Source organism: Acidovorax sp. LjRoot66, from assembly GCF_964253305.1.
Taxonomy (GTDB): domain Bacteria; phylum Pseudomonadota; class Gammaproteobacteria; order Burkholderiales; family Burkholderiaceae_C; genus Acidovorax.
Genome location: NZ_CAXUQU020000001.1, coordinates 1 through 55210, shown reverse-complemented (window position 1 = coordinate 55210; position 55210 = coordinate 1). Strand labels below are relative to the sequence as shown.

Genomic DNA, 55210 nt, shown 5'->3' with positions numbered 1-55210 from the left:
TGTGGCAGATGCCCATGCCCTCGGTGGACCCCATGCCGCGCCCGCCCAGCGAATCGCGGGGCGCGGCGCCGCTCGAAGCGCAGGAGGCGTCGTACTTGGCGGCGTCGGCCAGGATGGCCAGCTTGGATTGTAAATTCACTGTATGAATTTACAGTGAATTGCGCAGTTTGACCAGTGCAGGGGTATTGGGCGTTGCCCGGCGGTGCCGTTCAGAACTCCACGTCCACCTTTACGCTGTCGGTGTAGGTGCCCACGGGCACGTTCGGCTGGTCCGCATAGACGCTCGCGGTGTAGGGCATCACCTGCAGGGTCAGGCCGTCGGCCATGCCCAGGCCCGCAGCACGCGCCGTGCCGACGCTGCCCCAGACACTGGTATCGGGCTTGAAGATGTTGTATTGCAGCCGGTTGCTGCCACTGGCCATCTGCCGCCGTGTGCCATTGGCTTGGCCGCCCATGTCCAGCCCCACCGAGTAGGTCATGCCCTTGGTGCACAGCAGGGAAATACTCTGCGAGACGGCGCTGAATCCGCTGGGCAGGGGCGCCGAACCGAACTGGATGTCCGGCGCCGTGATGGTGCAATCGTTGATGACCACCAGGGTCACGGTCAGGGTGCGATCCTCATTGCCGTTGCGCACGTTGCCCACGCAGGCAGAGCCCACGGCAATGCCTTCGCAGATGTTCGCATAGGTCCAGTTGACGGTGATGCTGTCCGTGTAGGTGCCTGCCGGCACGTTGGCGCCCGCCAGCGTGCTGATCTTGATGCCGATGGTGGCGCTGTTGTTGCTCAGCAGCGAAACCGCGTTGATGCCATTGAGGTCAAGTATCAACAGCCCGGAGGTGAAGGTACCGCCGCCCACCGGGCTGATTTGGTAGGGAATGGTGATGGCGCTGTTCAGCGTGTTCTTCAGCGTGAGGCCGGAGGTGGCGGTGGTGATCTTGGCCTTGAGCGTAGGCGTGGCAAACAGCGCCAGCACCACCGATCCGCAGCCGAGCTTGAAGTCTGCCGTGGTGGTGATGGGTGAGCCGCTGCGCACCCGCTGCGAAGGGTGGGTGCCCAGCGCACCGCTGGTCTCGGTAGCGGCGCAAATGGCCAATACCTGCACCGGGCATGAGGCCAGCACCAGGCAGGCCCACAGGCTGCGCCAGCGCTGCAGCAGGGTGTAGAGGGTTGTCATCGCACAGCTCCTTCCTGGGGGCGCGGGGTGGTGGGCAGGCAGCGGACGATCAGGTCACGCGATGACGCATACGCCGCTTCGGAAAAGTCGGCCTTGCAAAGCTCGCCCTCGGGGGTGCGCACCTGCAGGGCGTTCCGGGGCCGCAGCACGGTGAGGTAGACCACGCCATCCCAGCCCACCACGGTCTGCATGTTGCCCGGCGTGTGGAGCACGGCGCTGCCGGCCTTCATGGGCGTGCCCTGCGCATCCACCAGCGTGATGGTGGCCGTGCGCAGCTTGAGCACCGGCAGCTCCACCAGCATGCCGGCATTGCGCGAGACGGACATGCGCCGCTCCAGCGCCGGAATGTGCACGTCGGCCGGCAGGGTGAGCGGGTCCACCGCGTAGCGCCCCGGGTAGTAGGCGGGTACGCTGGGCACCAGCAGGTAGCCCTGGGCGTTGGTGTGGCCGGCCAACTGGTTCTCGTACAGGATGGGCACGTCGGGCATGCCCTGGGTAGAGACGAGCGCGAAGCTGTCGTACACGCGGTTGGCCGCGAACAGGTGCCCGTCGATGCTGCCCAGCGAGCCCGACAGCGTGCCCCACTGCATGGTCTGGCCAGGGCTGGCACTGACCCCACCCTCCACACTCAGCGTGCTGTTGCGGTACTGCAGAGCGGCCTGGCTGTAGCGCTGGGGGCCGCCCGAGAGCGTCTGCGCCACGTTCCAGCCATAGCCGCCTTCGGTGGGCATGGTGCGCTGGTAGCTGGCATAGGTCTGGGTGGATTCGCGGTTCTTCGACGTGGCCAGTTGGGCCGTAGAGCGGTCGCCCAGGAAATAGGTGAGCTGCAGCCGCAACTGGTTTTCCCGGGTTTCCACCGTACGCCCCGCCGTGACCGAGAGGAAGGTGTTGCCTGCGATCGGCAGGTTGTAGCTGGCGAACGCCAGGCGGTTGCGCTCGTTCCTGGCATTGCGCATGTCCAGCCAGCCCCCCGTGACCGAGCCCGTGCCCAGGTTCCAGCTCACGCTCAACTGGCGTGATCGCAGGGACAGCTGGTAGCCGTCGTCGGCATAGGTGCTGGCGTCGCCGAAGCGCGCGTCGCGGCCGGTCTGCTGGTAGGAGAAGCCTGCGCGCGGCGTATGGTATTGCCAGCCTGCGGAATACTGCCAGCCACTGCCAGAGCGCGCCGTGGTGCCGCGTGTCAGGGAGGCATTGGCGATGCCCAGCATGCCCAGGCCGGCCATGCCGCCGATGCCCACCACGCCAAGCCCCTTGCCCAACTGCGCCTGGGCTTCCAGGGTGACGCGGTCCGACAGGCCCTGGCGGTACACGCCTGCGGCAATCGGCCGGCCATAGGCAAAGCTGCGCAGCCCATAGGCCCTGCGCAAGGTGCCCAACGAGAGGGAGTAGTCCGTCCAGCCGGGGCGCAGCAGCTCCCGGTTCACATAGAACGGAATGGTTGTCTGGACCTGACGCCCAAGGGCGTCGGTGGTCACTACCGAGGCCGTGCCGGCACCGCTGACCACAGGAAGCTCGCCCAGCGTGAACGGCCCGGGGGCCACGCGGTGGCTGGCGGCCTTGAAGCCGTTGACGAACAGGTCCACGGCCGAAGGCAGGGCGGCCTGGCCGGCGAACTCGGGCAGGGGATAGGTGATGAGGTCGGGGCGCACGCCGAAGTTGCGCGCCCACTGCACGCCGGCCATGCGCACGGAGGTGGTCCAGGGCAGCGAGTCCGTCACCAGGTCTCCGTAGGTGGTCTCCGTGGCCCTGGCGTTGTCCACGCTCGTCCAGCGCGTGTCGTAGCGTATGTAGCCGCGGCTTGCGCCGCTGGAATGCAGGCGGACGATGCCGGTGTTGGAGGCTACGCCGCGGGGATTGAAGTAGCGTTGTTCGGACCACAGCGAGGTGAGCGACTGCGCGCGCGAGTGGCTCGTGTAGAGGTCATAGTTGAACAGCATGCCGCTGCCGGTGACGCTGGTGGGTGTTTCCTCGGGCGTCTCGTCGGCCAGGCGCTGCATGGGAAGCCACTGTGCGGGCACGGACAGGCGCAGCCGCTGGCCCAGGGCGTCGTAGTCGGCCGTGACGCCGGGCAGCGCATCCACCGCGACCCGGGCGCCCGCGGGCTGGCCGTTTTGCACATGCATCTGGCGCAAGGTCTGCGCTTCGATCTCGAAATGGGGGCCGCGCTGCAGCACTTCCACCAGCGCCCCGGACGCCTGGCCGTTGACCTCGACATCGAGGTACAGCACCACGGGTTGCGCGGCTGCATCCGGCGCCGAGGGCGGCGGCGGATAAGTGCCCGCAGAAAGCTGCGCAGGAAGGAAGGCACCGAGCACCAGGGCGCGGCCCGCGCGGGCCAAGAAGCCAGGGCGTTCATCGCGGTGCACGGGGAACCAGGGTTTCAACCCCGTTGATCGTGGCCTTGAGCTCCGGGTTGGCCGGCGGTGGCGCCTCCAGCTCCCACTGCATCTGGCTGCCTGGCAGCACATAGCCCATGAGTCCTTCATTGATGGAGATGGCGCCCCGGCTGCCGGCATTCCATTGCACGGAGGTCAGGCGGGCGTGGCCCGCCCCCTGGTTTCGCACCACGAGCTGGTGCCGGTTGCCCTGCTTCGTGGCCTGCCAAGTCAGGGAGGGCGGCAAGGGCTTGCCCTTGCCGCCAGCCAGCAGGGGCTTGGTCGGCCGAAACGGCTGCGCGCCCTCGCCATAGACGAACAACGGGATGGCGTAGCGCACGTTCAGGCGGATGCCCATGCCGGTTTCCGCGCCTGCAGGCATTTGCGCCGGGTCGCCGGGGGCGGGCAGCTCGTCGATCACCACCCGGTAGGCATCCTCCAGGCCCGTGGGTGGGCGCCGGGCGGCGATCAGTCGCACCATCTGCCGTTTGCCGGCCGGCACCAGGCTGATGGGCGGGCTGGCCACCACGTCCTTTTGCGCCGAGAAGAATTCCTCGCCATCGGTCTGGCTCCAGTCCAGTACCCGGACCTGCAGAGAGACGGCGGCGGTGCCGCGGTTTTCCAGCCAGACGGCCACGGCCTGCTGTTCCTCGGTGATCACGGGATCGACCGGCCAGATCATCAGCGGGGTGGCTGCATGCGCCCAGCCAGCGCAGGCAGCGAGCGCGAAGGCCATGCAGCGCGCGGTGCGCAGCCAGGCGACGGCAGAAGGGAAAGCCGTGAGGTGGTGCGTGCTCACCATGTCACGGTCACCTGCACCGTGTCCACATAGGTGCCGGCCATGGCGGCGGAGCCGGGCAGGACCAGATTGCCCCGGATGGGCAGGGCCGTCGGTGTTGTGCCCATGGTGATGCCGACTGCCACCTTGGGCGCCAGGGCGGTCACCGTGCCGGCCACCAGCGACAGCGTGTACGGGATGAACTGGCCGGCCCCGTTGGACAGGCGGCGCTGTGCGCCCTGCAGGTTCAGCCCACCGTTCACGCTGACCTGCGCCGCCGTGCCGGCCGTGCACACCAGTTGGGCCTGCATCCCCATGTCGTTGCTGGCCATGGCGGTGACCGTGCCGGTGCTGACCGCGGAGTGCGTGCCGAAGTTGACCGAGCCGAAGGGCACGCCCGTCACCTGCGAGGAGTTGCCGGACACGATGCAGCCGCTCACGACGGAGGCGTTCACCGCAAAGGAGGGGCTGGTGGGCGCCGTCGCGGCCATCGCTGCCAGTGACGTGCACAGCAACGGCAGCACGATGGCCACCTGCGGGCTGGCCTGGCTTCTGGCGCGCGAGCCTCTTCCTGCACGCGCATGCATTTCTTGAACCATGGATGATGCTCCCTCGGCCGCCCGCCACGGCCTGTGGTGTGATGCGGATTTGCCTTCAACCGTCTAACGTCGTTGGTTCGCCTTGCCGTGCTACAGCACTGTCTGCGGCTCCCGCCTGGTCATACGATTGAATGCAAATCCTCATTGGCGCTCCCGCGCTCTTCGCACACCCATTCCCCTGCTGCCTCTGTCTCCTGGTGGTTGCGACCGGTGGTCCGGCGCCCGGAGATCAGTAGGTCAGCGTGATCTGCAGCGTATCCGTGTACATGCCCGCCGGCAGCGCCGAGGGGTCTGACTTGTTGATCTGGCCATAGATGGGCAGCGCAAAGGGCACGCCATTGGCTGGCACCGTGATCCCCGTGATCGCCGCTCCGGTCGGATAGGCTTGGCTGTGCGCCGGGTCGCGGAACACGTCATACGGGATGTAGGCCGCCGTGCTACCGTTGCGCATGGCGCGGCTGCCGGCGCCGATGGAGCCCCCCTGGCCAGCGTAGGAGCCCGGGCCCACCAGGATGCTGATCCCCAGCACATCGGGTGAGCACACGATCTGCGTGGGGCCCGAGACGCTCTCGCCGCCGGAGGCCGTGGCGTTGACGATGCCCGTGAAGGTGCTGGGCCTGGTGCCGAAGTCCAGCAGGCCGAAGTTCACGCCGGAGGCGTTGCCGGAGCTCCCCGCGATCACGCAGCCCGCCGTGAGCTGAATCTGCGACTGCAGCGTGCCGGTGAGTGTGCCTGCCAGCGTCGGCCATGCCAGCATGCCGGCCGCCAGGGCCAGTGCCGCTGCGTAACGCTTTCGGTGGGGTGCGCACGCGCTGGCAGGGGATGGGCGCAGGCTCTCCATCGGGTGTCGCCTCGGTCGATTTCGCTCGGTTGCTCGCATGGTGTCCTCCTCTCAAAGCCGGAAGAAAAGCAGAGGAGACCCGTTGTGACCGGGACCGTCTGCCGAAGCTACGAGAGCACCTTGCCCCGTTATTGGCCGAGCGTCCAGCTTTTTTTTACCCAGGTGGGTGCGAAGGCACTTTGGAGGCGCACGCGCTGCTGTTCCTCGAAGGGCGGCGAACGTGTGATGTGTGGGCGTTGATCAGCCTGGGGTTGTGGGTCGGCTGCGGCGGCTGTCAGAACGGTCAGAGCAAAGCGGGGTCGCTCAGGGCTGCTGGGGGATCAGAACGGGGCGGGCGGCACGTCTGTGGCGGCACCGCCCGGCGCGCCACCACTGCGCCGGGGAATGAGCTGCGCGTCAAGCAAGGCCTCGATGCGGGCGAAGATCTCATGGCGCGAGAACGGCTTTTTCATGAAATCGTCAGCGCCGATCCGATTGGCATAGAACTGCTCGGTGGCGTGCTCGTTGCCGCTGATCATGATCACCGGGATGTGCTGCGAGGCAGGCAGCCTGCGAATGGTGCGCAGTGCATTGAACCCGTTCATGCCCGGGAGGATGATGTCGAGAAAGACCAGGTCGGGTGGTTCCTCGGCGATCAGGGCCAGGCCCTTCTCTGCATCCAGCGCCTCGCGCGTTTCATAGCCTGCCGAGAGCAGCGTCTTGCGCAGGACGGCGACCACGGTCGGCGAGTCGTCGATGATCAGCACCCTGGTGCCTTTTCGCGCATTGACACGCCTGTGCTTGCGCCGCTCCAGGGGGTCTGCGGCACGTGCGGGGGGGGCGTCTGGACGGTCCGTCGTCTTGCGCATACCGCCCAGAAGGCGGTCGAAGATACTCATGGTGCGGGCTCGCTTCTCGCTGGATAGGGGCTCAACAGGCGCCAAGTATCCAGGATGTTGGGCTGCGGCAGAAGATGCCGGCGGTCCGCAGGCATCGCCAGGTGAGAACAATTGGGCGCTTTTGCTATTTTTTTAGCGGCCAGTGGCGCAGCCCCGCCATCATTGCTCCCCGGCCTTCTGCCGGTCCTTGCGCAGCGCCCGCCGCAGTAGCCGGGTGGCGCGGTCACGCAAGGGCGAGGCATGGGGCTCCGCCGGCGCTTGCGCCTTGGCCTTGGTGCATGCAGTGAGAAAATCCTCGAGGATGGCGGTGTCGTCCAGCGTATCGGAGCCCACCTTGTGGAACTCGGGGTGCCATTGCGTGGCGGCGATGTAGCCGCGCCCGGGGGCAGGCTTGAGGCGAATGGCTTCGGGCACGCCATCCGGTTCGCTCAGGGCCTCCACCTCGAAGTCCGGCGCCACGCGCTTGATGCCCTGGTGGTGGATACTGTTGACGCGTGCCCGGGGCTTTTCTGGATAGAGCTGCGCCAGGCGCGTGCCGGGCACGATTTCGATGTCGTGGAAATGCTGGTCGTAGGTGGTGGCGTTGCGGTGCTGCTGGGCGCCGGGGTGCTGGAACTCGATGTCCTGGTACAGCGCACCGCCGAAGGCCACGTTGATCAATTGCAGGCCCCGGCAGACGCCGAAGATGGGCTTGCGCACTTCGGCAAACGCCTTGACCACGGCCAGATCGTACAGGTCGCGCACGCGGTCGCCCACCCATTCTTCCCGCAGCGGCTCCTCGCCGTAGTTGCCCGGCCACACGTCCGCGCCGCCGTGCATCACCACGCCATCGAGCCAGTCGGCATAGTGGGCCAGCGTCACGTCGCCGCGTGCTGTTTCGCCCGTGGGGCAGGGCACCATCACCACCATGGCCCCGGCCGACATCAGCCAGTGCGCGATGGACTGCTCCACATACTGCAGGGTCTTGTTGGTGAACAGGGAACGGGTGGGGTCGGCATGCTGGAAACAGGCGGACAGGCCAATCTTGAGGCGGGGGGCGGCGGGCATGGGTGGGGGCTCCATAGGCATGTGCACCAGAGGCTGCGCATGCAAGGCAATAGGTATTTACGTTGTAGCACCCGCACCCTGCGCCGTCTGTAGGAAAGGGCCGTGCACGCCTGTGGCTGCGCCACCCGGTGCTATGAAATGTGGCTTTCTTCATGAAATGGCGGGTTGCCGTTGGTGCCTGGTGTGCTGCGGCCCGTCCGCGTTCCCGATAATTTCGGTAACCGGGTGTGACGGGCTGCGGCCTGCCCGTTCGTGGCCGCACCTGCGTCGGCCGCTGCCCGCCCCATAGGAAAACAAGGCACCTCCATGCGCCACCCCTCGATGCAGCTTTCCGCGCTCACCATGTTCCTGGCCCTGGCCTGGCCCCCGAGCCATGCCGCCGTGCCGCCGGGTGCGGCGGCCGAGATCGTGGGCCTGCAAGGCCCGGGCGACCAGCGCGCTGCGGCCACGCCGGATTGGAAGCCGGCACGCCAGGCCCAGGCGCTGGCGCCCGGCGACTTCGTGCGCACGCGCGAAGCCGCACGCATGGCCCTGCTGTTTGCCGACGACACCCAGTTGCGCCTGCACCAGAACACGGTGCTGCAGGTCAAGGCGGTGGCCACGCCTGCGCAGCCCATGACCACGCTGATGCTCAGCGCCGGCCGGGCCTGGACGCAGACGCGCCGCGCCGACGGCAGCCGCCTCACGCTGGAAACGCCCGCCGCCACGGCCGCGATCCGTGGCACAGACTGGGACATCGAGGTCGCTGGCGATGGTCGCACGCTGATCACCGTGCTCTCGGGCACGGTGGAGTTCGGCAACGCCCAGGGTCAGGTGTCGGTGGCCGCCAACGAGGCCGCCTACGCCGATGTGGGCCAGGCCCCGGTGAAGATGGTGCTGAGCCAGCCGCGCGACCGCATCCAGTGGGTGAATGCGCTGCGCGCCGATCCGCTGCCTTCGCTCGCGGCGCAGGGCCATACCGATGGTGGCATGCCTGCCGCGCTGGACCCGGTGCGGCGCGCACTGGCTGCCCGCGATGCGGCCGCTGCAGCCGCCGCATTGGCCCAGGTGCGCAGCCAGGTGCCCGCCGTCTGGGCAGCCGCCATGGAGTCCGCCGTGGCGCTGCAGGCGGGTGACCTGCAGACCGCCCGCGCCCGGCTTGCGCAGCAGGTCGACGGCGCGGGCCAGCCGCCCGTGCTGGCCGCCTGGCTCATGCAGTCGGATCTGCAACTGCTCGACGGCGATGGACCTGCGGCCGTGAACACCCTGCGCACGGCGCTCACGCAGCATTGGCCTGCCCATCCGGCCCTGGTGGCCCAGTTGGCGCGCGTGCAATTGCTCACTGACAGGGTCGAAGAGGCGCAGGCCACGCTGGCGGAAACCAGCGACGCAAGCGACGGGGGCCTGGCGCTGGTGCGCGCCGAGCTGGCCCGCCGCCAGGGCAATGGGCCGGCGGCCATTGCGGCCTACACCGAGGCCACGGCGCGCATGCCCGGCGACGCACGGGTCTGGCAGGGTCTGGGCAGCGCACATGTGGAGCGCGAGGAGACCGGCCCTGCACGCAAGGCACTGGGCCAGGCGCTGGCACTCGATGCGCAGACGCCGGGGGCGCAGGGCGAGCGGGGCACGCTCGAAACCTTTGTCAACCAGTTCACCGAGGCAGGGCAGGCGTTTGAAGTCGCCCTGCGCGACAACCCTGCCGACTATGTGGCGCTCACCGGGCAGGGGCTGATGCACCTCAAGCAGGGCCGGCCGCAGGCCGCGCTCGGCGACTTCCTGCGCGCCGGCGTGATGGAGCCGCGCTATGCGCGTGCCAAGGTCTGGACGGCGGTGGCTTACTACCAGCTCGGACGCACGCCCGATGCGCTGGCCACGCTGCGCCAGGCCAGTGCCCTCGACGACAAGGACCCCTTGCCCTACCTGCTGCTGGCGCAGATCCAGACCGATCTGTTCCAGCCCGGCGATGCCGTCGAGTCCGCCCGCGCGGCCGTGCAGCGCATGCCCTACCTCAAGTCGCTCAACCAGGTGGCCAATGACCAGAAGGGCAGCGCCAACCTGGGCGCCTCGCTGGCCTTCTTCGGCATGGAGGACTGGGCGCTAGAGCTGGCGCAAAAGAGCTTTTCGCCGTACTGGGGCGGCAGCCACCTGTTCCTGGCAGACCGCTACCGTGGCGAGTTCAACAAGAACTCGGCCCTGTTCCAGGGCTTTCTGACCGACCCCATGGCTTTTGGCGCCAGCCAGCTGCATTCCTCGCTGCTTCAGCGGCCAGGCAGCCATGGGGCGCTGGGCATGATGCTGGACCGCGAGTTCTACCGCATGCGCGCGCCCTCGCTCACGCTCAATGGCATGGACAACAGCCAGGTGCCGGTGTCCTGGTTCTTCAAGGCGCAGAACGCCCGCGGCAAGCGCTTTCCGATCGATGTGGGGGTGTTCAACGTACCGGCGTTTCACGACTCCACGGGCGGCGCGGACGTGGGGGCCGACGTGCTGACGCTGGGCCTGGGCATGCAGCCCACCGAGCGCCTGAACCTGTTCGTGTATGCCAACCAGTTCGACGTGTCGCTGCAGGGGCGCAACCGGCTTGACCTCTGGGGCGATGGGTCCGACGTGCTGCAGACCACCGGAAGCAGCCGGGTGCGCCTGGGGATGGCGGGGCTGTCCTACCGCTGGAGCCCGGTGCAGCAGACCTGGCTCAAGCTGGGGCGCAGCACGGAGCACACGCGCTCCGAGAACTACCCCACCCTGTTTCTGTTCCAGCCGCTGGCGGCCCTCATGGGCCTCAAGGCCTCGCCCGACAAGGCCTTCACCGATCTGCAGCTGCGCCACACGGTGGACCCGCAGCCCGGCCAGCGCCTGAGCGTGACGCTGGAGCATGTGGCGGAAAAACAATCCAGCGAAGTCAGCGGCTACGGCCCCCTGATCCGCCGGGACAGCGCCGTGGCCCCCGACATCATGGTGTTTGCCGGCGTCAACGAGATCGACCGGCGCTACACCGGTCTGACCCTGGCCGGCAGCCAGCAGTTCACGCCGGACCTGCTGCTCGATGGTGCGCTGGGGCTGCAGCAGATCCGCCACCGGGTGCGCGGGGGCAATGCGGTGGGCCTGCTGGTGCGGGACGTCAGCGAATCGAGCCAGGCGCGCCGCGCGGACACGCAGCGGGTGGCCACCCCGCGCGTGGGCCTGGTGTTCACCCCGGCGGTGGGCAGCACGCTGCGCATGGCCTACCAGGACTGGCTGCGCCCGCTGAGTGCGTCCACGCTCACCAGCGTGGAGACGGCCGGCATTCCGGTCGAAGACCGCTTGGTGGAGGCCGGTGGCCGCCATCGGCGCACGGTGGCGCAGCTGGGCATGGAGGTCGACGAGCGCACCTTCGTGAGCCTGCGCGCCGACCACCTGCGCGTGCGCAACCCCGGCGTGATCGGGGTGGACCTGCGCACGCCCAGCATGCCTTTCCTGGAGGAGATGCGCAACGCGCAAATGATCAACCTGTCGACCACCGATGTGCTCGAAGGCACCCCGGGATTCGAGGAGGGCAGCCTGCAGGCCCTGGGCGCGGGCGTGAACCGCATGTTCAGCCGCCAGTGGTCGGGCTATGCCAAGTACCTGTTCCAGCACAGCCGCAGCCAGTACCTGGACAGCACCAGCAACAGCCTGGTGCGCGACCTGCGCATCCCCTACATACCGCGCCACACGGCGGTGATCGGGGCTACCTGGGCCAGCGCGCAGCGTGTGTACCTGAGCGCCCGGGCGGTCTACCGGTCCGAGCGCTTCGAGGACAAGCAGAACCTCACGCGCCGCCCGCCGGGCTGGAACCTGGACATCGCGGGCTACTGGGAAACGCAGGACAAGCACTGGGTGGTGGGCGCCGGGGTGCTGAACCTGTTCGGAGACCGGACACCGCGCCAGACGGTCCGGTACGTGATCGATGCGCGCTACCGCTTCTAGGGGCTTCTGGCGCGAATCGGTGCTGGCGCTGGCGGCCAGCGCGCTGGTGCTGCTGCTGGCCTGGGCTGCCACGTTCACCCGGCCCTGGCACGCGCTGGAGTTCAAGACCTTCGACGTGCTCACGGCGCTCTCGGCGCCCCAGCGGAGCGCCTATCCGGTGGTGATCCTTGCGATCGACGAGCCCAGCTTCCAGGAGCTGCAGCAGCACTGGCCTTTTCCACGCAGCCTGCACGCACGCCTGATCGAGCGCGTGCATGCCGATGGTGCGGCGGTGATCGGCATGGACGTGGTGTTCGCCGACCCGAGCGGTGAGGAGGAGGACGCTGCGCTGGAGCGTGCGGTGGCCACGGCCGCGCCGGTGGTGCTGGCCTCGGCGCGCGAGAAGATCGACAGCGGCAATGCCACGCTGTGGACCGAGGTGCCGCCGCTGCAGCGGCTGCTGGCCGCGGGTGGCCAGGCGGGCAGTTCGCTGGTACAGCCGGACGACGACTTTGTGGTACGCCGTGCGTTTGGCGACGAGGACAGCCTGGCCATGCACATGGCGCGGCGCGTTGCGGGCGTGGGGGCCAAAGACCTGCGATCGGCCGAGTGGCTGGCCTACCGCGGCCCGCGCGGCAGCTTCGACACGCGCTCGTACTACCAGGCACTGGAGCCGGGGCTGCTGCCGCCCGGCTTCTTCAAGGACAAGATCGTGCTGGTGGGGCGCTCTGCGCTGAGCGCCTCCGACCTGGAGAGCCGGCGTGCCGACATGTTCAACTCGCCCTTCGGTTCTGCTGGGGGTGATCGCCTGTTTCCCGGTGTGGAACTGCAGGCCACGCAGGTGGACAACCTGCTGGCAGGCGATGGCCTGCGCAGTGCGCCAGGGCACTGGACTCCCGTGCTGCTCCTGCTGATGGTGCCGCTGGTGATCCTGGCCGGTCGACGCCTGCACACGGGCTGGGCGGTCGTGCTGATGGCGGCCCTGGTGGCGGCCATGGCGCTCGCCTCGTGGCTGTTGTTCGCCCACGCACGGCTGTGGTGGCCGCCGTTGATGCCCATGGCCGCGGCCCTGGGGTTGACGGGCGCCACCGCACTGGTGATCTACGCCACGGTGCGCCAGCGGGCCCAGCAGACCCGGGCCATGTTCGCCCAGTATGTGCCGCCCGAGGTGGTGGCACGCCTGGTGGCTGAGCCCGAACTCATGCGCCTGGGCGGCGAGGTGCGTGAGGTGACCATCATGTTCACCGACCTGGCCAACTTCACCACCCTGTCGGAACAGCTCAGCGCCGAGCAGACGGTGGAACTGCTCTCCGGCTACTTCGACGCCATGACGCCCATCATCCACGCCAGCGGCGGCACGGTGGACAAGTTCATCGGCGACGCCGTGATGGCCTTCTGGGGTGCGCCGCTCGACGATGCGCAGCATGCCGAGCATGCGGTGCACGCGGCCCTGGACATGCAGCAGGCCATGGAGCCGCTGGTGGCCGGTCTGCGCGGGCGCGGCCTGCCGCCGCTGCAAATGCGCATCGGCTTGCACACCGGTCGGGTGGTGGTGGGCAACGTGGGCTCGCAGCAGCGCTTTTCGTACACGGTGATCGGCGATGCGGTGAACCTTGCGGCGCGCCTGGAGGGCGCGAACAAGGCCTTCGGCACGGGCATCCTGCTGTCGCAGGCCACGGCGCGGCAACTGCCGGCCACCCTGCCCGTGCGCGTGCTGGACGAGGTCATCGTCAAGGGGCGGGCCGAACCGGTTCGCGTCTTCACGCTCTGTGCCGACAGCGAGGCCTGCACATTGTCCGCAGCGGCCCTGGATGCCTTCCAGGCGGGTGATGCGTTTGCGGCTGCGGCACATCTCGACCAACTGCTGCAGCGCTGCCCCGGCGACCCGGCTGCCCTGCGCCTGCGGACCCGCGTGACCGAAGCGGCGGCACTGCCTGCGGGCGCACCCTGGCCAACCGCCGTTGCGCTGGATAAGTTGTAAGAACCTGTGTCTCACAGGTTCTTACCCAGCCGATTCGCGCTGTGGCGCCTTTGGTGCCACCATGGGGCCATGGCTGCGGTCTGTCGCCGCCGCCTTTTTCTCGCAACCACCCCAAGGAGCCCTGCATGCAAGTACAAGTCAACACCGACGACCACATCAACGGCAGCGAATCCCTGGCCCAATGGGTGACAGACGAAGCCAAGACCCGGCTGGCGCGCTTCCAGGACCATGTCACGCGGCTGGAAGTGTTCCTGTCCGACGTCGATGCCGGTAAATCGGGGGCCAAGGACAAGCGCTGCCGTATCGAGGCGCGCGTGACCGGCCGCCAGCCGGTGACGGTGACGGACGAGGCCGACAAGATGGCCAACGCCTTCATCGGCGCCACCGACAAGCTGGCGCGCGCGCTCGACACCGATCTGGGACGGGCCAAGGACCGCCATGGCCGCGACACCATCCGCACGGCCGAAGCTGAGTAGCTTCTAGAGATCCAGCACCAGCAGCTTGCCCTTGGCCCGTGAGCAGCAGGGCATGCACTGCTCGTTCGACGCCTTCTCCTCGTCGGTGAGGTACATGTCGCGGTGGTCCACCTCGCCTTCGAGCACGCGCGTGAGGCAGGTGCCGCACACACCCTGTTCGCACGAGGTCATGATGTCCACGCCCTGGGGGCGCAGCGCATCGACGATGGAGATATCGGCCGGTATGGTGTAGGTGCTGCCGGTGCTGGCGATGCGCACCTCGAACTCGCCGTCGCCCGAGGTGTCTTGTGCCGGTGCACCGAAGTATTCGAGGTGAATGCGGTCCGCCGGCCAGCCCAGGTTCTTGGCGGTGTTCACCACATGGTCGATGAAGCCGGCGGGGCCGCAGACGTAGAGGCGCGCGTGCGGTGCGACGTCCGCCAGCACGGCCATGAGGTCGAGCTTCTGCTCGGGCCCGCCCTCGTCGGTGTGCACCTGCACGTGGGGCGCCATGGCGGATGCTGCAATCTCCTCGGTGAACGCCGTGCGTGCCAATGAACGGGTGCAGTAGTGCAGCGTGAAGTCGGCGCCGTTGTTGGCCAGGCGTTCTGCCATGCACAAGAGCGGTGTCACACCGATGCCACCCGCCAGCAGCAGCGTGCGCTGCGCCGGGTGCAGTTCGAAATGGTTGCGCGGCGTGCTGATGGTGATCACGTCACCTTCGTGCACGGCGTCGTGCATGCCGGCAGAGCCGCCACGCGAGGCCGCGTCGCGCAGCACGGCGATGCGGTAGCGGTGCTGTTCGCTCGCGCTGTTGCACAGCGAATACTGGCGTGTGATCCCGCCCGGCACGTGAACGTCGATGTGCGAGCCCGCGCTGAAGGCGGGCAGCGGCGCACCATCGGTGCGGGCCAGTTCGAAGCTGGCGATGCCCTCGGCCTCGGCCTGCTTGCGCACCACGCGCACCTGCAGCGTTTCCTGCGCGGTCGTCATGCTGCGTGCTCCGCCGCCAGGGTGCGGTCGATCACCTTGCGCGACTGCACGCCGCCTGCGTCGATGTTGAGCATGAGCAGCTTGCGCTCGGGGTGGCGCAGCAGGTTCAGTTGCTGCAACTCCAGCATCTCGCGGTCCTCGGAAAAGATCTTGCCCTGGCCTTCGCGGATCTGCGCGGTGAGGGCCGGGTCATCGGGCTTGAAGTGGCGCGCCATGCCCCAGAAGTAGTGGATCGAGGTCTCGGTCTCGGGCGTGATGAAGTCCACGACGATGCTCGACGCCTTCTTGTCCGCCGGGGCTTCGTAGCCGCCGTGGCCGGCGAGCGCCACGCCCACCTCGATCAGCACGTGGCTCGGTGGTGTGAAGTGGCAGATCTGCCAGCGGTCCACGGGCTGGTCGTCGGGCAGGCCGTTCATGCGCAGCGCCATCTGCCAGAACGGGGGCGCCTGGATGCCCTCCATGAAACGGCTGGTGATGACCTCGTCGCCCTCGACGCGGGTCTTGCACGGCACCTCGTCGATCTCCTTCTGGCCGATGCTGTTGGAGTGCACATAGGTCTCGTGCGTCAGGTCCATCAGGTTGTCGACCATCAGCCGGTAGTCGCAGGCAATGTGGTACAGCCCGCCGCCATAGGCCCACTCGGGGTTCTCGGCCCACGCGAGGTGGTGGATCTTGGCGGGGTCGGCCTGGGCGGCATCGCCGGGCCAGACCCAGATGAAGCCGTAGCGCTCGACCACCGGAAAGCTGCGCGTGCGTGGAAAGCCCTGCACGCGCTGGCCCGGCATCGAAACGGCCTTGCCGTCGCAGCCCACGCGCAGGCCGTGGTAGCCGCACATCAATTGGCCCTCGCAGACCGTGCCCAGCGACAGGGGCGCGCCGCGGTGGGGGCAGAAGTCGTCGAGCGCCGCGACCTGGTCGGGTGCCGGGCGGTAGAAGACCATCTTCTCGCCGCAGATGGTGCGGCCCAGGGGCTTGTCGGCAATCTCGTCGGGGGTGCAGGCGACGTACCAGGCATTCTTGGGGAACATGGTGCTTGTCTCTCTCCGTGGGGGAAGGATGTGTCGCGCCACAGGCTTGGTATACAGGCAGCCTGCGGATCGCTGTGTTCGTGAATGGATTGTGCGAAAAAGTCCGGTTTCTGTATACATAAAAAAGCCATAAACCAGCTATCGCGCACTGGCATATCCCATAAGGTGTTGTTTTGTATAGGTCGACGTCGAAGTGCAATGGAGGTTTTGCGGATTTCTGTATACATTCGGCCTTACGCCAGAACTCCCGCTTCGCACCGACCATGAACCACCCCGAACCCCAGGCCCTTGCCGCCCTTGGCGATGCGTCCGAAGCCGGCGCATCGCAGTCGGTCAAGGCCCAGTTGCGGCTGCGCGAAATGATCCTGGCCGGCGAACTCGCCGGTGGCGCGCGCATTGCCGAGCTGCCGCTGGTGGAGCTGCTCGGCGTCTCGCGCACCCCTATAAGAGCCGCGCTGATGCGGCTGGAGCAGGAGGGGCTGCTGCACCGCCTGCCGGGCGGCGGCTATGCGGTGCGCACCTTTTCGGAGACCGATGTGGCCGACGCCATCGAACTGCGCGGCACCATGGAAGGGCTGGCCGCGCGGCTGGCGGCCGAGCGCGGGGTGGAGGCAGGTGTGATGGCCGATACCGTGCAGTGCCTGGACGAGATCGACGCCGTGCTGGCGCCGCGTTCGCTCGACGACGAAGGCTTTTCGGCCTATGTGGCGCTCAACGCGCGCTTTCACCACCTGCTCAGCCGCATGGTGGGCAGCGGTGTCATCGTGCGCGAGCTCGACCGGGTCAAGGGCCTGCCGTTTGCCTCGCCATCGGCCTTCGTGGTGGTGCAGACGCATTCGCCCGCCGCGCGCGACATGCTGGTGGTGGCGCAAGACCAGCACCGCCAGGTGCTTGATGCCATAGAGCGGCGCGAGGGCGCGCGGGCCGAGGCCATCATGCGCGAGCACTCGCGCATCACGCGGCGCAACCTGCTCGCAGCCGTGCAGGCATCACAGGGTCAGGGTTTGCCCGGGGTGCAGCTCATCAGGGAAAGCGCCTGACCTATAACTGTTGCAAGTTATCACAATCGGCGATATCTAAAAGTCCGAAATCCCGCTTGTGCGTTGCCCTGCGCCGTACCAGACTCCGGCCAGCACACGCTGTATACAACGACATTCACAACGACATTCCACAGGAGACAAAGCACCATGCACAAACGCCACCTTTTGCGCGCCTCGGCCGCTGCCGCCCTGACCCTGGCCGGCGGCCTGGCGGCCCTGCCGGCCGCAGCCCAGGACAACGTCTTCAAGATCGGCCTGGTTCTGCCCATGACGGGGCAGCAGGCGACCACCGGCCGCCAGATCGAGGCCGCCGCGCGCCTGTACATGGCGCAGAACGGTGACACGGTCGGTGGCAAGAAGGTGCAGCTCATCGTCAAGGACGACACCAGCCTGCCGGACGTGACGCGCCGCCTGGCCCAGGAGCTGGTGGTGAACGACAAGGTCAACGTGCTTGCCGGCATGGGCATCACGCCTTCGGCCATGGCCACGGCACCGCTGGCCACGCAGGCCAAGACCCCGCTGGTGGTGATGGCAGCGGCCACGTCCAGCATCACCGAAGCGTCGCCCTACGTGGTACGTACCAGCTTTACCTTGCCCCAGGTGTCGGTGGCCCTGGCCGACTGGGCACCCAAGAATGGCATCAAGAAGGTCGTGACCCTGGTCAGCGACTACGGCCCGGGCATTGACGCCGAGAAATTCTTCAACCAGCGCCTGACTTTCAACGGCGGCCAGGTGACCGAGGCTTTGCGCGTGCCGCTGCGCAACCCGGACTTCGCCCCCTTCCTGCAGAAGGTGCGCGATGCCAAGCCCGATGCGCTGTTCGTCTTCGTGCCTTCGGGCGCGGGCGCTGCGGTGATGAAGCAGTTCCTGGAGCGCGGCATGGACAAGGCCGGCATCAAGCTCATCGCCACTGGCGACGTGACCGATGACGACCAGCTCAACGACATGGGCGACGGCGCACTGGGCGTGGTCACCTCGCACCACTACTCGGCCGCACACCCCTCGCCGCTGAACAAGAAATTCGTGGAAGCCTTCGAGAAGGCCAACAAGGGCCTGCGCCCCAACTTCATGGCCGTGGGCGGCTACGACGGCATGCGCGTGATCTACGAAGCGCTCAAGACCACCAAGGGCGCGGGCGGCGGCGACGCCCTGCTGGCCGCCATGAAGGGTCAGGTCTTCGAGAGCCCGCGCGGCCCGGTGTTCATCGACGCGCAGACCCGTGACATCGTGCAGAACGTGTACCTGCGCAAGGTCGAGCGCGTCAACGGCCAGCTCTACAACGTAGAGTTCGACGTGATCAAGGACGTGAAAGATCCCGGCAAGACGAAATAGGTAACCCCCTGAGTCGCTTCGCGCCATCCCCCTACAGGGGGACGCTACCCCTGGCCTGGCGAAGCCAGTTCCACGGTGGCGCTGGCGTCGGGCACGCCAGTATCGAAGATGGGTGTTCCTCTGGCCGGTGGACGGCGCCGTGCTGTGTTCTATTGAAGTGATTGCATGCTGACCATTCTTTTCGACGGCGTTGCCTACGGCATGCTGCTGTTCATCCTGGCGGTGGGGCTGGCCGTGACCATGGGGCTGATGAACTTCATCAACCTCGCGCACGGGGCCTTTGCCATGGCGGGCGGCTACATCACCGTGCTGCTCATGCAGCGGCTGAACGTGCCCTTTCTGTGGTGCCTGCCGCTGGCCTTCATCGGCACGGCGCTGCTGGGGGCGGTGCTCGAGCGCACGCTCTACCGGCCGCTGTACCACAAGGCCCATCTGGACCAGGTGCTGTTCTCCATCGGCCTAGTGTTCATGGCCGTGGCCACGGTGGACTATTTCGTGGGCTCCACGGGCCAGATCATCCAGCTGCCGGCCTGGCTCAAGGGCCGCACGGAGCTGGGCAGCGGCGCCTTCATGCTCGGCATGGGGCACTACCGCCTGTTCATCATCGCGGTGTGCGCGGCGCTCACCGTGGGTTTGCAGTACGTGCTCACTCGCACGCGTTTCGGCAGCCGCCTGCGCGCCTCGGTAGACGACCAGCGCGTGGCTGCCGGCATGGGCATCAACGTGAACATCGTGTTCCTGTCCACCTTCGCCTTCGGCTCGGGCCTGGCGGGCCTGGGCGGTGCGCTCGGGGCCGAAGTGCTGGGGCTGGACCCGAGCTTTCCGCTCAAGTTCATGATCTACTTCCTGATCGTCGTGGCCGTGGGCGGCACCTCCTCCATCACCGGGCCGTTGCTGGCCGCGCTGCTGCTCGGCATTGCCGACGTGGCGGGCAAGTACTACATCCCCAAGCTCGGGGCGTTCATCGTCTACAGCCTCATGATCCTGATCCTGATGTGGCGGCCCCAGGGCCTGTTCGTGCGCAAGGGGGGCAAGTGATGGATGCATCGTCCACCAACGTCCTGCTGCGCAGCCGCCGCATGCGGCCCTGGGAGCCCGTGCTGTGGCTGCTGGCCTTTGCCGCGCCGCTGGCGCTGCCCGGCCATGCGCTGATCATCAACGAGATTGCCATCGTGGCGCTGTTCGCCCTCTCGCTGGACCTGATCCTGGGCTACACCGGCATCGTCTCGCTCGGCCATGCGGCCTTCTTCGGCATGGGCGGTTACGCGGCCGCGCTGTTTGCCAAGCACGTGATGCCCGACCCGCTGGTCGGCCTGGCGGTGGGCATCGCTGCTGCCACGTTGCTGGGCGCGGTGGCCTCGTTCACCGTCATGCGCGGCACGGACCTCACACGCCTCATGGTCACACTGGGCGTGGGCCTGATCATGCTGGAGCTGGCCAACAAGCTCGACTGGCTGACCGGCGGTGCCGACGGGCTGCAGGGCGTGGTCATGGGCCCGGTGCTTGGCAAGTTCGAGTTCGACCTGTTCGGGCGCACGGCGGCCTGGTACTCGATGAGCGTGCTGCTGGTGCTGTTCCTGCTCGCGCGGCGCGTAGTGCAGTCGCCTTTTGGTGCCACGCTCAAGGCCATCCGCGACAACCGGCTGCGCGCCATGGCCATCGGCATCCCGGTGACGGCCAAGCTGGCGCAGGTCTACACGCTGGCGGCCGCGCTCGCGGGGGCGGCGGGTGCCCTGCTCACGCAGACCACGGGCTTTGCCTCGCTGGACCTGTTCGAATTCCACCGCTCGGCCGATGTGATGCTGATCCTGGTGATCGGCGGCGTGGGCTGGCTCTATGGCGGTGTGGTCGGTGCCATCGGCTTCAAGCTGCTGCAGGACCTGATCTCTGCCGTGACGCCGCAGTACTGGACCTTCTGGATCGGCCTGTTCCTGGTGGTGCTGGTGCTGGTGGGGCGCGAGCGCCTGATCCGCCCCTGGGCCTGGTTCGGGGGGCGCAAGGCATGAGCGCCACCGCAGTCCACAACGACGCTCCCATCGTGCTGGCCGCGCACGGGCTGGTCAAGCGCTTCGGCGGCATCGCCGCGACCAACAACGTCACGCTGAACCTGCGCCAGGGCGCACGCCATGCGCTGATCGGCCCCAACGGCGCGGGCAAGACCACGCTGATCAACCTGCTGACCGGCGTGCTGGAGCCCACCGAGGGTTCCATCGTTCTCGAAGGCCAGGACATCACGCGCCTGGCGCCGCACCAGCGCGTGCAGCGCGGCATGGTGCGCACCTTCCAGATCAACCAGTTGTTCGACTCGCTCACGCCGCTGGAGACGCTGGCGCTCACGGTCTCGCAGCAGCGCGGCTTTGGCGGCAAGTGGTGGCAGCCGCTGGGTGCGCAGCGCGCGGTGAACGAGCGCTGCGAGCAGTTGCTGGAGCAATTCCACCTGACGGCGGTGATGGCCGAGCCGACGAAGGTGCTGGCCTACGGCAAGCGCCGCCTGCTGGAGATCGCCATCGCCCTGGCCTGCGAGCCGCGCGTGCTGCTGCTCGACGAGCCCGTGGCCGGCGTGCCGGCCGGGGAACGCGAAGAGCTGCTGCAGACCGTGGCCGCCCTGCCGGCCGATGTCTCGGTGCTGTTGATCGAACACGATATGGACCTGGTTTTCAGCTTTGCCAACCGCATGACGGTGCTGGTCAATGGCACCGTGCTCACCGAGGGTGACCCCGACACCATCGCCAACGACCCGCAGGTCAAGGCGGTGTACCTGGGCCATGGGGAGGATGCGCATGTCTGAGCTTTTGCGCATTGAAGGGCTGAGCGCGGGCTATGGAGAGGCGGTGGTGCTGCAGGGTGTATCCCTGGCGCTGGCCGAGGGCGAGACGCTGGCCCTGCTGGGCCGCAATGGCACCGGCAAGACCACGCTGATCAACACCCTGGCCGGCGCCACGCGCCAGCATGCGGGCACGGTGGCTCTGGGGTCCGTGCAACTGCATCGCCTGCCGTCGCACGAACGCGCAGCCGCCGGCATCGGCTGGGTGCCGCAGGAGCGCAACATCTTCAAGTCGCTCACCGTGCACGAGAACCTGACCGCCGTGGCGCGGCCCGGCCGCAAGGGCGCTGCGGCGGCCCCGTGGACCCCGGACAAGGTGTACGCCATGTTCCCGCGCCTGGCCGAGCGCAAGACCAACCTGGGCACGCAGCTGTCGGGTGGCGAGCAGCAGATGCTGGCCGTGGGCCGGGCACTGGTGCTCAACCCGCGCCTGCTGTTGCTCGACGAGCCGCTGGAGGGACTGGCCCCGATCATCGTGGAAGAGTTGCTGCGCGCCATTCGCCGCATCACGCGCGAGGAGGGGTTGTCGGCCATCATCGTCGAGCAGCACCCGCAAGCCATCCTGGCGATCTCGGACCATGCCGCCGTGCTCGACCGGGGCACGGTGGTGCACACCGGCACTGCGGCGGATCTGAGTGCGCAGCCCGAGCTGCTGGACCGGCTGCTGGGCGTCGCCCGGTAGCCAGCGATCCCACAACCGGGGCAACACCATGGACCTGCAGCACATCGGCCTGATCGGCTACGGCGAAGTCGGCAAGACCTTTGCCCTGGGGCTGCAGTCGCAGCCCGGCGTCACCGGTGTCGGCGCATGGGACCTGAAGTTCGCGCAGGCGGCCACGCGCGATGCCGAGCGGGCGCATGCCGCGCAGCACGGGGTCACGGCCCACGCTTCGGTGCAAGCGCTGTGCTTGGCCAGCGACCTGATCATCTCGGCCGTCACCGCATCGCACACGCTGGAGGTGGCGCAGCAAGCAGTTGCCCACTTGCGCCCTGGCACCGTGTTCCTGGACCTCAATTCGGCCTCGCCCGGCACCAAGCAGCAGGCCGCCGCGCTGATCGAGGCGCGCGGCGCGCACTATGTGGAGGCGGGTGTCATGACCTCGGTGCCGCCCTATGGCATCCGCGTGCCCATGCTGCTGGGTGGTGCACAGGCCCAGGCGCTGGCCGCCGTGCTGCAGGCCTGGGGCATGGATGCCAAGCCGGTCAGCGAACAGCTGGGCGTGGCCAGCGCCATCAAAATGTGCCGCAGCGTGATGATCAAGGGGCTCGAAGCCCTGGTGATCGAAAGCTATGCCGCCGCTCGGCAGTACGGTGTGGAGGCACATGTGCTGCCCACGCTGGCCGAGACCTTTCCCTCCATCGACTGGGAAAGGCAGGGGAGCGAGGGCCTATTAACGCTATTTTGGGGGATCGCGTTGCCCGGCCTGGGGGCTGGATGCAAGGCGCCCGCGCGCAGCAAGGTGTGCACCTTGCAAGCGCGGGCAACGCCGCAGACGGCCCCCAGGCCGGGCAACCCGAAGGGAAGGCCCTTGCCGGCGCGCCACTCGTCGTTGCGCTCCTTGCGTGTGCACATGCACACGCGGCGTCACGCGCCTAGATTGGCACGCCGGCAAGGGCCTTCGCGACCCCCAAAATAGCGTTAACAGGCCCTCTTCTTCAGCCGCGTGGTGCAGCACGGCCAGCGCCGCTCCGAAGAAATGCACGAGGCCGCGCGCACCGTGCGCGAGGCCGGCGTGGAGCCGTTGATGGCCAGCGCCATTGCGCACAAGCAGTCGGCGGTGGCGGCCATGGCGCGCGAGGGCGTGTTCGCGGGCCTGCCCAAGGATGCGCCCTGGCAGGACTATGCCGACCGGTTGCTGGCGCACCTGGATGCTGCACCGAAGAGGGATCAGGGCGCCTTGTAGATCGTCTGCAGCGTGCTGCGGATCAGCTCTGCCATGGCCTGCTGGGTCAGCGTGGCCGGGCGCTGCGAACTCACAGCCATCGACAGCTTGCTGCGCAGCCGCGGCTCGCCCGCCTGGCCGATGGGCCGGGTGCCGAACACCTCGGGCTTGCCCGAGGTGGTGACCGCATTCATGGGCAGCACCGCGCTGCCCGCGCCATCGGCCACCAGGTCCAGGATGGCGGCCACGCCGTCGATCTCCAGGCTGATCTGCGGGCGCAGGCCCAAGGCCGCCAATTCCGACTCCACCAGCATGCGGATGGAGTTGGGCCGGGTGGGGATCACCAGCGCAAAGCGCGTGAGCTCCTCCAGCCCGATGGGCTGCCGTGCCTGGGCGTCGGTTTCGGTGTCGCTTTGCCCCACGGGGCGGCGCTGCACGAGGAACAGGTCTTCCTCCAGCAAGGGCGTGATCTCGATGCCCGGCGAAGCGGGCGTGTTGTAGAGCAGAGCGATGTCCAGCAACCCCGTGGTCAGCGATTCGCGCATGGCCACCGTCAGGCCTTCGCTGATGGCCAGGGCCGCATCGGGCATCTGCACGCGAAAGGCGCGGGTGAGCGGCACCGTGAGCACCTTGGCCATGGTCGGCGGCAGGCCGATGGCCACGCGCCCGGCCAGCGCGCCCCGCACACGCCCAAGCTCCTCGCGGGCCCTTTCTACCTGGTGCAGGATGCCGCGCCCGTGCTCCAGCAGCAGCTTGCCGGCCTCGGTCGGTATGGCCCCGCGGCCATTGCGCACCAGCAGGTTCTGGCGCAGCTCCACCTCCAGCAGACGCACCTGGCGGCTCAGGGCCGGCTGGGCGATGTCCAGCACCACCGAGGCGCGGGTGAAACTGCCCAGTTCGGCCACGCGCACAAAGTACTCGATCTGCTTGAGGTCCATGGGGTGTGCTCTCCGCTATTTGCAATAGCTCCAATTCAACAATAGAAGAATGATATATCTGGTAGTGCCCCTGCCGGCTTTATGTCGGGCCCGGCACTGCCCACAATCGGCGGCATGTATACAGCGACTGCCACCTCCCCATGAGTGCGCCCACCCTTCGTGGAATCTCCTCCATGGCCACGCGCCAGGTGCTGGCCGAACTGCTGGCCGCCTACGAGCAGCAGACCGGCCAGCGCGCGGTCATCGAAGCCGTGGGCGGCGTGGACGCCGCCAAGCGCGTGCAGGCCGGCGAGGCCTTTGACGTGGTGGTGCTGGCGTCCGACGCCATCGACAAGCTCATTGCCGCAGGCACCATCGATGCCGCGAGCAAGACCGACTGGGTGCGTTCCGGCGTGGCCGTGGCCGTGCGCGCCGGTGCAGCGCTGCCCGACATCGGCTCTGAAGACGCGGTGCGCAGCGCCGTGCTGGCCGCGCGCAGCATCAGCTACTCCACCGGCCCGAGTGGCGTGGCGCTGACCAAACTGTTCGAGCGCTGGGGCATTGCCGACGAGGTGGCCGGCCGCATGGTGCAGGCGCCGCCCGGGGTTCCCGTGGGCTCGCTGGTGGCGCGCGGCGATGTGGAACTCGGTTTTCAGCAACTGAGCGAGTTGCTGAACGTCGAGGGCATCACCGTGGTGGGCCCGCTGCCGCCCGCCATCCAGATCACCACCATCTTCTCATCGGGCGTGGGCACTGCCAGCAAGCAACCCGTGGCTGCAAAGGCGCTGCTCGACTTTTTGACATCCTCAGATGCCACCGAGGCCAAGCAACGCCAGGGCATGGACCCCGCCTGATTCCGCATACCAAGATCCAAGGAGCACACCACAATGAGCCTCATCATCGACTGCCATGGCCACTACACCACGGCACCCAAGGCGCTGGAGAACTGGCGCAACCAGCAGATCGCCGGCATCAAGGACCCGGCCGCCATGCCCAAGGTGGCGGACCTCGTGATCAGCGACGACGAGCTGCGCGAGTCCATCGAGGCCAACCAGCTGCGCCTGATGAAGGAGCGCGGCAGCGACATCACCCTGTTCTCGCCGCGCGCGAGCTTCATGGCCCACCACATCGGTGACTTCAACGTCTCCAGCACCTGGGCGGCCATCTGCAACGAGCTGTGCCACCGCGTCTCCACGCTGTTCCCCGAGCATTTCGTGCCTGTGGCCATGCTGCCGCAAAGCCCCGGCGTGGACCCCGCGACCTGCATCCCCGAGCTCGAAAAGTGCGTCAAGGAATACGGTGCCGTGGGCATCAACCTGAACCCCGATCCCTCCGGTGGCCACTGGACCAGTCCGCCGCTGACCGACCGCCACTGGTACCCCATCTACGAGAAGATGGTGGAGTACGACCTGCCCGCCATGATCCATGTGAGCACCAGCTGCAACGCGTGCTTCCACACCACGGGCGCGCACTACCTGAACGCCGACACCACGGCCTTCATGCAGTGCATCCAAGGCGACCTGTTCAAGGACTTCCCCACGCTCAAATTCCTCATCCCGCATGGCGGCGGTGCTGTGCCCTACCACTGGGGGCGCTTCCGGGGCCTGGCGCAGGAGATGAAGAAGCCCCTGCTCGAAGACCACCTGCTGAACAACATCTTCTTCGACACCTGCGTGTACCACCAGCCCGGCATCGACCTGCTCAACACCGTGATCCCGGTGAAGAACGTGCTCTTCGCCTCGGAAATGATCGGCGCGGTGCGCGGCATCGACCCCACCACCGGCCACTACTACGACGACACCAAGCGCTACATCGAGGCCAGCAAGATCCTGAGCGGCGACGACAAGCACCAGATCTACGAAGGCAATGTGCGCCGCGTGTTCTCCCGACTCGATTCACGCCTGAAGGCAAAGGGGCTCTGACATGTACGAACTAGGCGTTGTCCACCGCAACATCACCCGCGCAGACCGCGCAGCCGCCGACGGCCTGGCCGCACTGGGCTCGGCCACGGTACACGAGGCCATGGGCCGCGTGGGCCTGCTCAAGCCCTATATGCGCCCCATCTACCCCGGCCAGCAGGTGTCTGGTACGGCGGTCACCGTGCTGCTGCAGCCCGGCGACAACTGGATGATGCACGTAGCTGCCGAGCAGATCCAGCCCGGCGACGTGGTGGTGGCGGCCGTCACCTCGGAATGCACCGATGGCTACTTCGGCGACCTGCTGGCCACCTCGTTCCAGTCGCGCGGTGCGCGGGCGCTCATCATCGACGCCGGCGTGCGGGACGTGAAGACGCTGCAGGAGATGAACTTTCCGGTCTGGAGCCGCGCCATATCGAGCAAGGGCACCATCAAGGCCACGCTGGGCTCGGTCAACATCCCCGTGGTCTGCGCCGGCATGTGGGTCACGCCCGGCGACGTGATCGTTGCCGACGACGATGGCGTGGTCTGCGTGCCTGCCGCACGCGCCGTGGAAACGCTCGAAGCCGCGCAAAAGCGCGAGAGCTTCGAGGGCGAAAAGCGCGCCAAGCTCGCCTCGGGCGTGCTCGGCCTGGACATGTACAACATGCGCCCCGGGCTGGAGAAGGCCGGGCTCAGGTACATCGACTGAGCGCCACCACGCGGTAACCGCTCCAGTGACGTCTGCCGTGTGGCGGATGTCGCACCGCTGCGCACGGCGCAGCACCTATTTGATATTGACGAGACCTACCATGCGCCTTCTTTCTTCTTCCCTCTCCCGCCGCGCCGCCCTGGCACTGGGTGTGGCCGCCGCTGCCGGCCTGGCGCCGCAATTGGTTGCGGCCCAGCAGTTCCCCACCAAGCCCGTGCGCATCATCACGCCCTTCCCGGTGGGCGGCGGCCCGGACGGCGTGGCCCGCCTCGTGGCCGAGAAGCTCGGCCGCGCCTGGAACCAGCCCGTGGTGGTGGAAAACCGCCCCGGCGGCAACGGCTTCATCGCCATCGACGCCTTCAAGCGCGGCGCAAAGGACGGGCATGACCTGATCGTGCTGGACAACGTGCACCTGGCCGCCTACCCCAGCCTGTTCAAGAAGCTGCCCTACGACCCGGTGAAGGACTTCGACGCGCTGCTGCCGCTGTTCAAGACCTACTTCTTCTTCACCGTGGCCGGCGACAGCAAGTACAAGAGCGTGGGCGACCTGATTGCCGACGCCAAGGCCCACCCGGGCAAGCTCAACTACGGCTCCTGGTCGGTGGGCAACCCGGTGCACCTGGGCTCCGAGCTGTTTGAGAGCGCCACCGGCACGCAGATGGAGCACGTGATCTACAAGGAGACCACGCAGCTTTACACCGGCGTCTCCACCAATGAGCTGGCCTTTGCCCTGGGCAGCGCCGCCACGGCCGGGCCGCTGCAGCGCGCCGGCAAGCTGCGCTTTCTGGCCGTCGCCGCACCCCAGCGTGTGACGAGCTTCCCCGACGTGCCCACGGTGGGCGAGTCGGGCGGCCCCAAGGGTTTCGAGGTCACGGGGTGGAACACGATCGCCGTGCCGCCCGGCCTGCCCGCAGCAGTGACCGACAAGATCCGCAAGGACATCGAGCAGGCGCTGACCGGCGCGGACGTGCAGGAGAAGTTCAAGAGCTTTGGCTACGAGCAGTTCCCGACCACGCGTGCGCAGTTCACGCAGTTCGTCAAGGACGAGAGCCAGCGCTTTGGCGAGGTGATCAAGAAGGCCAACGTCTCGCTGGACTGAACCACAAGGAGCACACCGCATGAGTGAATTCACCAAGACCCCTGGCTGGCTCGACTGGTACGCCGGCCCGAGCAAGCCCCGCTTCCAGGTGCCCGCAGGCGCCGTGGATGCGCACTGCCACGTGTTCGGCCCCGGTGCCGAGTTTCCCTACGCGGCCGAACGCAAGTACACGCCCTGCGATGCCAGCAAGGCGCAGCTCTATGCACTGCGCGACCACCTGGGCTTTGCGCGAAACGTGGTGGTGCAGGCCACCTGCCACGGTGCCGACAACCGCGCCATGGTCGATGCGCTGGTGCACTCGGGCGGCAAGGCGCGTGGCGTGGCCACCGTGCGCCGCTCGGTGACCGATGAAGAGCTGCAGGCCATGCACGACGCCGGCGTGCGCGGCGTGCGCTTCAACTTCGTCAAGCGCCTGGTGGATTTCACGCCCAAGGACGAGCTGATGGAGATCGCCGCGCGCATCCACCGACTGGGCTGGCACGTGGTGATCTACTTCGAGGCCGTGGACCTGCCCGAGCTGTGGGACTTCTTCACGCAGCTGCCCACCACCGTGGTGGTGGATCACATGGGCCGCCCCGACGTGACCAAGCCCGTCGATGGCCCCGAGTTCGAGCTGTTCCTGAAATTCATGCGCCAGCATCCCAACGTGTGGAGCAAGGTCAGTTGCCCCGAGCGCTTGAGCGTGGCCGGCCCCAAGGCCCTCGATGGCGAGCAGGCCGCCTACCGCGACGTGGTGCCGTTCGCGCGCCGCGTGGTCGAGGAGTTCCCTGACCGCGTGCTCTGGGGCACCGACTGGCCGCACCCCAACCTCAAGGACCACATGCCCGACGATGGTTTGCTGGTGGATTTCATTCCCCACATCGCGGTCACGCCACAATTGCAGCGCAAACTCCTTGTCGATAATCCCATGCGCCTCTACTGGCCTGAGGAAGTGAAAGGCTGAAGCCATGTCCCTCGACAAACCTTACCTGGACGTGCCCGGCACGACCATCTTCGACGCAGAGCAAAGCCGAAAAGGCTACTGGCTCAACCAGTTCTGCATGAGCCTGATGAAGGCCGACAACCGCGCCCGCTTCAAGGCTGGCGAGCGTGCCTACCTCGACGAGTGGGCGATGACCGAAGAGCAGAAGCTGGCCGTGCTGGCGCGCGACCTCAACTGGTGCATCCGCCTGGGCGGCAACATCTACTTCCTGGCGAAGATTGGCGCGACCGATGGCAAGAGCTTCCAGCAGATGGCCGGCTCCATGACCGGCATGACCGAAGACGAATACCGCAACATGATGATCGGCGGCGGCCGCTCGGCGCAGGGCAACCGCGTGGTCGGCGAAGACGGCGATGCCCAGGCGCACCGCCAGCCGCAGGGTGCTGCGGGAAAGAAAGGAAACTGAACATGGCGCGTATCACCGCCTCCGTCTTCACCTCGCACGTGCCCGCCATCGGCGCCGCGCTCGACCTGGGCAAGACGCAAGAGGACTACTGGAAGCCGCTGTTTGCCGGCTATGACTTCTCCAAGCAATGGATGAAGGACAACAAGCCCGACGTCGTCTTCCTGGTCTACAACGACCATGCCACGGCCTTCAGCCTGGAGATGATCCCGACCTTCGCCATCGGCACGGCGGCCGAGTACCTGCCGGCCGACGAAGGCTGGGGCCCGCGCCCCGTGCCCAAGGTCATCGGCCACCCGGACTTGGCTTCGCACATCGCGCAGTCGGTGATTCAGCAGGACTTCGACCTCACCATCGTCAACCGCATGGACGTGGACCACGGCCTCACGGTGCCGCTGTCGCTGATGTGCGGCCAGCCCGATCCCGTGGCCGGTGCCTGGCCGTGCCCGGTGATACCGTTCGCGGTCAACGTGGTGCAGTACCCCGTGCCCAGCGGCCGGCGCTGCTACAACCTGGGCCAGGCGATCCGCAAGGCCGTGGAGAGCTACGACGAGGACCTCAACGTGCACATCTGGGGCACGGGCGGCATGAGCCACCAGCTGCAGGGCCCGCGCGCCGGCCTGATCAACAAGGACTTCGACAACGCCTTCCTCGACAAACTCATCAACGACCCCGAGGCCGCCGCCAGCATTCCGCACATCGACTACGTGCGCGAGGCGGGCAGCGAGGGCATCGAGCTCGTGATGTGGCTCATCGCGCGCGGCGCCATGGCCGACGTGGCCGGCGGCAAGCCGCCCAGGCTCGTGCACCGCTTCTACCATGTGCCCGCATCCAACACGGCCGTGGGCCACCTGATCCTGGAGAATTCCTGACATGACTACGAACAAGACCATCAAGGTCGCCCTGGCGGGCGCCGGTGCCTTCGGCATCAAGCACCTGGACGGCATCAAGAACATCGACGGTGTCGAAGTCGTCTCGCTGATCAGCCGCGACCTCGACAAGACCAGGGAAGTGGCGGCCAGGTACGGCATTGGCCATGTCACCACCGACCTGGCCGAAAGCCTGGCCCTGCCCGAGGTGGACGCCGTGATCCTGTGCACGCCCACGCAGATGCATGCCGAGCAGAGCATCGCCTGCATGAAGGCCGGCAAGCACGTGCAGGTGGAGATCCCCCTGGCCGACAGCCTCAAGGGTGCGCAGGAAGTCGTGGCGCTGCAGAAAGAGACCGGCCTGGTGGCCATGTGCGGCCACACGCGCCGCTTCAACCCCAGCCACCAGTACGTGCACAAGAAGATCCAGGCCGGCGAGTTCAACATCCAGCAGATGGATGTGCAGACCTACTTCTTTCGCCGCACCAACACCAATGCGCTGGGCCAGGCGCGCAGCTGGACGGACCACCTGCTGTGGCACCATGCAGCGCACACCGTGGACCTGTTCGCCTACCAGGCCAATAGCCCTATCGTGAAAGCCAACGCCGTGCAAGGCCCGATCCACCCCGTGCTGGGCATTGCCATGGACATGAGCATCCAGCTCAAGGCCGCCAACGGCGCCATCTGCACGCTGTCGCTCTCGTTCAACAACGATGGCCCGCTGGGCACCTACTTCCGCTACATCGGCGACACCGCGACCTACCTGGCGCGCTACGACGACCTGTACAACGGCAAGGACGAGAAGATCGACGTGAGCCACGTCGACGTGTCGATGAACGGCATCGAGCTGCAGGACCGCGAGTTCTTTGCCGCCATCCGCGAAGGCCGCGAGCCCAACTCCAGCGTGGCCAGCGTGCTGGCCTGCTACCAGGTGCTGCACGACCTGGAGCAGCAGCTTCAGTAAGATCCGCCTGCAGACACCCACAACCCGCCCGCAGATGGAACGCTGCGGGCGTTTTTCATGGAGCAACGACCACCATGCAGACACGCCAACTTGGCCCCTTTGAAGTCAGCGCCATCGGCCTGGGGTGCATGAACCTGAGCCACGCCTATGGCGCCCCCGTCTCGCCCGAGCAGGGCGAGCGCGTGCTGCTGGCCGCGCTCGACGCAGGCGTGACCCTGTTCGACACCGCCACGCTCTACGGTTTTGGCGCCAACGAGACCCTGGTGGGCCGTGTGATGAAGCCGCACCGCCAGCGCTTCACCCTGGCCAGCAAGTGCGGCATGCAGGGCGTGGACGTGGCCGGCGACGGCAAACTGGTGCGCGTGATCGACGGGCGCCCCGCCACCCTGCGCCAGACCTGCGAGGACAGCCTGCGCCGCCTGCAGACCGACGTGATCGACCTGTACTACCTGCACCGCTGGGACAAACAGGTATCCATCGAGGACAGCGTGGGCGCGCTCGCCGACCTGGTGCGCGCGGGCAAGATACGCAGCATCGGCCTGTCCGAAGTGTCGGCCGCTACGCTGCGGCGCGCGCATGCGGTGCACCCCATCGCTGCCGTGCAAACCGAGTATTCGCTGTGGACGCGCAACCCCGAGATCGCGGTGCTCGAAGCCTGCCGTGAGCTGGGCGTGGCCTTCGTCGCCTTCAGCCCCGTGGCGCGTGGTTACCTGTGTGGCGATCTGAAAGATGTGTCCGCACTGGACGCCAAGGACATCCGCCGTGCGATGCCGCGCTTTGCCCCCGAGGCCTACGCGGCCAACCTTGCGCTACTGGACAGCTACTTTGCGATAGCCCGCCAAGTCGGCTGCAGCCCCGCGCAACTGGCGCTGGCCTGGCTGCTGCACAAGGGCGAACACATCATCCCCATCCCGGGCACGACCAGCGTGGAGCACCTGCACGACGACCTGGGTGCCGACGCAGTGCAACTCGACGCGCAGACCATGGCCGCCCTCGATGGCGCCATCAACCAGCAGAACGTCGTGGGCCCCCGCTACAGCGCCCAGAGCGCGAGCGAGGTGGATACCGAGACGTTTGCCTGAAACAATGCACGCCCTGCACCGTTGCAGGGCGGGTCGCATCAGCGGCGTGTCTGCGCTTCGGTGTGCAGGCTGATCTGGGCGGTGCCGGAGTTGGCGGTGCGGATGTTGGCCGCCAGCATGCGCGCGCGTGCCGCATTGGTGGCAGCCTCGGCCTGCAGCGCCGCCATGTAGGCGATGTGGTTGGTTTCCGCCTCGTCGCTGGTCTTGCTCCAGATGCTGTTGGCCTGTGCCAGGGCTTCGGTGGCCTGTTTCAGTTCCAGGGCTGCGTGCCGGGCCACTGCCGGGTCGGCGCTGGCGGTGCCTACGGCCGTGCGGGCCCGCTCCAGCGCCATGGACGGGGCCGTGGCACAAGCGGAAAGAAACCCTGCGGCCATCGCGCTGATGGCGAGAACGGTGGTGCTGCGAAGCATGGGATGCATGGTGGCTGTTTCCTTCAAGGACTCTGGTGAGCAGGTCTGCATGGGCTTCATATGTAACAAATGCATATGACCCGCCCGTGGCAGAAATTGAACAGCAAAACCTGTGCCGCCCCGCATGGGGCTTACCCTGGTGGGGTATTGCCGTTACCAGTGTCCTGAGCACGCACCAATCCAATGCACCCAGGCAAAGCCCCAGATGTTACATGTGTGTGAATACACACTTAGACGTATTCGTCTTGTCGGATGAGGCGTCGGCTCCCCGATTGCCATGCCGGTGCGGGCGCGCCAGCCATGCAAAAGACCGCGTGGCGTGAGCGGCGCGGTCTGGGGAGGGGACCAGGGCGGCACGCCGCCCGGCGGGGGGTTTCAGCGGCCCTTGAGGTTGCCCTTGTCGTCGGCGATCACGATCTCCACGCGGCGGTTCATTGCCCGGCCCTCGGGCGAGGCGTTGTCGGCCACCGGGTAGACCTTGCCGTAACCGCGCGCCGTGATGCGGCTGGTGTCCACGCCCCGCGCCACCAGCGCATCGCGCACGGCGCCGGCACGGCGAGCCGACAGTTCCTGGTTGTACACGTCCGAACCCACGCTGTCGGTATAGCCCTCGATCAGCAGCTTGCGCTCGGGAAACTGCTTGAGGAAATCGGCCAGTTTGTCCAGGCGAGGCCCGGCTTGCGCAGACAGCTCGGCCTTGTTGAACGCGAAGAGCACGTCACCCAGGGTCACGAGCAGGCCGCGCTCGGTCTGCTGGGCCTCCATCTCGCGCAACTGGGCTTCGAGCATGCGCACGCGGTCCTGGGCGGCGCTGGCCTGGGCCAGGGCTGCGTTGGCCTGCGCCTGCTGCTGGGCTGCGCGCTGTTCTGCGCTCATGGCCTGGGCCTGGGCTGTCTGGGCATTGCGCGCCTGGGCGTCCGCGCGCATGCGCGCTTCATCGGCCTCGCGGGTGCGCGCCTGCAGGCGGATGCGGTCGGCTTCGGAACTGGCGCTCTGGATGCTGGCATCGAGCATGCGGGCCCGCGCCGCATTGTTGGCGATCTCGGCGCGCTGGGCGGCGATATAGGCCAGGTGGTTGGTCTCGGCCTCATCGTGCTTGTCGGCCCAGAAACGGTCGGCACGGGCCAGGGCATCGCTGGCCTGCTTGAGCTCCAGGGGGGCGTATTGGGCCACCGCAGGGTCCGTGCCGGCACGGCTCACTGCCGTGCGGGCCTGCTCCAGTGCGGCGGAAGGTGCGGTACTGGCGCAGGCGGCCAGCAGGCCCGCAGCGATCAGGCTGGTGGCCAGGGCAGTGGTACGGCGAAGAATGGGGTGCATGGTGGGTATTCCTTCAAGATTCGGGGTCACGGGGCGTGACGGCAGGCGCGGTAGGGCTGATGCGATCAGCGGGCGGGCGCGGCGCGGCGGTTGATTTCTTCCTGCAGCGCGCGGATGCCGTCCTGCACCTGGGCCAGGCTTGCGGCATTGCGCTCGGCATCGGCGCGGGTTTCTGCCACACGGGCGTCCACTTCGGCCTCGGCGGCCAAGCGGCGGGCGGCGGTGTAGTCCTGCGCGCCCATGGCCTTCTCGGCCGCCATGAGCTTGTCGCGGGCACGCTGCAGTTCGACGGGTGCGGTCGCAGTCACGCTGGGTGCGGCAGACACGCGGGTCAGCGTGGTGCGGCTCACGGCCATCTGTTCCGTGGGCGGTGGCGTGGAGGAGCAGGCGGCCAGGGCGCCCAGGGCGAGAACGGCAATGGCAAGGCGGAAAGGTGCGGATGAAGGCATGGTGTTCTGAACTCCTGTGGAGGGGGATGGGATCTGCCCTCCCCGATGCCGGCAAGCCGGGCGAGGGGGCGACCAGGAGACGTTGCTGGTACAGGTGCATTGTTCGTGCAGCGACCTTCAGGCCGCGTAGTCCCTGCCTCAGTTCGCCTGTGGGCCAGGTCTTACATCGGCTTACGTGTCAGGGGCCGCAGCGGGCCGACGCAGGCCAGGGTCCCGCAGGCACCAGGGTCAGGGCAGGTTCTCGCGAAAGACCACCTGGCTGCGTGTGGTCTCCACACCGGACAAGGCGGGACGCCCGTCGCGCAGGTTGGCGAAGATGCGCACGCAGCTGGTGATGGTGCTCAAGGGGTTCTGGGTGATCACCGCGTCCATGCTGCCGTCGATGAGCTGGGCGCGCGTGTCGGGTGTCAGGCCGTGGCCGATGAACACCACCTTGTGCTGCACGCCGCACTCCTGCAGTGCGCGGGCGATGCCGTCGGAGGCGCCGCCGATGTTGTAGATGCCGGCCAGGTCCGGGTGGCGTTCGAGCAGGGTGCGTGTCTGGCGGTAGTTCTTCTCGGTGTCGTCGAGCCCCTCGCGCAGGCCGACCACGGTGAGCTTCGGGAACAGCTCTTCGAGCACGTGCAGGAAGCCTGCTTCGCGCTCCTGGTGCGCCGCATAGCGCAGGCTGCCTGCGACCAGGGCCACCTTGGCATCGCGCACACCTATGAAGCGGCCGATTAGGTAGCCTGCGGTGCGGCCCGCAGCCCGGTTATCCAGGCCTACGTAGCCCACGCGCTGCGAGTTGCCCAGGTCCGAGATCACCGTGACCACGGGCACGCCGCGCCCGGCCAGCGTGGCCACGGCCTCGCGCACCTGGGGGTGCTCCAGCGCCATCATCACCAGGCCGTCGTAGCGCTTGCCATGGTGCAGCAGCGCCTGGGCCAGGGCCTCGGGGTTGAAGCTGTCCACCGTCTCGGCGCGGCACTTGACGTGGAAGGGCGCCCAGTGCTCCTGCGAGTAGCTGACCATGTCGCCCAGCATGGTGAGGAAGCGGCTGGTATTGCGCGGCAGCAGGAACATCACGCGCAGGGGCGCAGGCGCCAGCGTGGCGGCCAGACCGTCCGCCGGCAGGTAGCCCAGCTCGCCCGCGGCCTGCACCACGCGCTGCGCGGTGGCCTGGCGCACGCCGCCGCGGCGGTTGAGCACCCGGTCCACGGTGGCAGTGGAGACGCCGGCCAGCGCGGCAACCTCCACCACGCCGGGCATGGCGCGGCTCACGGCGGCCCTCCGAAACCATCAAAACCCATCATGTTTGGCGGTTGGTACATCACGGGCCCGAGGCTATCGTAAGAGCCCACCGCATGCCAGAGGGCGGTGGTCAAGACAAGGAACAATGATGGAGACAAACAACAAGCGGCTCGCGGGCCGCGTCGCCCTGGTGTTCGGTGCCGGGTCCGATGGCGACGGCTGGGGCAATGGCAAGGCCGCCGCAGCCGCCTATGCGCGGGCCGGGGCCCGGGTGGTCGCGGTGGACCGTGATGGCACCGCCGCCGAAGTGACGCGCGACACCATCCTTGGTGAAGGCAACGAAGCCATTGCGGTCACGGCCGACGTCACGCAGTGGACCGATGTACAGGCCGCCGTGCAGGCGGCCACCGAAGCTTTCGGCCGCGTCGACATCCTGCACAACAACGTGGGCATCACCTCTCAGGGCGGCCCGGTGGAGACCACCGAAGACACCTGGGACCGAGTGATGGCGGTCAACGTCAAGAGCATGTTCCTGACCTGCAAGGCCGTGTTGCCGCTGATGCAGGCGCAGCAGTCGGGCGCCATCGTCAACATCGGTGCGCTCGGTGGCGTGCGTTGGACGGGCTATGCCTATTGCGCCTACGCGGCCTCCAAGGGGGCGGTGAACTCCTTTACCCAGAGCGTGGCCCTGCAGTACGCGGGGGAGGGCATCCGCGCCAACTGCATACTGCCAGGCGTGATGGACACGCCGCACATCTACCGCCAGATCTCGGGCTTCTACGCCAGCCACGAGGAGATGGTGGCCGCGCGCCACAAGCTCTCGCCCACAGGGCGCATGGGCGATGGCTGGGACGTGGCCAACGCCGCGGTGTTCCTGGCCTCCGACGAAGCCCGCTACATCAACGGCGTGGAGCTGCTGGTCGATGGCGGCATGCATGCGCGGTGCAAATGACGCTTCCTGAAACCATCAAAAGTCATCAGATTTTCGATTTGCGCAGGCCCCCGACCACCGATAAGGTCTGCCCTTGAACGAGCCGCCCCGCGCGTGCCGATTCCAACGATTCCATAAAGACAGGAGACAAAGACCATGGCCCATTCGAATCACTCATCTTCGCGCCGCAGCCTGCTGCGCGGTCTGTGCGCGTTGCCCGCCGCATCCGTCGCGGGCGCCTGGCCGGGGCTGGCGAGCGCTGCTGCGCCGGAGTACAGCTTCAAGTTCGGCAACAACCTGCCTGTGTCGCACCCGCTCAACGTGCGCGCCAACGAGGCGGCGGCGCGCATCCTGTCCGAGAGCAAAGGGCGGCTCGAACTCAAGGTGTTCCCCAACAACCAACTCGGCGGCGACACCGACATGCTCTCGCAGGTGCGCAGCGGTGGCCTCGAGATCTTCAACGCCGGCACCATGGTGATCGCCACGCTGGCGCCCATCAGCGCCATCACGGCCCTGGGCTTCGCCTTCGCCGACTACGAGCAGGTGTGGAAGACGGTGGATGGCAAGCTGGGCGACAGCATCCGTGCGGCCTTTGCCAAGGTGGGCCTGTACACCTTCCCGCGCATGTGGGACAACGGCTTTCGCCAGGTGACCACCAGCACCAAGGCCGTCAGCAGTGCGGCCGACCTGGGCGGCATGAAGATCCGCGTGCCCGTGAGCCCCATGGGCATCTCGATGTTCAAGGCGCTGTCGGCATCACCGGCCAGCCTGCAATTCAGCGAGGTGTATTCGGCCCTGCAGACCAAGGTCGTGGATGCGCAGGAGAACCCGCTGGCCATCGTGCAGACCGCCAAGCTCTACGAGGTGCAGAAGTTCTGCTCGGTCACCAACCACAGCTGGGACGGCTACCACATGGTCGTCAACGGACGCGCCTGGCGCGGCCTGCCGGACGACCTCAAGCTGATTTTGGGCCGGGCCTTCGATGAAGCCGGGCTGCAGCAGCGCGCCGACCTCGCCAAACTCAACGAGACGCTGCGCAGCGACCTCACCACCAAGGGCATGGCCTTCAACGATGCCAACCCGCAAAGCTTCCGTGAGCAACTGCGCAAGGCTGGTTACTACACCGAGTGGAAGGGCAAGTTCGGCGACGAGGCCTGGGCGCTGCTGGAAGCCTCCGTCGGCAAGGTGTCCTGATGCTCGCAGCTGCCGTGTCCGCCCCCGTTCCCACGGGCTGGCGTGCCGCGCTCGGTCCCGTGGATCGGGGCATCGGCGCGGTGGTGGAGTCCGCCGCCGCGCTGCTGGTGCTGGTGGAGATCTGCCTGCTGTTCTGCGGTGTCGTGTCGCGCTACGTGTTCCACGCACCCCTGGTCTGGTCCGACGAGCTGGCCTCGATCCTGTTCCTGTGGCTGTCCATGCTGGGCGCGGTGGTGGCACTGCGCCGCGGCGAGCACATGCGCATGACGGCCTTCGTGGGCAAGGTGCCGCCGGCGGCGCGCGCCTACCTGGAGGCGCTGGCCATGGCCGCGTCGTTCGCGTTCCTGCTGCTCATCCTGCACCACGCGTACGAGTACGCGGCCGAAGAGGCCGTGATCGTCACGCCGGCGCTGGAGATCAGCAACGCCTGGCGCGCCTCGGCGCTGCCGGCGGGCATGGCGCTGATGTTGCTGGTGTGCACGCTGCGCATGCTGCGCGAGGGCGGTCTGGCCGTGATGCTGGCGGCTTGCGCCACGGTGGGCGCGCTGGTGCTGGCCTTCTGGCTGGCGCAGCCGGTGTTCCCGCCGCTGGGCAAGCTCAATTTGGTGATCTTCTTCGTCGTGGTGGTGGCCACCTGCGTGTTCGCGGGCGTGCCCATCGCTTTCTCGTTCGCACTGGCCACCTTCGGCTATATGGCGCTCACCACGCGCGCACCCATGCCGGTGCTGGTGGGCCGGCTCGATGAAGGCATGTCGCACCTGATGCTGCTGGCCGTGCCGCTGTTCATCTTCCTCGGCGCGCTGATCGAGATGACCGGCATGGCACGCGCCATGATCCAGTTCCTGGCCAGCCTGCTGGGCCACGTGCGCGGTGGGCTGTCGTATGTGCTGATCGGTGCCATGTACCTGGTTTCGGGCATTTCGGGCTCCAAGATCGCCGACATGGCGGCCATCGCGCCGGTGCTGTTCCCCGAGATGCAAAAGCGCGGCGCCAAGCCCGGCGACCTGGTGGCGCTGCTGTCGGCCACGGGCGCGCAGACCGAAACCATACCGCCCTCCATCGTGCTGATCACCATCGGCTCGGTCACGGGCGTGTCCATCGCGGCGCTGTTCACGGGCGGCATGCTGCCGGCCGTGGTGGTGGGGGCCTGCCTGTGCGCTGTGGTCTGGTGGCGCTACCGCCGTGAAGACCTGTCGCAGGTGCAGCGCTTCGGCCGTGCGCAGATCGTGCGCTTCCTGGTCACGGCCTTGCCAGCCATCGCGCTGCCGTTCGTGATCCGCGCGGCCGTGGTCGAGGGCGTTGCCACGGCGACCGAGGTCTCCACCATCGGCATCGTCTACGCTGTGCTGGTGGGCCTGTTCATCCACCGCCAGTTCGACTGGCGCCGGCTGCGGCCCATGCTCATCGAGACCGCTTCGCTCACCGGCGCCATCATCTTCATCGTGGGCTGCGCCACGGCCATGGCCTGGGGGCTCACGCAGTCGGGCTTCTCGCACGACCTGGCCGAGGTGATGAAGCAGCTGCCTGGAGGTGCCTGGGGCTTCATGGCGGTTTCCATCATTGCCTTCGTGGTGCTGGGCAGCGTGCTCGAAGGCATCCCGGCCATCGTGCTGTTCGGGCCGCTGCTATTTCCCATTGCCAAGGCCGTTGGCATCCACGAGGTGCACTACGCCATGGTGGTGATCTTCGCCATGGGCATCGGCCTTTTCGCGCCGCCGTTCGGTGTGGGCTATTACGGCGCCTGCGCGATCAGCAAGGTGCACCCCAACGAGGGCCTGTCCCATATCGGCGGCTACGTCATGGCGCTGTTCGTGGGCCTGGTCATCGTGGCTGCGATCCCATGGTTTTCCACCGGTTTTCTGACCAAGTAACGCATTCCATCCAGTCCCCCTGGTCTGGCCGCTGCGTGCGCCGGGCCCTCCTTCCCTTTCTGAAAGACGCAAACCATGAGCCGATTCTTTGGTGAGATCCGCCAGGTGGCCTACCTCGTGCCCGACATCGAGGCCGCCATGGACTACTGGGCCAACGTACTGGGCGTCGGGCCTTGGTACTACAACCCGCGCGTGCCGATCCAAAACTACACCTACCGCGGCGAGCGCCATGAACCGCACAACTCCGTGGCCCTGGCCAACGCGGGTGGCGTGCAGATCGAGCTCTTGCAGACGCGCAACGACGTGCCCTCCATGTACCGCGACTTCCAGCAGGCCGGCCATGTGGGCGGCCAGCACGTCGCGTACTGGACGGAGGATTTCGACGCCGACCTGGCGCGGGCCGAGGCCGCGGGCTTCAAGGTCTGCATGAGCGGCGAGGTGGGCGAGAACGGCCGCTTCGTCTACTTCGAGGACGGCAAGCACCCGGGGCTTCACCCCGGTGCGCTGATCGAGCTGTCCGAAGTGGCGGGGCCCAAGGGCCGGCTGTTCACGCTGATCCGCGAGGCGGCCAAGGGCTGGGACGGCAGCGACCCGGTGCGGCCTTTCCCCGACCTCAACACCCTCTGATCCCATGGACGCCCAGCATTTCGAAGCCACCTACCTGATCGAGACGCCGCTGGACCCGGCCCACGTGGCGGAGGTACTGGCGGGGGAGCAGTCGTGCGGCACCTTCACGCGTGTGGAGGGCGAGACCGATGCGCTGCGTGAGCGCGCGCGCGCCATGGTGGAGTCCATCGAGGAGCTCGAATCCGTGGCTGCCCCCAGCCTGCCCAACGGCTGGCTGGAGCGCCGTGCCTCAGCCGGCAAGCCCCTGGCTGGGCCGTTCCGGCGTGCGCGCATTCGGGTCCGCTTTCCGGTGGCCAATGTGGGCGCCAACCTGCCCACGCTGGCGGCCACGGTGTCGGGCAACCTGTTCGACCTGGGCGAGGTCACGGGTCTGCGACTCGAATCACTGCACCTGCCTGCGGAATACCGCACACGCTTCGACATGCCGCGCCAGGGTATCGCGGGCACCCGTGCGCTCACGGGGGTGCAGGGGCGCCCGCTCATCGGCACCATCGTCAAGCCCAACGTGGGCTTGTCGGCCGAGGAGACCGGGGCGCTGGCCGCCCGGCTGTGCGCGGCGGGCGTGGACTTCATCAAGGACGACGAGGTGTGCGCCGACCCCGTGCATGCCCCGCTGCAGGAGCGCGTTAGGGCCGTGATGCGCGCTGTGCGAGCGCACCAGGACCGCACGGGCAAGCACGTCATGGTGGCCTTCAACGTCACCGACGAGACGGACGCCATGCGCCGCCACGCCGACCTGGTGCAGGCCGAGGGCGGCAGCTGCGTGATGGCCAGCCTCAACTGGTGCGGCTACTCGGCTGTGCAGACCCTGCGCCGGCATACGCCGCTGGCGCTGCATGGCCACCGCAACGGCTATGGCGCGCTGTCGCGGCACCCGCTGCTGGGCTTCTCGTTCCAGGCCTGGCAGACCCTGTGGCGCCTGGCGGGAGTGGACCACATGCATGTGCACGGCCTGCAAGGCAAGTTCTCGCAGACCGACGACGAGGTGGTCGAGTCGGCCCACGACACGCTGGCCCCCCTTGCGCTGGGCCTGGACGATGCCGTGATGCCCGCCGTCTCCAACGGCCAGTGGGCCGGCACCGTGCCGCTGACCTGGGAGCGCCTGCGCAGCACCGACCTGCTTTTCATGTCGGGCGGTGGCATCCTGGCCCACCCCGATGGCCCCGCAGCCGGGGTGGCAAGCATCCAGCAGGCCTGGGAGGCGGTGGCGGCGGGAACGCCCCTCGACCACTTCGCCCGGCACGCTCCCGAGCTGCAGCGCGCGCTCGGTTTCTTCGGCGCCAAGGCCTGAGTGTGGAGACCAGCGCATGATGGCTGCATCCACCGCCCGGCTGGGTTGGTACGGCGACGACTTCACCGGGGCCACCGACACCCTGGCCACGGCCGCCCAGGCGGGGCTGCGTGCCCTGCTGTTCATGGGCGTGCCCACGTCTGTGCAACTGCAGCGCGCAGGCCCGCTCGATGCCATCGGCATCGCCGGCGCGGCCCGCGCCATGGACCCCGAGGCCATGCGCGCCGAACTGGAGCCCGTGGGCCGCTTCTTCGCGCAGATGCGCGTGCCGGTGCTGCACTACAAGGTCTGCTCCACCTTCGATAGCGCGCCGCAGGTGGGCAGCATCGGCGTGGCGGTACACACGCTGCGCCAGCATGTGGAGAACCGCTTCGTCCCCATCGTCGGCGGCCAGCCCAGCCTGGGGCGCTACTGCGTGTTCGGTAACCTGTTCGCCCGCGCAGGGAGCGACCCTGCGGTGCATCGCATTGATCGGCACCCCACCATGAGCCGCCACCCGGTCACGCCCATGCAGGAGAGCGACCTGCGCCTGCACCTGGCGCAGCAGGCCCTGCAACCGGTGCCTGGAATCGATTACCCGCTGTACGCCCAGCCGCTGGCCCACCAGGAGGCGGCGCTCGATGCCATGCTGGCGGGGCACCCCGCTGCCGTGCTGATGGATGCCAGCCGCCCCGAGGACCTGCAGGCCGTGGGCCAACTGGTGTGGCGCCGGGCGCAGCAGGCGCGCCTGCTGGCGGTGGGCCCGAGCAGCGTGGTGCAGGCCCTGGCGACACAGTGGCCGCGCGCAGCGGCTGCGATGGACGCACGGCCATTGGCGGCGGCCCAGGGTCCTGTCTTCGTGCTGGCGGGCAGCCTGTCGCCGGTGACCGCCCAGCAGGTGCGCATGGCCGTTTCGTACGAGACGGTACCCGTCGATGTGGCAAGCCTGGTCGAGGGCGGCGATGCCGCTGCACAGGCCATGGCCGACCGCTTGGCTGCCTTGCTGCGGGATGGCCGCAGCGTGCTGGCGGTGACTGCGGGCAGCGCATCCGGCGGTGCCACGGCACACGCCGTGGCGCAGGCCGGCGGGCGAGTGCTGGCACGTGTGCTGGCACAGGTGGAGCTGCGCCGCATCGGCATCGCCGGGGGCGACACCTCCAGTCTCGCGGTGCAGTCGCTCGCGGCCTGGGGTTTGTCGTACCGGGCCTCGCTGTCGCCCGGCGTGGCGCTGTGCCAGCTGCACAGCGACCACCTGGCGCTCGACGGCCTGGAGATCATGCTCAAGGGGGGGCAGATGGGGCCTGAGGATCTCTTCGAGCGGCTGCTGCAAGGTGGGGCCTGAGGGCGCTGCCGGGCGCGGCAAGAAAGGGCCGGCCGCCTCTGGAGGGCGTGACCGGCCTGCTTGTTCAGGGGGCTGCTACGCGGCCGGCGGGGTCACGGGCACTGCGCTGCCTGTGCGAATGTTGAGAGAAACCCCAGGCGCTGAACCGCTGGCGTCGCCTGCGGTTGGTAGATGTACACGCTGGGCTGGTCAAGGGACGGCACTGCGGCATCGGCTCCCAGGCAGATCGCGCCGTTGGCGTAGCAGCGCAGGTAGAAGGGCGGCGCAGTGATGGTGCTCGTCGGGCTGGTCAAAATGGAGCGGAAGGAGTTTTCTGCCCAGTCCAGCACGCAGTCGGTGGGCTGGGCCAGGCCTGTACCCGTCACCGTGCGGGTCACGGCCGTTGCGCCGCGCACTGGGAAGACCAGGCGCGCCAGGCGGGAGCCCGGCTGCTTGGGGGAAAAGATCACCAGGGTGGAGCAGCCCTGGCCCGGCTGCAGCACGACGTTGCTGCAGCCATCGGAGCCGCCCGGGATCATGAAGTCGGCTGGGGCAATGGTGGGGCATCCCAGGGCTGCGCAGGTGGCCAGGGCGCTGTCCACACCGGCGGTACCCAGTTGCACCGCTGCGCTGGAGCGGTTGAACACCGAGAAATACTGCGTCGCGAAGGTGGAGTTGAGAGCGGCCTTGCCGAAGGTGTGGTCCTGCGGCGGGTCGGAGATCAGCACGTCCTGCGCTTGCGCCGACACGGCTGCCAGCGATAGAAGGGCCAGTGCGGCCAGCGACTTGCGGAGGAACAGGGGTGGGATCATGGCAATTCCTTGGGAAGAAGTCGGGGAAGATGCCAAGCGTGCCTCTGCCGTCCCGCGGCGTCAAGTCGGTTGCCACGCGCTGGCGTGCCGTAGATCACGCCAGCCTGCGTATTGGAGGTGTGCGCGCACTGCGGGCAGGAGACTTTGGTGCGCAATGGCTGGTCACCGCACGAGAAAAAGCCGGCAACCCCTGCGGGCTGCCGGCCTTGATCAGAAGCGGAAGCGGGTTACTTGGCCACCACGCGCACCATTTCCAGGCACTTGTTCGAGTAGCCCCATTCGTTGTCGTACCAGCTGACGATCTTCACGAAGGTGCCATCGAGCGCGATGCCGGCGTCGGCATCGAAGATCGAGGTGCGGGTGTCGCCGCGGAAGTCGGTAGCCACCACCTTGTCTTCGGTGTAGCCCAGCACGCCCTTGAGCGCGCCTTCGGACTGGGCCTTCATCTCGGCCTTGATCTCTTCGTAGGTGGCGGGGTTCTCCAACTCCACCGTCAGGTCGACCACGGAGACGTCGCTGGTGGGCACGCGGAAGGACATGCCGGTCAGCTTCTTGTTCAGCGCAGGGATCACCACGCCCACGGCCTTGGCAGCGCCGGTGCTCGAAGGGATGATGTTCTCCAGGATGCCGCGGCCGCCGCGCCAGTCCTTGTTGGAGGGGCCGTCCACCGTCTTTTGCGTGGCGGTGGCAGCATGCACCGTGGTCATCAGGCCGCGCTTGATGCCCCACTTGTCGTTGAGCACCTTGGCCACGGGGGCCAGGCAGTTGGTGGTACACGAGGCGTTGGAGACGATTGCCTCGCCCTTGTAGCTCGTGTGGTTCACGCCGTACACGAACATGGGGGTGTCGTCCTTCGAAGGCGCCGACAGGATGACCTTCTTCGCGCCGGCGTCCAGGTGCTTCTGGGCCGTGACCTTGTCCAGGAACAGGCCCGTGGATTCGATCACCACGTCCGCGCCGACCTCGTTCCACTTCAGGTTGGCGGGATCGCGCTCTTGCGTCAGGCGGATCTTCTTGCCGTTGACGATCAGCGTATTGCCTTCCACCGAGACTTCGCCCTTGAAGCGGCCGTGCACCGAGTCGTACTGCAGCATGTACGCCAGGTACTCGGGCTCCAGCAGGTCATTGATCGCAACGACTTCGATGTCGCTGAAATTCTGGATGGCGGAGCGCAGCACGTTGCGGCCGATGCGGCCAAAGCCGTTGATGCCAATCTTGATCGTCATTTCCAAGGTTCTCCAAACGTTAAGGAATCATGGTTGACACTGCGCCGCCTGCGCGAATGTCGAGAGGTATCCCAGGCGCTGCACCGAGGGGGTGGGCTGCGTCTGGTAGAAGTAGACACTGGGCTGGTCGAAGGTGGGTACGGCCGTGTCGGCACCCAGGCACATGGTGCCGTTGGCATAGCAGCGCAACTGGAAAGGCGATACGGTGGCCGTGCCGGTGGGCGTGGTCAGCAGCTGCGGGAAGCTTTTCTCGGCCCAGTCAAGCACGCAGTCCAGCGGCGTCGAGATGCCCGTGCCGTGCAGCGGGTACGTCGCCAGCGCCCCGCCAGCGCGCGACTGGACGATGAACTGGGAAATGCGCGCCCCGGGGGCGGTGGGGGTGAAGGCCACCAGAGTCGAGCAGCCCTGGTTGGGCTGCAGCACGGCGTTGGAGCAGCCGTCCGAGCCGGCCGGGATCAGGAAGTCCCCCTGCGCAACGACCGGGCAGCCAATGCCAGCGCAGGTCGCCAGGGCCGCACCGCTGGAAATCAACGTGCCCAGCTGCAGCGGCGCACTGCTGCGGTTGAACACCGAGAAGTACTGCGTGGAAAACGTGGCATTGAGCGGGACCTTGCCGAAATTGTGGCCCGCTGGCGGATCGGTGATCTCCACCTGGGCCTGTGCCGACAGGCAGGCCAGCGACAGCACGGCCAATGCGGCCAGCGACTTGCGGGGGAACAGGGTCGGGATCATGGCAGCTCCTTCAAAAAAGGGGGACGTCAATGAAAACGACTAGCGTGCCGGCCACATGGAAAGGCGTCAAGCAGGCAAAGAGGCTCCAACGTGCGGTAAGTCACGCGAAACCTCTGCTTGTTTGCACAATGTTACGTTTCCGCCTCGCCGCGCCCTTTCAGCGGCCGCCCTTGAGCACGGCCTGCACGGTGGCAGCCACGTTCTCTTCGGTGAAACCGAAGTGCTTGAACAGCACCGGTGCCGGAGCCGATTCGCCGTAGGTATCGAGGCCCACCACGGCGGCGCAGCCATACTTCCACCAGCCATCGGTCACGCCCATTTCCACCGCCACGCGGGGGATGCCTGCTGGCAGCACAGACTTCTTGTACTTGGCGTCTTCGCGATCGAAGGTCGTGTTGCTCGGCATGGAGACCACGCGCACGGCGATCTTGCGGTCGGCCAGCAGGCGCTGGGCCTTGAGAGCCAACTGCACTTCGGAGCCGGTGGCGATGATCACCGCCACGGCCTTCTTCTTGAGGCCCACGTCGGCCGGCTCGCTGAGCACATAGGCGCCGCGGCTGATGTCGCCCAGGTCGCGCTTGGGTGCGTAGGGCAGGTTCTGGCGCGAGAGCAGCAGGGCGGTCGGCTTGTCCTTGTTCGTCAGCGCCACGCTCCAGGCCACGGCGGTCTCGGCCGTGTCACCAGGGCGCCACACGTCCAGGTTGGGGATCAGGCGCAGGCTGGCGGCATGCTCCACCGATTGGTGGGTGGGGCCGTCTTCGCCCAGGCCGATGGAGTCGTGCGTGAACACGTGGATCACGCGCTGCTTCATCAGCGCGGCCATGCGGATGGCGTTGCGGCTGTAGTCGCTGAAGGTCAGGAAGGTGCCGCCGTACGGAATGAAGCCACCATGCAGCGCAATGCCGTTCATGATCGCGGCCATGCCGAATTCGCGCACGCCGTAGTTGATGTGGCGCCCGCCGATCTTCTGGCCTTCGGCCACTTCGGTCTTGACCACGTTGCCCTGCATGTCGAAACGCAGGTTGGGCGTGCTCTTGGTGTTGGTGAGGTTGGAGCCGGTCAGGTCGGCGCTGCCGCCGAGCAGCTCGGGCAGGGCGGCGGTGAAGGCTTCCAGTGCCAATTGGCTGGCCTTGCGGCTGGCCACGGTCTCGCCCTTGGTATGGGCGGCGATCACGGTGTCCACGGCCACCTGGGCGAAGTTGGCGGGCAACTGGCCCTGCATGCGGCGTGTGAGCTCGGCAGCCAGCTCGGGGAAGGCGGCGGTGTAGGCGGCAAAGCGCTCGTTCCAGGTCGCTTCAGCGGCCTGGCCGGTGTCCTTGGCGTTCCAGGCGGCGTACACGTCGTCAGGGATGCTGAAGGGTTCGTGGCTCCAGCCCAGGGCTTCGCGGGTCAGCGCGATTTCCTCGGCGCCCAGGGGCTCGCCGTGGGCCTTGGCGGTGTTGGCGCGGTTCGGGCTGCCCTTGCCGATGTGCGTCTTGCAGACGATCAGGGTGGGGCGCTCGCCCTGCTTCTTGGCTTCGGCGATGGCGGCCGTGACCTTTTCGGCGTCGTGGCCGTCGATGGGGCCGATCACGTTCCAGCCGCTTGCCACGAAGCGCAGGGGCGTGTTGTCGGCGAACCAGGGGGCGACCTGGCCGTCGATGCTGATGCCGTTGTCGTCGTACAGCGCGATCAGCTTGTTGAGCTTCCAGGCGCCGGCCAGCGACACGGCCTCATGGCTGATGCCTTCCATCAGGCAGCCATCACCCAGGAAGACGTAGGTGTTGTGGTCCACGACGGCATGGCCTTCGCGGTTGAACTCGGAGGCCAGCAGTTTCTCGGCCAGGGCAAAGCCCACGGCGTTGGTGATGCCCTGGCCCAGCGGGCCGGTGGTGGTTTCCACGCCGGGCGTGATGCCTACTTCGGGATGGCCGGCGGTCTTGCTGTGCAGTTGGCGGAAGTTCTTGAGCTCGCCGATGGGCAGGTCGTAGCCCGTGAGGTGCAGCAGCGCGTACAGCAGCATGGAGCCGTGGCCATTGCTCAGCACGAAGCGGTCGCGGTCGAACCACTGGGGGTTGGTCGGGTTGTGCTTGAGGTGGCGACCCCACAGGGCCACGGCCATGTCGGCCATGCCCATCGGGGCGCCGGGGTGGCCTGAGTTGGCTTGTTGAACGGCGTCCATGGCCAGCGCGCGGATCGCGTTTGCCATTGGTTGGTTTTGCAGGGTGTTGACCATGGAAGGGCGGCTCCGGGTGGGGGAGGTTCAGGGGAAACCCGGCATTTTACCGGTGCGCGCCCCTGGCCCTGCCGGCAGGCCTCGGGGAACCCCGCCAACCGGCCACGGCAAGCGCCAATGCACTACAGTGCAAGCCATGCAAGGACTGCACCTCACCGCCGATCTCCATGGCTGCCTCTGCGCCCCCGAATGGCTGCTGGACGCCGCCGCCCTGGGCCGTGCCTGCACGGACGCCGTGCGCGCTGCGGGCCTGCAGCCCGTGGGCCAGTTGTTCCATGGGTTTCCCGCCACGGAGCAGGGGCCGGGCGGGGTCACCGCCACGGTGCTGCTGGCCGAATCGCACCTGTGCGTGCACACCTGGCCCGAGCAGCGCGCCGTGACGCTGGACGTCTACGTCTGCAATTTTGGCGCCGACCATTCGGGCAAGGCGCGCGCGCTCATGGATGCGCTGCTGGCACTGTTCGAGCCCGCCAGCGTGCAGCGCCACGCGCTGCAGCGCGGTGCCGTGGGTGTCGCCGCGATGGAGGCCTCCGCATGAGCGCCGCAGCCCAGGTCCCGGCCCTGCTGCTGGCCGCCGGCCGCGGCGAGCGCATGCGCCCGCTGACTGACACCACCCCCAAGCCCCTGCTGCCAGTGCAGGGCCAGCCGCTGCTGGTATGGCACCTGCAGGCCCTGGCAGAGGCCGGCGTGGGCGAGGTGGTGATCAACACCGCCTGGCTGGGCGAGCAGATCGAAGCCCACTGTGGCACCGCCTTCGGCACGCACCACTCACGCCGGGGCAACCACCGGATCGAGATCGCCTACTCCCGCGAGGGCCGCGACTTCGGCGGCGCGCTGGAGACGGCGGGTGGCATTGCGCGCGCGCTGCCGCTGGTGGAGTCGGACGTGTTCTGGCTCGCGGCCGGGGACGTGTACGTGCCGGACTTCGTGTTCGATGCGAAGGCAGTGCAAGCCTTCAAGGCCAGCAGGCAGCTGGCCCACCTGTGGCTGGTGCCCAACCCGGAGCACCATCCACGCGGCGATTTCGGCATGTCGCCCGAGGGGCTGGCGCTGAACCTGCCGGCCGATGACCCAGCGCCGCGCTACACCTACAGCACCATCGCGCTGCTGCATGCAGAGCTATTTTTCACGCCTTGGTGCGACATTCCGGTCGGAAACCCCGGGGGTGAGAAGGCGGCTCTGGCGCCGCTGCTGCGCCGGGCCATGGACGCGGGCCGCGTGGGCGCCTCGCTCTACAACGGCCGCTGGACCGACGTGGGTACCCCCGAGCGTCTGGCAGAACTCAACCGCTGAACCAGAGGCTCACTGCCCCGGGCTGGGGGTTCCCGCATGGGCGGGTTGCACGGTGATGGCCGGGCCGTTCTCGCAGGCACGCAGCAGCCATTCGCTGGGCCGAAAGCGCGCCTCGGGCCCATCGGGCGCAGGCTTGCCGACTTCCGCCTGCACGTCGTAGGGGATAGGCGGTACCTGGAACACGGCCACCTGCCCCTTGCGGCAGGCCAGCGCGGGCACGAGCTTGTGCACCACCCAGCCCTGGGTGTTGCTGTCGAAGCGGTAGACGGGGCCCAACGTCTGGTCCTGCGCCAGTTCCAGGCGCATGGGGGTGGTCTGCAGCGCGCTGGCCCAGGCACCGGCAATCTCCACGGGCTGCGCAAAGCGCACCGATTCCAATCCATGCAATGCAACCGGCTTGCCCGGCGCGCCCTTGTCGAACGGATCGTTGCGGTTGACGAGGCTACCCGCCGGGATCAGCAGCTCGCCGTATTGAAAGTCCTGCGGCAGAACGAACCGCTCCCGGCTGGCACGGACGACAGCTCCGTCGAGCCGCGCCTGCCGGGCACTGTTCGCCAGGTACCACTGCAGCACGATCAGTGCATTGCACAGGAAAGCCACGGCGCAAAGCACCTGGAGTGCACGCCGGGTGAGCAGCCACTTGTGCGGGACGTTTATCCAGCGTGCGTAGACGCCGTAGGCCAGCAGGGCTGCGGTCAAGACCAGGCCCAGCAACGGCAGCAGCATGGTCAGGATGAAATTCAGCAGAGACGCAAGCAGGTTGAGCATGGTGCTTGAGTCTGCCACGCCCATGGGCTGGGCCGCCTGGCTGCAGGGCTTTGCGTGGCGCACAAGCCACGCGGGGCTGTGCGCCGAGCCCGGCCAAGCCGGGCTACCGGATCACTCGGCGGCGTGGCTGGCAGGCGCCGGCGCGGTCTGCGGCGGGTTGCCCAGCATGCCGGCCAGGCTGTGCGCCAGGCCGGTGATGCCTTCGTTGGACAGGCCCGCGTCCTTCATCACCGCGTCCACGATGGGCTTGGCGATCTGGTACTGCAGGGCCGAGTTCATGACCTGCTCGGGAAAGGTGCCCTGTGCCCCACTGCCGCCTTGCCCCGTACCCTGGCCTCCCGAGCCGCCGGGCAGGCCGCCCACCTGCACGATGCGGATCGAGTCGATCTTCTCCATCGGGCGCACGGCCTGCTGGATGATCAGCGGCAACTGCTGCAGCAGCAGGCTGCGCACCTGCAGGTCCACCTGCGCGGCCGACAGGGTGTTGAGCGCCTCGTTCAGCGCGCGCTTGCCTTCGGCTTCGGCCAGGGCTGCCGCCTGGCGCGCGCGGGCCTCGATGGTGATGGCCTCGGCACGGTCCAGGGCGGCCTCCTTCTCGGCCGATGCCGAGACCTTGACCGAGATGGCGCTCTGCTCGGCGTCCTTGGATGCCTCGATCAGCTGGATGTTCTTGTCGCGTTCGGCCACGGCCACCTGGCGCGCGGTGTTCACGGCTTCCTCGGCCTTCACGGCCTCGGCGCGCGCCAGGTTGGCGGCGGCGTCGGCATCGGACTGTTCGCGCGACTTGTTGGCAATCGCGATCTGCGTGTCCTGGCGCGCGATCTCCACCTGCTTGCGTTGTTCGGCGCGCTTGGTCTCGGTGTGGCGCTCCAGTTCGATCTCGCGCGTCTGGATCACCAGGTTCTTCTCGATCTCGGCGGCCTTGATCTCGCGCTCGGCCTCGATGCGCTTTTGGCTCACCTGGCGCTCGGCCTCGATCTTGGCGGCCTCGGCTTCACGGCTGCGCTCGGCTTGCTGCGTGGCGATCAGCGCGGCCTGCTCGGCGCGGGTGTTCTCGATTTCGCGCTTTTGCGACAGCGAGGCGAACTCCTGGTCCTTCTCGATGGTGAGCTTCTGGCGCGTGGCCTCCAGGTCCTTGGTGCGCACCTGCACCTCGGTGTCCTGCTCCACGTCGTTGCGTTGCTTGCGGCGGGCTTCGGTCTGCTCGGTCAGGCGCGTCAGGCCCTCGGCGTCAAAGGCGTTGTTGGGGTTGAAGAACTGCTTGTCGGTCTGGTCCAGGCTGGTCAGCGACACGGATTCGAGCTCCAGCCCGTTCTTCTCCAGGTCTTCGGCCACGGCGTTCTGCACGGCCTGCACGAAGTCGCGGCGCTTGTCCTGCAGCTCCTGGATGGTCATCGTGGCAGCCGTGGCGCGCAGCGAGTCCACGAACTTGTCTTCCACCAGCGCCTTGAGTTCCTCGGGGCTCATGGTGCGCGCGCCCAGGGTCTGGGCGGCGATGCTCACGGCTTCCTCGGTCTGCTTGACGCGCACGAAGAAGGCCGCCGTCACGTCCACGCGCATGCGGTCCTTGGTGATCAGGCTTTCCTTGGCGCGGCGCACCACTTCGAGCTTCAGGGTGTTCATGTTCACCAGCACGCGCTCGTGGAACACCGGCAGCAGGATGGCGCCGCCGTCCATGATGACCTTCTGGCCACCCAGGCCGGTGCGCACGAAGGCGGTTTCCTTGGTGGAGCGCTTGTACAGGCGCGCAAAGACGATGCCGATGGTCAGCAGCGCCAGCAGGGCAATGGCGGCGATTACGCCCAGTTCGAACAGGTTGGTCATTTCTCGGTGGCTCCCTCGGTTGGTGTTGGTATGTTGCTGGGAATGTGCGGCTACATCAAGCCCGGGTGCGGGTTGGCGATGCAGCGGTAGAAGGCCCCGGCCTTGCGCACGATGAGGATCTGCGCGCCTTCGTCGAAGACCTCGTCGTCCAGGTCGGGCTCCACCATCAGGTAGTGGGTGCGGCCATGGGCATCGCGCACGCGCGCCTGGGCCGCCAGGCCTCGGCGTGCCGCCCCGGCGGAGACAACGCCGTGCCGCCCGATCAGCGACATCTCGCTCACGGCCGAGGTCTCGTCGCGCGGGATGATGTGCGCGATCAGCGCGCCCAGGCTGCGCACCGTGGCCATGCCGGGCGCCACGGCCACCAGGCCCGCCAGCCACACGGGCAGGTAGCCGCCCAGCAGGCCATGGGCCACCTTCTGCAGGCTGTAGCCGAAGATGGCATAGCCCATGAGGAACAGCACCAGCAGCACCAGCGAGGGCACCTTGCCGATGTACAGCCAGCCCAGCACCCGGTCCAGTCCGGTGTCACCGTCGATGTCGGGCAGCAGGTCGTCGAGCCAGTTGCTCGGGCTCAGCGAGACCAGCATGCCCAGGCCTTCGATCAGCGCGATGCCGACGATGAGCGCAAAGGCCACGCCGAAGGGCCAGGTCTCCGGAGCGGTGAACAGGCCGACGATCACGGCTGGCCCGTCTTCAAACGTGCCATGCGCTCGGCGATCTTGTGGTCGCGCACCAGGTCATCGAGCTCCTTGAGCTTGGCGGCCTGGTCCAGCGTGTGGCTGCGGTCGGTGCCCGACAGGCCGGTCTGGCGCGCATACAGGCGGTCGAAGGCGCCGGTGACGGCGTCCATGCGGCTGGCAGGGCTGGCGCTGCCCGGTGCTGCTGCAGCGGGGGCTGGCGCCGCACTGGCACGGCTTTGGCGAAAGCCTTCGAGGGCATCGGCCATCTCGCGCTGCTTGGCCAGCAGGGCGGCCACATAGCCCGTGAGTTCGCTCTCCTGCCGGGCGAAGTCGGCCAGGGTGGTCTCCAGCACCGGGATCTGCGCCTCGATGTCGAGCTGGCGCGCCACCGCAGCGCGCGCCAGGTCTTCGCGGCCGGCCGCCAGTGCCTGGTCGATCTGCTCCGCGAGTTTGCCGTGCTGTCCGTTGAGGTGGGCATGCTGCTGCTGGGCCAGGTGGCGGTTGGCACTGGTGCGGCCGAGCTCATGGCGCACTTCGCCGATCACGGTGTCGGCCTCGCGCAGCGATTGCTCCATCACCGCCAACGGGGCATGGTTCTCCAGGTGGTCCACCAGCGCATGCACGCTGCCGACGATGATGCGGCCGACACGTGTCTTGAGCGAATCTGCCATCTCAGGCTCCTTTCGAAAGAGGGGATTGAATGGTCTGGGCCAGCTCCAGGGTCGCGGCGGCATGGCGCTGTACGACGCCTGGATCGTACGCGCTGGCCTGCGCGGTGGTTGCCTGGCGCAGCAGCATCTCACTGAGCGCAAAGCCCCGGCGCACCAGCAGGTCTTCGAGCCGCGCGGCCTCCTGCTCCGAGGCCGGGGCATTGCTCACGACGATGGCCAGGCAGGTCGTGACATGGTCCAGCATGGCGTTGAGCACGTCCGAATGCCGGCCCGTCTGGCCCTCGGTGCGCACCAGGGAGTCGCGCAACCGGCCCGTGGTGTCGCGCGCCCAGGCATGGGCGGCCACGTAGTCCAGCGCACCGTCGTGGTGGCGCTTGAGCTGGCCCAGCAGCACCCGCAGCTTGTCGCTGTTGGTGGTCGCACCCTCCACCTGCAGCTGCGCCAGCCAGAGGTAGAGGTCGCTCGGTATCCGCGCGGAGAGGGGCTCCATCGTGGTGGAGGTGGTGACCATGGCGTCCATCCCGAAGTGGTTTGAATGCGATGGTATTCATATGAATACGTTTGTCAACAGCCAGATGCGCTGTTGGGTTTTTGGAACTGTTTGCAAGGTGGATGGCCTGTGGCCAGGAGGGACAGCCGATTCGCGATAAAAATGGCGGATGAACTCACCGTCCTCGCATTCCCTCTATGCCCAGCGCCGCGCGCGCCTTGCTGCCCAGTTGGGTGCGGGAGGCATTGCCATCGTCCCCACGGCCCCCGAGTACCCGCGCAACCGTGACACCGACTTCCTGTACCGCCACGACAGCTATTTCTACTACCTGACCGGTTTTGCCGAAGCCGGTGCCTGCCTGGTGATCACGGCCGAGGGCAAGAGCACGCTGTTCTGCCGCCCCAAGGACCTGGAGCGCGAGATCTGGGACGGCTACCGCCTGGGCCCGGAGGCGGCGCCTGGTGTGCTCGGGATGGACGCGGCCCATTCCAGCGCTGTGCTCGATGCACAACTGCCCCGCCTGCTCGAGAACCGCCAGAGCGTGTGGTACCCGCACGCCATCCACAACGGCCTGGCCGCGCGCGTGGAAGGCTGGCTCAATGCCGTGCGGGCGCGGGTGCGCTACGGCGCGCAGTGCCCTGCCGTGCAGCAGGACCTGTGCGGGCCGCTCGACGAGATGCGCCTCATCAAGGACGCGCACGAGCAGGACATCATGCGCCGCGCCAGCCAGATCAGCGCCCAGGGCCACATCCGCGCCATGCAGCGCTCGGCCCGCATGCTGCGTGCCGGCGAGGACGTGCGCGAATACCACCTCGACGCCGAGCTGCTGCATGCCTTCCGCGATGGCGGTTCGCAGTACCCGGCCTACGGCTCCATCGTGGCGGCCGGTGCCAACGCCTGCGTGCTGCACTACCGCGCCGATGCCGCTCCCGTGCGCGACGGCGAGCTGGTGCTGATCGATGCCGGCTGCGAGCTTGACGGCTATGCCAGCGACATCACGCGCACCTTTCCGGCCAATGGCCGCTTCACCGGGCCGCAGCGCGCGCTGTACGACCTGGTGTTGGCCAGCCAGGTCGCGGCCGTGGACGCCACCCGTGCCGGCGCCCGCTTCAACGACCCGCACGACGCCACGATCACTGTACTGGCGCAGGGCTTGCTGGACCTGGGCCTGCTCGACGCCAACAAGGTGGGCACGGTGCAGGACGTGATCGACAAGCGCGCCTACTTCCCGTTCTACATGCACCGCACCAGCCATTGGCTGGGCATGGACGTGCACGATTGCGGCAGCTACGTGGAACCCGGTGAGACCGATAGGACCACCGAGCGCAAGGACCCGCTCTCGGGCGAAACCATCCTCAATCGCCCGAGCCGCGTGCTGCAGCCCGGCATGGTGCTGACCATCGAGCCGGGCCTGTACGTGCGCGCGGCGGAGGGCGTGCCCGAGCAGTTCCACGGCATCGGCATCCGCATCGAGGACGATGCCATCGTCACTGCCACCGGTTGTGAGCTGATCACGCGCGGCGTGCCGGTGGATGCGGACGAGATCGAGGCGCTGATGCGCGCTTGATGCTATTTGTACTAGTACAAAACAATACAAACGGGCTCCCAAGGGAGCCCGTTTGTATTGGATGCACATGCCTTTGCGAGAAGGCTTGTGCCTGACCGTGAATTTACATCGAGCCGATTTCGCCCGAAGAAATCTGGCCGGTGCGCACGGCATCAGCGGCGGCGGCACGCACGGCAGCACGGTCAGCTGTCGACTTGTAGGTCACCACACGCGAACCAGCGGGTTCGGTGCTGCGGGTCTGTGCCACGGTGGCG

The 55210-nt window shown here is 67.6% G+C and carries 52 protein-coding genes and 2 pseudogenes (1 of these 54 cut by a window edge); 29 read left to right on the top strand and 25 right to left on the bottom strand.

What is annotated here, in order from left to right; translation table 11 throughout:
* The 8 genes from ACSQ3Y_RS00270 to ACSQ3Y_RS00235 all read right to left on the bottom strand — a co-directional run.
* Positions 1-139 carry the start of a putative DNA modification/repair radical SAM protein gene (locus ACSQ3Y_RS00270; RefSeq protein WP_436176056.1) on the bottom strand. Its footprint begins 1139 nt before the window's first position, so the window shows 139 of its 1278 coding nt (coding positions 1-139); its start codon is at positions 137-139; the stop codon falls past the left edge of the window.
* Positions 140-209: 70 nt separating this feature from the next.
* On the bottom strand, positions 210-1175 hold the full coding sequence (locus ACSQ3Y_RS00265; RefSeq protein WP_428003159.1) for a Csu type fimbrial protein: 966 nt from the start codon (positions 1173-1175) through the stop codon (positions 210-212).
* A complete protein-coding gene (locus ACSQ3Y_RS00260) occupies positions 1172-3559 on the bottom strand; it encodes a fimbria/pilus outer membrane usher protein (RefSeq protein WP_436176055.1) in 2388 nt (795 codons plus the stop codon). The genes ACSQ3Y_RS00265 and ACSQ3Y_RS00260 overlap by 4 nt, the downstream gene beginning before the upstream one ends.
* The gene (locus tag ACSQ3Y_RS00255) at positions 3528-4352 is read right to left on the bottom strand and encodes a fimbrial biogenesis chaperone (protein WP_057200705.1); all 825 of its coding nucleotides are present in this window, start codon (positions 4350-4352) and stop codon (positions 3528-3530) included. The genes ACSQ3Y_RS00260 and ACSQ3Y_RS00255 overlap by 32 nt, the downstream gene beginning before the upstream one ends.
* Positions 4346-4927, bottom strand: coding sequence for a spore coat protein U domain-containing protein (locus ACSQ3Y_RS00250; RefSeq protein WP_436176054.1), 582 nt, complete (start codon positions 4925-4927; stop codon positions 4346-4348). Before ACSQ3Y_RS00250 ends, ACSQ3Y_RS00255 begins: the two co-directional genes overlap by 7 nt.
* A 229-nt stretch (positions 4928-5156) precedes the next feature.
* Entirely contained in the window at positions 5157-5768 is a 612-nt protein-coding gene (locus ACSQ3Y_RS00245) for a Csu type fimbrial protein (RefSeq protein ID WP_436176053.1), read from the bottom strand.
* Between the two features lie 320 nt (positions 5769-6088).
* Positions 6089-6514, bottom strand: a complete 426-nt coding sequence (locus ACSQ3Y_RS00240; RefSeq protein WP_235514307.1) for a response regulator — start codon at positions 6512-6514, stop codon at positions 6089-6091.
* 291 nt (positions 6515-6805) lie between these two features.
* Positions 6806-7693 (bottom strand): gamma-glutamyl-gamma-aminobutyrate hydrolase family protein, encoded by an 888-nt coding sequence (locus tag ACSQ3Y_RS00235; RefSeq protein WP_157412373.1) that lies wholly within the window; start codon positions 7691-7693, stop codon positions 6806-6808.
* A 306-nt stretch (positions 7694-7999) separates the two neighbouring features.
* On the opposite strand from ACSQ3Y_RS00235, the gene ACSQ3Y_RS00230 reads away from it, so the two are divergent.
* The 3 genes from ACSQ3Y_RS00230 (at position 8000) to ACSQ3Y_RS00220 (ending at position 14053) form a co-directional block, all read left to right on the top strand.
* Positions 8000-11617, top strand: a complete 3618-nt coding sequence (locus ACSQ3Y_RS00230; RefSeq protein ID WP_436176052.1) for a TonB-dependent receptor domain-containing protein — start codon at positions 8000-8002, stop codon at positions 11615-11617.
* Entirely contained in the window at positions 11598-13577 is a 1980-nt protein-coding gene (locus ACSQ3Y_RS00225; protein ID WP_436176051.1) for a CHASE2 domain-containing protein, read from the top strand. The genes ACSQ3Y_RS00230 and ACSQ3Y_RS00225 overlap by 20 nt, the downstream gene beginning before the upstream one ends.
* 125 nt (positions 13578-13702) lie before the next feature.
* Positions 13703-14053, top strand: coding sequence for an HPF/RaiA family ribosome-associated protein (locus tag ACSQ3Y_RS00220; RefSeq protein ID WP_057200711.1), 351 nt, complete (start codon positions 13703-13705; stop codon positions 14051-14053).
* A 3-nt stretch (positions 14054-14056) separates the two neighbouring features.
* On the opposite strand, the gene ACSQ3Y_RS00215 is transcribed toward ACSQ3Y_RS00220, so the two are convergent.
* Both ACSQ3Y_RS00215 and ACSQ3Y_RS00210 read right to left on the bottom strand, forming a co-directional pair.
* On the bottom strand, positions 14057-15025 hold the full coding sequence (locus ACSQ3Y_RS00215) for a PDR/VanB family oxidoreductase (protein ID WP_436176050.1): 969 nt from the start codon (positions 15023-15025) through the stop codon (positions 14057-14059).
* Positions 15022-16053: a Rieske 2Fe-2S domain-containing protein gene (locus ACSQ3Y_RS00210; protein ID WP_436176049.1), complete on the bottom strand. Its 1032-nt coding sequence runs from the start codon at positions 16051-16053 to the stop codon at positions 15022-15024. Before ACSQ3Y_RS00210 ends, ACSQ3Y_RS00215 begins: the two co-directional genes overlap by 4 nt.
* Before the next feature lie 263 nt (positions 16054-16316).
* Between ACSQ3Y_RS00210 and ACSQ3Y_RS00205 the strand changes: the two genes are divergently transcribed.
* From ACSQ3Y_RS00205 to ACSQ3Y_RS00170, 8 genes and pseudogenes are all read left to right on the top strand, one after another.
* Positions 16317-17093 (top strand): GntR family transcriptional regulator, encoded by a 777-nt coding sequence (locus ACSQ3Y_RS00205; protein ID WP_436176048.1) that lies wholly within the window; start codon positions 16317-16319, stop codon positions 17091-17093.
* A 147-nt stretch (positions 17094-17240) separates the two neighbouring features.
* Positions 17241-18425 carry an ABC transporter substrate-binding protein gene (locus tag ACSQ3Y_RS00200; RefSeq protein WP_436176047.1) on the top strand — a complete coding sequence of 395 codons (1185 nt, stop codon included), beginning with the start codon at positions 17241-17243 and terminating at the stop codon, positions 18423-18425.
* A 165-nt stretch (positions 18426-18590) separates the two neighbouring features.
* Positions 18591-19463: a branched-chain amino acid ABC transporter permease gene (locus ACSQ3Y_RS00195; RefSeq protein ID WP_057200716.1), complete on the top strand. Its 873-nt coding sequence runs from the start codon at positions 18591-18593 to the stop codon at positions 19461-19463.
* Positions 19463-20431, top strand: coding sequence for a branched-chain amino acid ABC transporter permease (locus ACSQ3Y_RS00190; protein WP_436176046.1), 969 nt, complete (start codon positions 19463-19465; stop codon positions 20429-20431). The genes ACSQ3Y_RS00195 and ACSQ3Y_RS00190 overlap by 1 nt, the downstream gene beginning before the upstream one ends.
* Positions 20428-21213: an ABC transporter ATP-binding protein gene (locus ACSQ3Y_RS00185; RefSeq protein WP_057267205.1), complete on the top strand. Its 786-nt coding sequence runs from the start codon at positions 20428-20430 to the stop codon at positions 21211-21213. The genes ACSQ3Y_RS00190 and ACSQ3Y_RS00185 overlap by 4 nt, the downstream gene beginning before the upstream one ends.
* Entirely contained in the window at positions 21206-21931 is a 726-nt protein-coding gene (locus tag ACSQ3Y_RS00180; RefSeq protein WP_436176045.1) for an ABC transporter ATP-binding protein, read from the top strand. Before ACSQ3Y_RS00185 ends, ACSQ3Y_RS00180 begins: the two co-directional genes overlap by 8 nt.
* Before the next feature lie 28 nt (positions 21932-21959).
* Positions 21960-22886 (top strand): NAD(P)-binding domain-containing protein, encoded by a 927-nt coding sequence (locus ACSQ3Y_RS00175; RefSeq protein WP_436176044.1) that lies wholly within the window; start codon positions 21960-21962, stop codon positions 22884-22886.
* A 12-nt stretch (positions 22887-22898) separates the two neighbouring features.
* Positions 22899-23153 (top strand): annotated as a pseudogene (locus ACSQ3Y_RS00170) (DUF1932 domain-containing protein); the annotation flags it as partial.
* On the opposite strand, the gene ACSQ3Y_RS00165 reads toward ACSQ3Y_RS00170, so the two are convergent.
* On the bottom strand, positions 23138-24070 hold the full coding sequence (locus tag ACSQ3Y_RS00165; protein ID WP_436176043.1) for a LysR substrate-binding domain-containing protein: 933 nt from the start codon (positions 24068-24070) through the stop codon (positions 23138-23140). The pseudogene ACSQ3Y_RS00170 and the gene ACSQ3Y_RS00165 sit on opposite strands and share 16 nt — an antisense overlap.
* 173 nt (positions 24071-24243) lie before the next feature.
* Here ACSQ3Y_RS00165 and ACSQ3Y_RS00160 point away from each other — a divergent pair, with 173 nt between their 5' ends.
* From ACSQ3Y_RS00160 to ACSQ3Y_RS00120, 9 genes are all read left to right on the top strand, one after another.
* Positions 24244-24903 carry a substrate-binding domain-containing protein gene (locus ACSQ3Y_RS00160; protein ID WP_436176042.1) on the top strand — a complete coding sequence of 220 codons (660 nt, stop codon included), beginning with the start codon at positions 24244-24246 and terminating at the stop codon, positions 24901-24903.
* A gap of 33 nt (positions 24904-24936) precedes the next feature.
* On the top strand, positions 24937-25971 hold the full coding sequence (locus ACSQ3Y_RS00155; protein WP_436176041.1) for an amidohydrolase family protein: 1035 nt from the start codon (positions 24937-24939) through the stop codon (positions 25969-25971).
* A gap of 1 nt (position 25972) precedes the next feature.
* On the top strand, positions 25973-26656 hold the full coding sequence (gene ligK / locus ACSQ3Y_RS00150) for a 4-carboxy-4-hydroxy-2-oxoadipate aldolase/oxaloacetate decarboxylase (protein ID WP_428003174.1): 684 nt from the start codon (positions 25973-25975) through the stop codon (positions 26654-26656).
* Between the two features lie 100 nt (positions 26657-26756).
* Entirely contained in the window at positions 26757-27755 is a 999-nt protein-coding gene (locus tag ACSQ3Y_RS00145) for a Bug family tripartite tricarboxylate transporter substrate binding protein (RefSeq protein ID WP_436176040.1), read from the top strand.
* A gap of 19 nt (positions 27756-27774) precedes the next feature.
* A complete protein-coding gene (locus ACSQ3Y_RS00140; protein WP_436176039.1) occupies positions 27775-28698 on the top strand; it encodes an amidohydrolase family protein in 924 nt (307 codons plus the stop codon).
* A 4-nt stretch (positions 28699-28702) separates the two neighbouring features.
* Positions 28703-29143 carry a protocatechuate 4,5-dioxygenase subunit alpha gene (gene ligA, locus ACSQ3Y_RS00135; protein WP_057200726.1) on the top strand — a complete coding sequence of 147 codons (441 nt, stop codon included), beginning with the start codon at positions 28703-28705 and terminating at the stop codon, positions 29141-29143.
* Positions 29144-29145: 2 nt separating this feature from the next.
* Positions 29146-30012, top strand: coding sequence for a class III extradiol dioxygenase subunit beta (locus ACSQ3Y_RS00130; RefSeq protein ID WP_057267213.1), 867 nt, complete (start codon positions 29146-29148; stop codon positions 30010-30012).
* A gap of 1 nt (position 30013) precedes the next feature.
* Complete coding sequence (locus ACSQ3Y_RS00125; RefSeq protein ID WP_057200728.1) at positions 30014-30973, top strand: Gfo/Idh/MocA family oxidoreductase; 960 nt, start codon at positions 30014-30016, stop codon at positions 30971-30973.
* Between the two features lie 74 nt (positions 30974-31047).
* Positions 31048-32055: an aldo/keto reductase gene (locus tag ACSQ3Y_RS00120; protein ID WP_057267215.1), complete on the top strand. Its 1008-nt coding sequence runs from the start codon at positions 31048-31050 to the stop codon at positions 32053-32055.
* 38 nt (positions 32056-32093) lie between these two features.
* Here ACSQ3Y_RS00120 and ACSQ3Y_RS00115 read toward each other — a convergent pair whose 3' ends face one another.
* The 4 genes from ACSQ3Y_RS00115 to ACSQ3Y_RS00100 all read right to left on the bottom strand — a co-directional run bounded on the left by ACSQ3Y_RS00115 (position 32094) and on the right by ACSQ3Y_RS00100 (position 35479).
* Positions 32094-32474, bottom strand: a complete 381-nt coding sequence (locus ACSQ3Y_RS00115) for a DUF4398 domain-containing protein (protein ID WP_057200729.1) — start codon at positions 32472-32474, stop codon at positions 32094-32096.
* 366 nt (positions 32475-32840) lie between these two features.
* Positions 32841-33782, bottom strand: coding sequence for an OmpA family protein (locus ACSQ3Y_RS00110; protein ID WP_436176038.1), 942 nt, complete (start codon positions 33780-33782; stop codon positions 32841-32843).
* Positions 33783-33847: 65 nt separating this feature from the next.
* On the bottom strand, positions 33848-34231 hold the full coding sequence (locus ACSQ3Y_RS00105; protein WP_057200731.1) for a DUF4398 domain-containing protein: 384 nt from the start codon (positions 34229-34231) through the stop codon (positions 33848-33850).
* A 228-nt stretch (positions 34232-34459) separates the two neighbouring features.
* On the bottom strand, positions 34460-35479 hold the full coding sequence (locus ACSQ3Y_RS00100; RefSeq protein WP_057200838.1) for a LacI family DNA-binding transcriptional regulator: 1020 nt from the start codon (positions 35477-35479) through the stop codon (positions 34460-34462).
* Positions 35480-35609: 130 nt separating this feature from the next.
* On the opposite strand from ACSQ3Y_RS00100, the gene ACSQ3Y_RS00095 reads away from it, so the two are divergent.
* The 6 genes from ACSQ3Y_RS00095 (at position 35610) to ACSQ3Y_RS00070 (ending at position 42696) form a co-directional block, all read left to right on the top strand.
* Entirely contained in the window at positions 35610-36413 is an 804-nt protein-coding gene (locus ACSQ3Y_RS00095; RefSeq protein ID WP_436176037.1) for an SDR family NAD(P)-dependent oxidoreductase, read from the top strand.
* 135 nt (positions 36414-36548) lie between these two features.
* On the top strand, positions 36549-37586 hold the full coding sequence (locus ACSQ3Y_RS00090; RefSeq protein ID WP_057200733.1) for a TRAP transporter substrate-binding protein: 1038 nt from the start codon (positions 36549-36551) through the stop codon (positions 37584-37586).
* Positions 37586-39457, top strand: a complete 1872-nt coding sequence (locus tag ACSQ3Y_RS00085; RefSeq protein WP_057200734.1) for a TRAP transporter large permease — start codon at positions 37586-37588, stop codon at positions 39455-39457. Before ACSQ3Y_RS00090 ends, ACSQ3Y_RS00085 begins: the two co-directional genes overlap by 1 nt.
* Positions 39458-39532: 75 nt before the next feature.
* A complete protein-coding gene (locus tag ACSQ3Y_RS00080; protein WP_057200735.1) occupies positions 39533-40084 on the top strand; it encodes a VOC family protein in 552 nt (183 codons plus the stop codon).
* A gap of 4 nt (positions 40085-40088) precedes the next feature.
* Positions 40089-41375 carry a ribulose-bisphosphate carboxylase large subunit family protein gene (locus ACSQ3Y_RS00075; RefSeq protein WP_436176036.1) on the top strand — a complete coding sequence of 429 codons (1287 nt, stop codon included), beginning with the start codon at positions 40089-40091 and terminating at the stop codon, positions 41373-41375.
* Positions 41376-41391: 16 nt separating this feature from the next.
* Positions 41392-42696, top strand: coding sequence for a four-carbon acid sugar kinase family protein (locus ACSQ3Y_RS00070; RefSeq protein ID WP_057267225.1), 1305 nt, complete (start codon positions 41392-41394; stop codon positions 42694-42696).
* Between the two features lie 92 nt (positions 42697-42788).
* Here the strand turns inward: ACSQ3Y_RS00070 and ACSQ3Y_RS00065 are convergent, their stop codons facing one another.
* From ACSQ3Y_RS00065 to tkt, 4 genes are all read right to left on the bottom strand, one after another.
* Positions 42789-43487, bottom strand: coding sequence for a hypothetical protein (locus ACSQ3Y_RS00065; protein WP_436176035.1), 699 nt, complete (start codon positions 43485-43487; stop codon positions 42789-42791).
* Between the two features lie 227 nt (positions 43488-43714).
* Positions 43715-44713: a type I glyceraldehyde-3-phosphate dehydrogenase gene (gap, locus tag ACSQ3Y_RS00060; RefSeq protein WP_057200738.1), complete on the bottom strand. Its 999-nt coding sequence runs from the start codon at positions 44711-44713 to the stop codon at positions 43715-43717.
* 27 nt (positions 44714-44740) lie between these two features.
* Positions 44741-45445: a hypothetical protein gene (locus ACSQ3Y_RS00055; protein WP_057200739.1), complete on the bottom strand. Its 705-nt coding sequence runs from the start codon at positions 45443-45445 to the stop codon at positions 44741-44743.
* Between the two features lie 157 nt (positions 45446-45602).
* Complete coding sequence (gene tkt / locus ACSQ3Y_RS00050; RefSeq protein ID WP_436176034.1) at positions 45603-47660, bottom strand: transketolase; 2058 nt, start codon at positions 47658-47660, stop codon at positions 45603-45605.
* Positions 47661-47796: 136 nt separating this feature from the next.
* Here tkt and ACSQ3Y_RS00045 point away from each other — a divergent pair, with 136 nt between their 5' ends.
* Both ACSQ3Y_RS00045 and ACSQ3Y_RS00040 read left to right on the top strand, forming a co-directional pair.
* Positions 47797-48198 (top strand): S-adenosylmethionine decarboxylase family protein, encoded by a 402-nt coding sequence (locus ACSQ3Y_RS00045; protein ID WP_057267229.1) that lies wholly within the window; start codon positions 47797-47799, stop codon positions 48196-48198.
* Positions 48195-48953 carry a nucleotidyltransferase family protein gene (locus ACSQ3Y_RS00040; RefSeq protein WP_057267230.1) on the top strand — a complete coding sequence of 253 codons (759 nt, stop codon included), beginning with the start codon at positions 48195-48197 and terminating at the stop codon, positions 48951-48953. Before ACSQ3Y_RS00045 ends, ACSQ3Y_RS00040 begins: the two co-directional genes overlap by 4 nt.
* Before the next feature lie 9 nt (positions 48954-48962).
* Here ACSQ3Y_RS00040 and ACSQ3Y_RS00035 read toward each other — a convergent pair whose 3' ends face one another.
* From ACSQ3Y_RS00035 to ACSQ3Y_RS00015, 5 genes are all read right to left on the bottom strand, one after another.
* The gene (locus ACSQ3Y_RS00035; protein ID WP_436176033.1) at positions 48963-49721 is read right to left on the bottom strand and encodes a hypothetical protein; all 759 of its coding nucleotides are present in this window, start codon (positions 49719-49721) and stop codon (positions 48963-48965) included.
* 111 nt (positions 49722-49832) lie between these two features.
* Entirely contained in the window at positions 49833-51545 is a 1713-nt protein-coding gene (locus ACSQ3Y_RS00030) for a flotillin family protein (RefSeq protein WP_436176032.1), read from the bottom strand.
* A gap of 50 nt (positions 51546-51595) precedes the next feature.
* Positions 51596-52228 (bottom strand): YqiJ family protein, encoded by a 633-nt coding sequence (locus ACSQ3Y_RS00025; protein ID WP_057267231.1) that lies wholly within the window; start codon positions 52226-52228, stop codon positions 51596-51598.
* A complete protein-coding gene (locus tag ACSQ3Y_RS00020) occupies positions 52225-52899 on the bottom strand; it encodes a PspA/IM30 family protein (RefSeq protein WP_436176031.1) in 675 nt (224 codons plus the stop codon). The genes ACSQ3Y_RS00025 and ACSQ3Y_RS00020 overlap by 4 nt, the downstream gene beginning before the upstream one ends.
* Before the next feature lies 1 nt (position 52900).
* The gene (locus tag ACSQ3Y_RS00015) at positions 52901-53410 is read right to left on the bottom strand and encodes a hypothetical protein (protein ID WP_057200840.1); all 510 of its coding nucleotides are present in this window, start codon (positions 53408-53410) and stop codon (positions 52901-52903) included.
* 148 nt (positions 53411-53558) lie between these two features.
* Between ACSQ3Y_RS00015 and ACSQ3Y_RS00010 the strand changes: the two genes are divergently transcribed.
* Positions 53559-54956 carry an aminopeptidase P N-terminal domain-containing protein gene (locus ACSQ3Y_RS00010; protein WP_436176030.1) on the top strand — a complete coding sequence of 466 codons (1398 nt, stop codon included), beginning with the start codon at positions 53559-53561 and terminating at the stop codon, positions 54954-54956.
* Between the two features lie 103 nt (positions 54957-55059).
* Here the strand turns inward: ACSQ3Y_RS00010 and ACSQ3Y_RS00005 are convergent.
* Positions 55060-55210, bottom strand: a pseudogene (locus ACSQ3Y_RS00005) (DUF4148 domain-containing protein); the annotation flags it as partial.

Excerpts from the sequence above, each read along its gene's own strand:
- gap (WP_057200738.1), bottom strand. The coding sequence starts at position 44,713 with ATGACGATCAAGATTGGCATCAACGGCTTTGGCCGCATCGGCCGCAAC.
- ACSQ3Y_RS00200 (WP_436176047.1), top strand. The coding sequence starts at position 17,241 with ATGCACAAACGCCACCTTTTGCGCGCCTCGGCCGCTGCCGCCCTGACC.
- ACSQ3Y_RS00255 (WP_057200705.1), bottom strand. The coding sequence starts at position 4,352 with ATGGTGAGCACGCACCACCTCACGGCTTTCCCTTCTGCCGTCGCCTGG.
- ACSQ3Y_RS00075 (WP_436176036.1), top strand. The coding sequence starts at position 40,089 with ATGGACGCCCAGCATTTCGAAGCCACCTACCTGATCGAGACGCCGCTG.
- ACSQ3Y_RS00160 (WP_436176042.1), top strand. The coding sequence starts at position 24,244 with ATGGCCACGCGCCAGGTGCTGGCCGAACTGCTGGCCGCCTACGAGCAG.
- ACSQ3Y_RS00125 (WP_057200728.1), top strand. The coding sequence starts at position 30,014 with ATGACTACGAACAAGACCATCAAGGTCGCCCTGGCGGGCGCCGGTGCC.
- ACSQ3Y_RS00175 (WP_436176044.1), top strand. The coding sequence starts at position 21,960 with ATGGACCTGCAGCACATCGGCCTGATCGGCTACGGCGAAGTCGGCAAG.
- ACSQ3Y_RS00215 (WP_436176050.1), bottom strand. The coding sequence starts at position 15,025 with ATGACGACCGCGCAGGAAACGCTGCAGGTGCGCGTGGTGCGCAAGCAG.
- ACSQ3Y_RS00220 (WP_057200711.1), top strand. The coding sequence starts at position 13,703 with ATGCAAGTACAAGTCAACACCGACGACCACATCAACGGCAGCGAATCC.
- ACSQ3Y_RS00095 (WP_436176037.1), top strand. The coding sequence starts at position 35,610 with ATGGAGACAAACAACAAGCGGCTCGCGGGCCGCGTCGCCCTGGTGTTC.
- ACSQ3Y_RS00130 (WP_057267213.1), top strand. The coding sequence starts at position 29,146 with ATGGCGCGTATCACCGCCTCCGTCTTCACCTCGCACGTGCCCGCCATC.
- ACSQ3Y_RS00230 (WP_436176052.1), top strand. The coding sequence starts at position 8,000 with ATGCGCCACCCCTCGATGCAGCTTTCCGCGCTCACCATGTTCCTGGCC.
- ACSQ3Y_RS00185 (WP_057267205.1), top strand. The coding sequence starts at position 20,428 with ATGAGCGCCACCGCAGTCCACAACGACGCTCCCATCGTGCTGGCCGCG.
- ACSQ3Y_RS00105 (WP_057200731.1), bottom strand. The coding sequence starts at position 34,231 with ATGCCTTCATCCGCACCTTTCCGCCTTGCCATTGCCGTTCTCGCCCTG.
- ACSQ3Y_RS00115 (WP_057200729.1), bottom strand. The coding sequence starts at position 32,474 with ATGCATCCCATGCTTCGCAGCACCACCGTTCTCGCCATCAGCGCGATG.
- ACSQ3Y_RS00235 (WP_157412373.1), bottom strand. The coding sequence starts at position 7,693 with ATGCCCGCCGCCCCCCGCCTCAAGATTGGCCTGTCCGCCTGTTTCCAG.
- ACSQ3Y_RS00030 (WP_436176032.1), bottom strand. The coding sequence starts at position 51,545 with ATGACCAACCTGTTCGAACTGGGCGTAATCGCCGCCATTGCCCTGCTG.
- ACSQ3Y_RS00020 (WP_436176031.1), bottom strand. The coding sequence starts at position 52,899 with ATGGCAGATTCGCTCAAGACACGTGTCGGCCGCATCATCGTCGGCAGC.
- ACSQ3Y_RS00140 (WP_436176039.1), top strand. The coding sequence starts at position 27,775 with ATGAGTGAATTCACCAAGACCCCTGGCTGGCTCGACTGGTACGCCGGC.
- ACSQ3Y_RS00035 (WP_436176033.1), bottom strand. The coding sequence starts at position 49,721 with ATGCTCAACCTGCTTGCGTCTCTGCTGAATTTCATCCTGACCATGCTG.
- ACSQ3Y_RS00245 (WP_436176053.1), bottom strand. The coding sequence starts at position 5,768 with ATGGAGAGCCTGCGCCCATCCCCTGCCAGCGCGTGCGCACCCCACCGA.
- ACSQ3Y_RS00210 (WP_436176049.1), bottom strand. The coding sequence starts at position 16,053 with ATGTTCCCCAAGAATGCCTGGTACGTCGCCTGCACCCCCGACGAGATT.
- ACSQ3Y_RS00205 (WP_436176048.1), top strand. The coding sequence starts at position 16,317 with ATGAACCACCCCGAACCCCAGGCCCTTGCCGCCCTTGGCGATGCGTCC.
- ACSQ3Y_RS00090 (WP_057200733.1), top strand. The coding sequence starts at position 36,549 with ATGGCCCATTCGAATCACTCATCTTCGCGCCGCAGCCTGCTGCGCGGT.
- ACSQ3Y_RS00070 (WP_057267225.1), top strand. The coding sequence starts at position 41,392 with ATGATGGCTGCATCCACCGCCCGGCTGGGTTGGTACGGCGACGACTTC.
- ACSQ3Y_RS00110 (WP_436176038.1), bottom strand. The coding sequence starts at position 33,782 with ATGCACCCCATTCTTCGCCGTACCACTGCCCTGGCCACCAGCCTGATC.
- ACSQ3Y_RS00080 (WP_057200735.1), top strand. The coding sequence starts at position 39,533 with ATGAGCCGATTCTTTGGTGAGATCCGCCAGGTGGCCTACCTCGTGCCC.
- ACSQ3Y_RS00265 (WP_428003159.1), bottom strand. The coding sequence starts at position 1,175 with ATGACAACCCTCTACACCCTGCTGCAGCGCTGGCGCAGCCTGTGGGCC.
- ACSQ3Y_RS00225 (WP_436176051.1), top strand. The coding sequence starts at position 11,598 with ATGCGCGCTACCGCTTCTAGGGGCTTCTGGCGCGAATCGGTGCTGGCG.
- ACSQ3Y_RS00055 (WP_057200739.1), bottom strand. The coding sequence starts at position 45,445 with ATGATCCCGACCCTGTTCCCCCGCAAGTCGCTGGCCGCATTGGCCGTG.
- ligA (WP_057200726.1), top strand. The coding sequence starts at position 28,703 with ATGTCCCTCGACAAACCTTACCTGGACGTGCCCGGCACGACCATCTTC.
- tkt (WP_436176034.1), bottom strand. The coding sequence starts at position 47,660 with ATGGTCAACACCCTGCAAAACCAACCAATGGCAAACGCGATCCGCGCG.
- ACSQ3Y_RS00015 (WP_057200840.1), bottom strand. The coding sequence starts at position 53,410 with ATGGTCACCACCTCCACCACGATGGAGCCCCTCTCCGCGCGGATACCG.
- ACSQ3Y_RS00040 (WP_057267230.1), top strand. The coding sequence starts at position 48,195 with ATGAGCGCCGCAGCCCAGGTCCCGGCCCTGCTGCTGGCCGCCGGCCGC.
- ACSQ3Y_RS00045 (WP_057267229.1), top strand. The coding sequence starts at position 47,797 with ATGCAAGGACTGCACCTCACCGCCGATCTCCATGGCTGCCTCTGCGCC.
- ACSQ3Y_RS00065 (WP_436176035.1), bottom strand. The coding sequence starts at position 43,487 with ATGATCCCACCCCTGTTCCTCCGCAAGTCGCTGGCCGCACTGGCCCTT.
- ACSQ3Y_RS00085 (WP_057200734.1), top strand. The coding sequence starts at position 37,586 with ATGCTCGCAGCTGCCGTGTCCGCCCCCGTTCCCACGGGCTGGCGTGCC.
- ACSQ3Y_RS00145 (WP_436176040.1), top strand. The coding sequence starts at position 26,757 with ATGCGCCTTCTTTCTTCTTCCCTCTCCCGCCGCGCCGCCCTGGCACTG.
- ligK (WP_428003174.1), top strand. The coding sequence starts at position 25,973 with ATGTACGAACTAGGCGTTGTCCACCGCAACATCACCCGCGCAGACCGC.
- ACSQ3Y_RS00190 (WP_436176046.1), top strand. The coding sequence starts at position 19,463 with ATGGATGCATCGTCCACCAACGTCCTGCTGCGCAGCCGCCGCATGCGG.
- ACSQ3Y_RS00120 (WP_057267215.1), top strand. The coding sequence starts at position 31,048 with ATGCAGACACGCCAACTTGGCCCCTTTGAAGTCAGCGCCATCGGCCTG.
- ACSQ3Y_RS00195 (WP_057200716.1), top strand. The coding sequence starts at position 18,591 with ATGCTGACCATTCTTTTCGACGGCGTTGCCTACGGCATGCTGCTGTTC.
- ACSQ3Y_RS00010 (WP_436176030.1), top strand. The coding sequence starts at position 53,559 with ATGAACTCACCGTCCTCGCATTCCCTCTATGCCCAGCGCCGCGCGCGC.
- ACSQ3Y_RS00100 (WP_057200838.1), bottom strand. The coding sequence starts at position 35,479 with ATGCCCGGCGTGGTGGAGGTTGCCGCGCTGGCCGGCGTCTCCACTGCC.
- ACSQ3Y_RS00155 (WP_436176041.1), top strand. The coding sequence starts at position 24,937 with ATGAGCCTCATCATCGACTGCCATGGCCACTACACCACGGCACCCAAG.
- ACSQ3Y_RS00180 (WP_436176045.1), top strand. The coding sequence starts at position 21,206 with ATGTCTGAGCTTTTGCGCATTGAAGGGCTGAGCGCGGGCTATGGAGAG.
- ACSQ3Y_RS00165 (WP_436176043.1), bottom strand. The coding sequence starts at position 24,070 with ATGGACCTCAAGCAGATCGAGTACTTTGTGCGCGTGGCCGAACTGGGC.
- ACSQ3Y_RS00250 (WP_436176054.1), bottom strand. The coding sequence starts at position 4,927 with ATGGTTCAAGAAATGCATGCGCGTGCAGGAAGAGGCTCGCGCGCCAGA.